This is a genomic window from Streptomyces sp. NPDC002463, assembly GCF_042889835.1.
In the GTDB taxonomy this organism is placed as follows: Bacteria; Actinomycetota; Actinomycetes; order Streptomycetales; family Streptomycetaceae; genus Streptomyces; species Streptomyces nymphaeiformis.
Genome location: NZ_JBIARL010000006.1, coordinates 1 through 57014, shown reverse-complemented (window position 1 = coordinate 57014; position 57014 = coordinate 1). Strand labels below are relative to the sequence as shown.

Annotated in this window: 50 protein-coding genes (1 of these 50 running past the window's edge); 22 read left to right on the top strand and 28 right to left on the bottom strand. The window is 73.8% G+C overall.

The genetic code is table 11. The annotated features are described in order from the left end of the window. A protein-coding gene (locus ACFYX3_RS14260; RefSeq protein ID WP_389012524.1) for a class I SAM-dependent methyltransferase crosses the window boundary here: on the bottom strand, positions 1–73 show its beginning. It extends 698 nt beyond the left edge of the window; the window shows 73 of its 771 coding nt (coding positions 1–73); it begins with the start codon at positions 71–73; its stop codon lies beyond the left edge, outside the window. A 194-nt stretch (positions 74–267) separates the two neighbouring features. On the opposite strand from ACFYX3_RS14260, the gene ACFYX3_RS14255 reads away from it, so the two are divergent. Further along, on the top strand, positions 268–1467 hold the full coding sequence (locus tag ACFYX3_RS14255; RefSeq protein WP_389012521.1) for an alpha-hydroxy-acid oxidizing protein: 1200 nt from the start codon (positions 268–270) through the stop codon (positions 1465–1467). Here the strand turns inward: ACFYX3_RS14255 and ACFYX3_RS14250 are convergent. Then, a complete protein-coding gene (locus ACFYX3_RS14250) occupies positions 1430–2683 on the bottom strand; it encodes an aromatic acid exporter family protein (protein WP_389012518.1) in 1254 nt (417 codons plus the stop codon). The genes ACFYX3_RS14255 and ACFYX3_RS14250 overlap by 38 nt on opposite strands. 220 nt (positions 2684–2903) lie before the next feature. Between ACFYX3_RS14250 and ACFYX3_RS14245 the strand changes: the two genes are divergently transcribed. The 6 genes from ACFYX3_RS14245 to ACFYX3_RS14220 all read left to right on the top strand — a co-directional run bounded on the left by ACFYX3_RS14245 (position 2904) and on the right by ACFYX3_RS14220 (position 11544). Next, on the top strand, positions 2904–4037 hold the full coding sequence (locus ACFYX3_RS14245) for an FAD-dependent monooxygenase (protein ID WP_389012515.1): 1134 nt from the start codon (positions 2904–2906) through the stop codon (positions 4035–4037). Positions 4038–4236: 199 nt separating this feature from the next. After that, entirely contained in the window at positions 4237–4740 is a 504-nt protein-coding gene (locus ACFYX3_RS14240) for a hypothetical protein (RefSeq protein WP_382657072.1), read from the top strand. Further along, complete coding sequence (locus ACFYX3_RS14235; RefSeq protein WP_389012512.1) at positions 4740–6134, top strand: hypothetical protein; 1395 nt, start codon at positions 4740–4742, stop codon at positions 6132–6134. Before ACFYX3_RS14240 ends, ACFYX3_RS14235 begins: the two co-directional genes overlap by 1 nt. After that, complete coding sequence (locus tag ACFYX3_RS14230; RefSeq protein WP_389012509.1) at positions 6131–7621, top strand: VWA domain-containing protein; 1491 nt, start codon at positions 6131–6133, stop codon at positions 7619–7621. Before ACFYX3_RS14235 ends, ACFYX3_RS14230 begins: the two co-directional genes overlap by 4 nt. Before the next feature lie 18 nt (positions 7622–7639). Beyond that, positions 7640–8761: an AAA family ATPase gene (locus ACFYX3_RS14225; protein WP_389012506.1), complete on the top strand. Its 1122-nt coding sequence runs from the start codon at positions 7640–7642 to the stop codon at positions 8759–8761. Then, complete coding sequence (locus ACFYX3_RS14220; RefSeq protein ID WP_389012503.1) at positions 8758–11544, top strand: hypothetical protein; 2787 nt, start codon at positions 8758–8760, stop codon at positions 11542–11544. Before ACFYX3_RS14225 ends, ACFYX3_RS14220 begins: the two co-directional genes overlap by 4 nt. A 38-nt stretch (positions 11545–11582) precedes the next feature. Here the strand turns inward: ACFYX3_RS14220 and ACFYX3_RS14215 are convergent, their stop codons facing one another. After that, positions 11583–11804: a hypothetical protein gene (locus tag ACFYX3_RS14215; RefSeq protein WP_389012500.1), complete on the bottom strand. Its 222-nt coding sequence runs from the start codon at positions 11802–11804 to the stop codon at positions 11583–11585. Positions 11805–12464: 660 nt separating this feature from the next. On the opposite strand from ACFYX3_RS14215, the gene ACFYX3_RS14210 reads away from it, so the two are divergent. Then, the gene (locus ACFYX3_RS14210; protein WP_389012497.1) at positions 12465–13388 is read left to right on the top strand and encodes a GNAT family N-acetyltransferase; all 924 of its coding nucleotides are present in this window, start codon (positions 12465–12467) and stop codon (positions 13386–13388) included. Here ACFYX3_RS14210 and thpR read toward each other — a convergent pair. Next, a complete protein-coding gene (gene thpR, locus ACFYX3_RS14205) occupies positions 13349–13987 on the bottom strand; it encodes an RNA 2',3'-cyclic phosphodiesterase (protein ID WP_389012494.1) in 639 nt (212 codons plus the stop codon). The two genes, ACFYX3_RS14210 and thpR, sit on opposite strands and share 40 nt — an antisense overlap. A gap of 272 nt (positions 13988–14259) precedes the next feature. On the opposite strand from thpR, the gene ACFYX3_RS14200 reads away from it, so the two are divergent. Further along, positions 14260–16293, top strand: coding sequence for a calcium-binding protein (locus ACFYX3_RS14200; protein WP_389012491.1), 2034 nt, complete (start codon positions 14260–14262; stop codon positions 16291–16293). Between the two features lie 73 nt (positions 16294–16366). Here the strand turns inward: ACFYX3_RS14200 and ACFYX3_RS14195 are convergent, their stop codons facing one another. Then, positions 16367–17248: an NADase-type glycan-binding domain-containing protein gene (locus tag ACFYX3_RS14195; protein ID WP_389012488.1), complete on the bottom strand. Its 882-nt coding sequence runs from the start codon at positions 17246–17248 to the stop codon at positions 16367–16369. 52 nt (positions 17249–17300) lie between these two features. On the opposite strand from ACFYX3_RS14195, the gene ACFYX3_RS14190 reads away from it, so the two are divergent. Next, positions 17301–17771 carry a hypothetical protein gene (locus tag ACFYX3_RS14190; RefSeq protein WP_389012485.1) on the top strand — a complete coding sequence of 157 codons (471 nt, stop codon included), beginning with the start codon at positions 17301–17303 and terminating at the stop codon, positions 17769–17771. Here ACFYX3_RS14190 and ACFYX3_RS14185 read toward each other — a convergent pair. From ACFYX3_RS14185 to ACFYX3_RS14155, 7 genes are read right to left on the bottom strand one after another with little or no spacing between them, the layout of a single operon-like run. Further along, on the bottom strand, positions 17728–18297 hold the full coding sequence (locus tag ACFYX3_RS14185) for a phage tail protein (RefSeq protein ID WP_116163152.1): 570 nt from the start codon (positions 18295–18297) through the stop codon (positions 17728–17730). The two genes, ACFYX3_RS14190 and ACFYX3_RS14185, sit on opposite strands and share 44 nt — an antisense overlap. Further along, the gene (locus ACFYX3_RS14180) at positions 18294–20282 is read right to left on the bottom strand and encodes a putative baseplate assembly protein (RefSeq protein WP_376588125.1); all 1989 of its coding nucleotides are present in this window, start codon (positions 20280–20282) and stop codon (positions 18294–18296) included. Before ACFYX3_RS14180 ends, ACFYX3_RS14185 begins: the two co-directional genes overlap by 4 nt. Before the next feature lie 10 nt (positions 20283–20292). Continuing rightward, complete coding sequence (locus tag ACFYX3_RS14175) at positions 20293–20691, bottom strand: GPW/gp25 family protein (RefSeq protein WP_376588127.1); 399 nt, start codon at positions 20689–20691, stop codon at positions 20293–20295. Between the two features lie 16 nt (positions 20692–20707). Next, entirely contained in the window at positions 20708–22522 is a 1815-nt protein-coding gene (locus ACFYX3_RS14170; RefSeq protein WP_389012481.1) for a VgrG-related protein, read from the bottom strand. Then, positions 22519–23259 (bottom strand): LysM peptidoglycan-binding domain-containing protein, encoded by a 741-nt coding sequence (locus tag ACFYX3_RS14165; RefSeq protein ID WP_376588131.1) that lies wholly within the window; start codon positions 23257–23259, stop codon positions 22519–22521. The genes ACFYX3_RS14170 and ACFYX3_RS14165 overlap by 4 nt, the downstream gene beginning before the upstream one ends. A 1-nt stretch (position 23260) precedes the next feature. Next, complete coding sequence (locus tag ACFYX3_RS14160) at positions 23261–23698, bottom strand: phage tail protein (RefSeq protein ID WP_189801457.1); 438 nt, start codon at positions 23696–23698, stop codon at positions 23261–23263. A 36-nt stretch (positions 23699–23734) separates the two neighbouring features. Beyond that, positions 23735–24367 carry a hypothetical protein gene (locus ACFYX3_RS14155; protein ID WP_389012477.1) on the bottom strand — a complete coding sequence of 211 codons (633 nt, stop codon included), beginning with the start codon at positions 24365–24367 and terminating at the stop codon, positions 23735–23737. 553 nt (positions 24368–24920) lie between these two features. Between ACFYX3_RS14155 and ACFYX3_RS14150 the strand changes: the two genes are divergently transcribed. Further along, the gene (locus tag ACFYX3_RS14150; RefSeq protein ID WP_389012474.1) at positions 24921–25433 is read left to right on the top strand and encodes a hypothetical protein; all 513 of its coding nucleotides are present in this window, start codon (positions 24921–24923) and stop codon (positions 25431–25433) included. A 1136-nt stretch (positions 25434–26569) separates the two neighbouring features. On the opposite strand, the gene ACFYX3_RS14145 is transcribed toward ACFYX3_RS14150, so the two are convergent. From ACFYX3_RS14145 to ACFYX3_RS14125, 5 genes are all read right to left on the bottom strand, one after another. Beyond that, positions 26570–26722: a DUF6760 family protein gene (locus tag ACFYX3_RS14145; protein WP_167346856.1), complete on the bottom strand. Its 153-nt coding sequence runs from the start codon at positions 26720–26722 to the stop codon at positions 26570–26572. Next, positions 26719–27141 (bottom strand): hypothetical protein, encoded by a 423-nt coding sequence (locus tag ACFYX3_RS14140; protein WP_116163167.1) that lies wholly within the window; start codon positions 27139–27141, stop codon positions 26719–26721. Before ACFYX3_RS14140 ends, ACFYX3_RS14145 begins: the two co-directional genes overlap by 4 nt. Further along, complete coding sequence (locus ACFYX3_RS14135; RefSeq protein WP_030693830.1) at positions 27141–27584, bottom strand: phage tail protein; 444 nt, start codon at positions 27582–27584, stop codon at positions 27141–27143. Before ACFYX3_RS14135 ends, ACFYX3_RS14140 begins: the two co-directional genes overlap by 1 nt. Before the next feature lie 62 nt (positions 27585–27646). Then, the gene (locus ACFYX3_RS14130) at positions 27647–29227 is read right to left on the bottom strand and encodes a phage tail sheath family protein (protein WP_389012469.1); all 1581 of its coding nucleotides are present in this window, start codon (positions 29225–29227) and stop codon (positions 27647–27649) included. 43 nt (positions 29228–29270) lie between these two features. Next, positions 29271–29540 (bottom strand): hypothetical protein, encoded by a 270-nt coding sequence (locus ACFYX3_RS14125; protein ID WP_389012466.1) that lies wholly within the window; start codon positions 29538–29540, stop codon positions 29271–29273. Between the two features lie 370 nt (positions 29541–29910). Here ACFYX3_RS14125 and ACFYX3_RS14120 point away from each other — a divergent pair, with 370 nt between their 5' ends. After that, positions 29911–31536: a hydrolase gene (locus ACFYX3_RS14120; RefSeq protein WP_389012463.1), complete on the top strand. Its 1626-nt coding sequence runs from the start codon at positions 29911–29913 to the stop codon at positions 31534–31536. A 60-nt stretch (positions 31537–31596) separates the two neighbouring features. Here the strand turns inward: ACFYX3_RS14120 and ACFYX3_RS14115 are convergent, their stop codons facing one another. From ACFYX3_RS14115 to ACFYX3_RS14095, 5 genes are all read right to left on the bottom strand, one after another. Then, positions 31597–33693: an ATP-binding protein gene (locus tag ACFYX3_RS14115; RefSeq protein WP_389013186.1), complete on the bottom strand. Its 2097-nt coding sequence runs from the start codon at positions 33691–33693 to the stop codon at positions 31597–31599. Positions 33694–33722: 29 nt separating this feature from the next. Beyond that, a complete protein-coding gene (locus ACFYX3_RS14110) occupies positions 33723–34340 on the bottom strand; it encodes a DUF4255 domain-containing protein (RefSeq protein WP_389012460.1) in 618 nt (205 codons plus the stop codon). Then, a complete protein-coding gene (locus ACFYX3_RS14105) occupies positions 34340–34990 on the bottom strand; it encodes a LuxR C-terminal-related transcriptional regulator (RefSeq protein WP_389012456.1) in 651 nt (216 codons plus the stop codon). The genes ACFYX3_RS14110 and ACFYX3_RS14105 overlap by 1 nt, the downstream gene beginning before the upstream one ends. Positions 34991–35290: 300 nt before the next feature. Further along, positions 35291–35884: a DUF4328 domain-containing protein gene (locus ACFYX3_RS14100; RefSeq protein ID WP_389012453.1), complete on the bottom strand. Its 594-nt coding sequence runs from the start codon at positions 35882–35884 to the stop codon at positions 35291–35293. A gap of 125 nt (positions 35885–36009) precedes the next feature. Further along, complete coding sequence (locus ACFYX3_RS14095) at positions 36010–36969, bottom strand: helix-turn-helix domain-containing protein (protein ID WP_389012450.1); 960 nt, start codon at positions 36967–36969, stop codon at positions 36010–36012. 217 nt (positions 36970–37186) lie between these two features. Here ACFYX3_RS14095 and ACFYX3_RS14090 point away from each other — a divergent pair, with 217 nt between their 5' ends. The 6 genes from ACFYX3_RS14090 (at position 37187) to ACFYX3_RS14065 (ending at position 44836) form a co-directional block, all read left to right on the top strand. Next, a complete protein-coding gene (locus tag ACFYX3_RS14090; RefSeq protein ID WP_382657014.1) occupies positions 37187–38062 on the top strand; it encodes a branched-chain amino acid ABC transporter permease in 876 nt (291 codons plus the stop codon). After that, positions 38023–39261 carry an ABC transporter substrate-binding protein gene (locus ACFYX3_RS14085; RefSeq protein ID WP_382657012.1) on the top strand — a complete coding sequence of 413 codons (1239 nt, stop codon included), beginning with the start codon at positions 38023–38025 and terminating at the stop codon, positions 39259–39261. Before ACFYX3_RS14090 ends, ACFYX3_RS14085 begins: the two co-directional genes overlap by 40 nt. After that, positions 39258–41006, top strand: coding sequence for an ATP-binding cassette domain-containing protein (locus ACFYX3_RS14080; RefSeq protein WP_389012445.1), 1749 nt, complete (start codon positions 39258–39260; stop codon positions 41004–41006). Before ACFYX3_RS14085 ends, ACFYX3_RS14080 begins: the two co-directional genes overlap by 4 nt. Next, complete coding sequence (locus tag ACFYX3_RS14075; protein WP_389012442.1) at positions 41006–41689, top strand: ABC transporter ATP-binding protein; 684 nt, start codon at positions 41006–41008, stop codon at positions 41687–41689. Before ACFYX3_RS14080 ends, ACFYX3_RS14075 begins: the two co-directional genes overlap by 1 nt. A gap of 31 nt (positions 41690–41720) precedes the next feature. After that, positions 41721–43133 (top strand): amidase, encoded by a 1413-nt coding sequence (locus ACFYX3_RS14070; protein ID WP_389012439.1) that lies wholly within the window; start codon positions 41721–41723, stop codon positions 43131–43133. An 86-nt stretch (positions 43134–43219) separates the two neighbouring features. Next, a complete protein-coding gene (locus tag ACFYX3_RS14065) occupies positions 43220–44836 on the top strand; it encodes a flavin monoamine oxidase family protein (RefSeq protein ID WP_389012436.1) in 1617 nt (538 codons plus the stop codon). A gap of 41 nt (positions 44837–44877) precedes the next feature. Here the strand turns inward: ACFYX3_RS14065 and ACFYX3_RS14060 are convergent, their stop codons facing one another. The 4 genes from ACFYX3_RS14060 to ACFYX3_RS14045 form a co-directional block, all read right to left on the bottom strand. Next, positions 44878–45525, bottom strand: a complete 648-nt coding sequence (locus ACFYX3_RS14060; RefSeq protein ID WP_389012433.1) for a response regulator — start codon at positions 45523–45525, stop codon at positions 44878–44880. A gap of 1 nt (position 45526) precedes the next feature. Continuing rightward, positions 45527–46699 (bottom strand): sensor histidine kinase, encoded by a 1173-nt coding sequence (locus ACFYX3_RS14055; protein ID WP_389012430.1) that lies wholly within the window; start codon positions 46697–46699, stop codon positions 45527–45529. A gap of 4 nt (positions 46700–46703) precedes the next feature. Beyond that, on the bottom strand, positions 46704–48890 hold the full coding sequence (locus ACFYX3_RS14050) for an MMPL family transporter (RefSeq protein WP_389012426.1): 2187 nt from the start codon (positions 48888–48890) through the stop codon (positions 46704–46706). Between the two features lie 96 nt (positions 48891–48986). After that, positions 48987–49667, bottom strand: coding sequence for a TetR/AcrR family transcriptional regulator (locus tag ACFYX3_RS14045; protein WP_389012423.1), 681 nt, complete (start codon positions 49665–49667; stop codon positions 48987–48989). 166 nt (positions 49668–49833) lie between these two features. On the opposite strand from ACFYX3_RS14045, the gene ACFYX3_RS14040 reads away from it, so the two are divergent. The 3 genes from ACFYX3_RS14040 (at position 49834) to ACFYX3_RS14030 (ending at position 53932) form a co-directional block, all read left to right on the top strand. After that, positions 49834–51318 (top strand): flavin-containing monooxygenase, encoded by a 1485-nt coding sequence (locus ACFYX3_RS14040; RefSeq protein ID WP_389012420.1) that lies wholly within the window; start codon positions 49834–49836, stop codon positions 51316–51318. Next, positions 51315–52274, top strand: a complete 960-nt coding sequence (locus tag ACFYX3_RS14035; RefSeq protein WP_389012417.1) for a diiron oxygenase — start codon at positions 51315–51317, stop codon at positions 52272–52274. The genes ACFYX3_RS14040 and ACFYX3_RS14035 overlap by 4 nt, the downstream gene beginning before the upstream one ends. Positions 52275–52336: 62 nt before the next feature. After that, the gene (locus ACFYX3_RS14030) at positions 52337–53932 is read left to right on the top strand and encodes an FAD-dependent oxidoreductase (protein WP_389012414.1); all 1596 of its coding nucleotides are present in this window, start codon (positions 52337–52339) and stop codon (positions 53930–53932) included. A 15-nt stretch (positions 53933–53947) separates the two neighbouring features. Here the strand turns inward: ACFYX3_RS14030 and ACFYX3_RS14025 are convergent, their stop codons facing one another. Next, positions 53948–54961 carry a LacI family DNA-binding transcriptional regulator gene (locus ACFYX3_RS14025; RefSeq protein ID WP_389012411.1) on the bottom strand — a complete coding sequence of 338 codons (1014 nt, stop codon included), beginning with the start codon at positions 54959–54961 and terminating at the stop codon, positions 53948–53950. 131 nt (positions 54962–55092) lie between these two features. Next, positions 55093–56010, bottom strand: a complete 918-nt coding sequence (locus ACFYX3_RS14020; RefSeq protein WP_389012408.1) for a recombinase family protein — start codon at positions 56008–56010, stop codon at positions 55093–55095. A gap of 175 nt (positions 56011–56185) precedes the next feature. Between ACFYX3_RS14020 and ACFYX3_RS14015 the strand changes: the two genes are divergently transcribed. Then, positions 56186–56854 (top strand): tyrosine-protein phosphatase, encoded by a 669-nt coding sequence (locus ACFYX3_RS14015; protein WP_389012405.1) that lies wholly within the window; start codon positions 56186–56188, stop codon positions 56852–56854. The last annotated feature ends 160 nt before the right edge of the window (positions 56855–57014 follow it).

The window sequence follows — 57014 nt, the reverse complement described above, 5'->3', positions numbered from 1 at the left end:
GCCAGGAGAAGTCCCAGCCGTCGACCGAGGCCGCGGAGGCTTCCGCGACGAGCTCTTCGAAGGTGCGCGTCATCCCCCGATGATCGCGGAAGCAGACCGGGTACCGCACCCGCATTCCTCGCCGCCCTCCCCGGCCGGCGACACATCCCGGTGCCGCATTCCCGGCGACCGCTCCATGGTCACGCGCGCGCGTGACGGGCAGGGTGGTGGGGACCACCGCGGGCGCGCCGTGCGCCCCGACGAACGACCGGAAGGGACGACGCCCCCATGCCCCAGCAGTACGGCGACTACCAGAACGAGATCTACCTCGACGGGCTGTTCGGCGTCACACCCACGCTGCCCATGACCTTCGCCGAACTGGAGACGAAGGCGCGCGCCGCCCTGCCGCCCTCGGTCTGGTCGTACGTGGCCGGCGGCGCGGGCGACGAGCACACCCAGGAGGCCAACGTCACGGCCTTCCGGCAGTGGGGGCTCGTCCCGCGGATGATGGTCGGCGCCTCCGCCCGCGACCTGTCCGTCGACCTCTTCGGCCTGAAGCTGCCGTCCCCGCTGTTCATGGCGCCCGTCGGAGTGATCGGGCTCTGCGCCCAGGACGGGCACGGCGACCTCGCGACGGCCCGCGCCGCCGCCCGTACCGGCGTACCCATGATCGCCTCCACGCTCACCGTCGACCCGATGGAGGAGGTCGCCGCCGCGTACGGAGACACCCCCGGCTTCTTCCAGCTCTACACGCCCACCGACCGCGCCCTCGCGGAGAGCCTGGTGCACCGGGCCGAGGCGGCCGGCTTCCGGGGCATCGTGGTCACCCTCGACACCTGGATCACCGGCTGGCGCCCCCGTGACCTCGCCACCGGCAACTTCCCGCAGCTGCGCGGACACTGCCTGGCCAACTACACCTCCGACCCCGTCTTCCGGGCGCGCCTCGCCAAGGCCCCCGAGGAGGACCCGCGCGCCGCCGTCGCGGAATGGGCGGGGATCTTCGGCAGGCCGCTCGTCTGGGACGACCTCGCCTGGCTGCGCTCGCTGACCGACCTGCCGATCCTCCTCAAGGGCATCTGCCACCCGGAGGACGTCCGCCGCGCCAGGGACGGCGGCGTCGACGGCGTCTACTGCTCCAACCACGGCGGACGCCAGGCCAACGGCGGCCTGCCAGCCCTGGACGCCCTGCCCGGCGTGGTCGCCGCCGCCGAAGGCCTGCCCGTGCTCTTCGACTCCGGCGTCCGCACCGGCGCCGACGTCGTGAAGGCCCTCGCCCTCGGCGCCACGGCCGTCGGCATCGGCCGCCCGTACGCGTACGGCCTCGCCCTCGGAGGCGAGGACGGCATCGTCCACGTCCTGCGCTCCCTCCTCGCCGAGACCGACCTGATCCTGGCCGTCGACGGCTACCCGACCCTGGACGCCCTCCGGGAGGAGGGCGCCCTGCGGCCCGTCACGGAGTACGGCGCGCCCGGCCCGCGAGGGAGGTGACGCGCCGCCGCCGCTCCTCACGCGCGCGCGTGTGCCGGTCCAGCTCCTCCATCAGCCGGCGGCCGCGGTGGTCCGGATCGAGTTCGTCGAGCACCCGGTCGATCTCGGCGAGCAGCGCACCGTACAGCTGCCAGCGCTCCGGATCGTGCGCCGCCTCCGCCCTGAGGAGCCCGGCGGCGCCGTCCCGGGCGGCGCGGGCCGCTCCGAGCTGCTCGCCCAGGCGGTCCTCCGCCGTCTCCGCACCGTCGCTCGAATGCGAGGTGACGAGATCGGCGAAGCTCACGAGGGTCTCTCCGAGGTGCCGCAGCGTCTCCCGGAGGGCGAGACCCGCCTCCCGGCGCACCAGACGCGCCCCCTGCCGCTCCTTCGCGAGGTCCGTCAGGGAACGCGCGAGGACGCGCAGCACGACCGCGCTGATCTCCAGGGTGTCGAGGCCCGTACGCAGCACGATGCGGTGGAGCAGGCCCTCCTTCACGCGCGGGTTCAGCCGGAGGCTGTCCTCCGCCTGACGCAGCGCCGCGTCGACGTCCGCCACGTCGTTGTCGAGGCGGCGCGCCTCGTACAGCCGTGCCTCGGCCCGCTCCACGGGAGCGGGCGCGGCCGCCTCCGGAACCGGCGCGGGCTCGGGCCGCGCGGCCGGGTCCGGGTCCGCCAGCTCCTCGCCGATGTCCAGGAGCAGCCGGCGCATCCGCCGCGCCAGGTCCACGATCGAGTCCCCGGCGGTGTCCACCCAGACCGGCGGGACGAGCACGACGTTGAAGAGCAGGCCCACGACCGCGCCGATCAGGGTCTCGAGGACGCGGTCCCACGCCGTGTCCGCGACCTGCGTCACGCCGAGGACGAGCATCGCGCTGATGGCCACCTCGGGAACGAACTCCCCCACCCGGACGAACCGGCCCACGACCAGCGACGCCAGGATGACCAGGGCGAGACTCCACCAGGTGAGCCCGACGAGCGCGCTGAAAGCGATGGCGATGAGGACGCCGACGACGACGGAGTTCACCCGCCGAAGGCTCGTCGTGAGCGTCGAATACAGGGTCACCTGGACGACGAGCAGCGCGGTGAGCGGGGCGGTCAGCGGAGCCGGCTCCGAACTCAGCCGGAGCGCGACGACGTACGAGATCGTCGCGGCGGCCGTGGAGCGCAGCGTCTGCACCACCACCGGGTCCCGCCCCCACCGCTGCCACCACTTCCATCGGCGCCACGGGTGCGGCATGGCGTACTCCTCCTCGCGGGTCGGCGACCTGCTGGACGCCTGCCCGCCCGAGGCCCTCGCATGGCGATGCTCCGTGCCCGCGCCCCGACAGCGCGCGTCGGCGCGCCGCAGGACCCGGGTGAATCCCGGGTCGTTCCCCGGACAACCCCAGGTTCGCACCCCGGGGTTACACTCCTGCGCCCACGTTCGATCTTGTACTGGAGACCGGGAGCTTTCCGAGATGGCATCGACCCTGCGCGTCCTGATCCACGGCGGAGGCATCGGCGGCCTCACGCTCGCCACCGCCCTGGCCCGGCGCGGCCACACCGTGGAGGTGGCCGAGATCCGCGAGGAGCTCGACGCCCTCGGCGTGGGCATCATCCAGCCGTCCAACGCCCTGCACGTCATGCGCGAGCTCGGCGTGCTCGACGACTGCCTCGCGGCGGGCTTCGAATGGGAGGTCCTGACGATCGCCGACCCCGCGGGGAACACGCTGGCGCGGATACCCCAGCCCCGCATGGACGACCTGCCGGCCGCCAACGGCATCCCGCGGCCCGCCCTCGCCCGGGTCCTCGGCGACGCCGCCCTCGCCGCGGGCGCGAAGATCCGCTTCGGCGTCACCGTCACCGAACTCGACGACGACGGCACGGGAGTCACCGTCGCCCTCTCCGACGGATCCACCGGCCGCTGGGACCTGGTCGTCGGCTTCGACGGCATCGGCTCCCCGCTGCGGACCCGCCTCTACGGCGACCGGTACGCGCCCGCGTACACCGGATTCGCCAACTGGCGCGTCACCGTGCCCCGCCACCCCGACGTGCGGGGCGTCCTCATGGCCACGGCGGGCAAGGAGGCGAAGGCCCTGCTCACCCCGATCACCGACGAACTGATGTATCTCGGCGCCGTGTTCGCCGAGGCCGAGGACCACCGGCCGGACCCGGCACGCGCGCACGAACAGCTCGCCGAGCGGCTCGCCGTGTTCTCCGGGCCCGTCGCCGAGGCGCTCCGCGCGGTCACCGACCCGGCGGCCGTCGTGTACTCCCGCATCTCCCAGGTGACGGTCGGGGAACCGTGGCACGTGGGCCGCGTGGTGCTCGCCGGCGACGCCGCGCACGCCTCCACCCCGCACCTCGCGCAGGGAGCCGCGATGGCCGTCGAGGACGCCCTCGTCCTCGCCGAGTCCCTGGACGCCGCCGGCTCGGTCCCCGAGGCCCTGGAGGCCTGGGAGGCGCGCCGCCGGCCCCGCGCCCTCTGGGTGCAGGCCCTGTCCGGGGCGGTCCTCAAGCAGGAGATGGGCGCGCCGACGACGCCCGAGGAGGACGCGCTGCTCGAGGTCGGCGTCCCGGGCGCCGCCCACGTCCTGGTGAAGCCCTACTAGGACACCGGGGGCCGGGCTTCTCCCAGGGCCCGGCCCCGCGCGCCACCGCTCCCGTCCCCGCCGCGCCACCCCTCCCGTCCCTGCCGCCGACCGCGTCCCGAGGCGCCGTCCTGAGGCGTTGTCAGTGGGCGGGGATACGTTGTCGATGTTCCGCCGCTCCGGCGTGAACATCCCCTTTGACGTGCATGGGAGAAGTGCGTTGTCGGTCTGGGAGAGGTCGAGCGCGGCGCGGGTGGTACCGCCCGCGCGACCGCGGAAACTCGCCAAGGTGCCGTTCGTCGAGCTGGCCGACGGACGCTTGCAGGGCGTCGTGTCCAGCGGGTCCGACATAGGGCGCGTGTACGTGTCCTCGATCGCCGCCGGGACGTACGCGTTCGCGTGCAGCACCAACAACAACCGCCCCTGCGGCGGCGCGCGCGGCTCGTTCTGCAACCACCTCCGCGCCCTCGTCACCGAGGCCGTCCTGCAGTACGGCGCGCGGCGCGTCGCCCGCTATCTGAAGGCCGAGACGGCCGACGGCGAACCCGACGCGCAGACGCTCCTCTCGGCGATGACCGCCACGCGGCCCGCGCAGGGAGACACCTCGGCCGCCGCCCCCGTGTTCAGCCGGTTCCTGAGGCACCTCGCCTACCTCGAACTGGAGTCCGCCACCGCACCGCTGCCCGAGATGCAGTGGTTCCCGCCGACGAGGGCAGTCGCCTGATGCGTACGGACCTGCTCGCCGACCCCGTCGACGGACTCGACGAGGCTCTGGCCGCCGTGGACGCCTTCGACGACGCGCTCGTCGCCGGCCTGCTCCGTCCGCAGCCCGCGCAGACCGACGGCCTCGCCGCACTCGCGGACGCCCTCGGCGGCACACCGCTCGCCTCCCTCGTCGCCGAGGCCGCAGAGAAGACCGCGGCCGGCGCCGCCGGCGAGGACCACTTCGTCGCGCTCGCCGCCGCCCGCACCGCGCTCATGGGCTCCGTCCACGACGCCCTGACGGCCCGCGTCGCAGACGTCACCGGCCGTCCGGCCGCAGAGGCGTCCGAGCGGCCCGCCGACGGGGACGAGCCCGCCGCGAACGTGCTCGCCGCCGCCCGCGCCTGGCTGTGCGACCTCGCCCGCGCGGGCTGGCAGGGCATCGACCACGAACTCGTCGGCGGAGCCGCGCCCGTGGTGTCCGCGATGCTGCCGGACCCCGCGCTCCGCCGGCAGGCGACCCTGCTCGACGGCTTCGCGGCCGAACTCGCCGCCTCCTGCCCCGGGGCCACCCTGGACAGGATCCCGGTGCGCCGCTGGGCCGACCTCTGGTCGCGCGCCCTCCTGCTGACCCTCCCGGGAGCCGCCCGCACCCCCGCCCTTTCCACCGCGACCGGACGCCTGCTGCCGCTCGGCGTCGACGTGCAGGAGCACGCCACCGCCGTACAGGCCCAGGTCCACGCCGTGTTCGAACCGGCCGACGGCACGGCGCCCCGTCTCGTCCGGGCGGCGGCCTCCGCGCCCAAGCCGGACACCGTCGTCGGTGCCGGGCTCTGGCAGCTGCTCCGGTCGCGCATGTCGCTCCTCACCGCCGTGAGCGAGGGCCGCGCGACGGACCTCGACGGCATGCCCGTCACCGCCGAGGGCGACCTCGTCTGGGACGACGAACGCGCCCGCGTGGGGGAGCCCGCCGACCCCTTCGCCACGGCCCGGGTCGTCCTCGCCACCGCGACCGACCCGGTCACCGCCCCGCTCGACCGCCACCCGGTCCGCATCGCCGTCCCCGTCCTCCTGGAGGGGTACGCGGCGGAGCGCGCGGACGACGGGACGGTGACGTTCACGGTCGCGGGCCACCGGCTTGCCGTCGACACCGACCGCGTACCGGACGCCGGTCCGCTCACCCCGGAGGCGATCGCCGCGTCCGGCGCGTGCCTCGGACTCCTCCGCTGGGACGCCGGAGCCTTCCTCCTCCAGCCGCTCGCCGTCGAGACCACCGTCCGGAAGAAGACCGTCGCCGTCCACGCGGGCGCATGGGCCGGCGGCACCACCGACAAGGCCGGAGTCCGCGCGGAGAAGGCGGCCACGGACGCGGTCGCCGTCCTGCGCGAGCGAGCGGGAAGGCTGTTGCGCTCATGACCGAAGCGACCCCGCCCGACGGCACCCCGGCGACCGGCCCCGAGCTGACGGCGTCCGTCCTCCCCGACCCGACCCCCGCGACGGGTCCCGAGCCGTCGGCGCCCGCCGTGCCCGACCTCACCCCCGCGACCGGCCCCGAGCCGCCTGCGCCCGCCGGACCCGACCCCCACGACAACCGGCGCCAGGTCCTCTACTGGCGGCTGCTCGCGCGGCTCTTCGATCCCGAGGAGCAGGCCGCCCTGGAGGCTGCGAGTCTCGCCGTCGTCGAGGACATCGGTCTGCCGTCCGCGCTGCTCGATCCCGGCGCGTCCGTGGACTCCGTCGTCCAGCGCCACCCGGAGCTCGGCGACGAGCTCGACGGCCTGATGACCCCGGAGCCCGAGCCGGACGGGGCCCGCGACCGGGCCGCCGAGGTGCGGCGCGCCGCGCTCGCGTCCAAGCTGCTGCTCAACGTCTTCGCCACCGGCTCCGGCACCGTCTCCGCCGGGCAGCTGGCCCGCTGGCAGTCGGACGCCGGCCGGCTGGAGCGAGCGCTCGGCTGTCCGCCCGGTGGGCTGCGCGGCGGGAAGGCGGCCGGAGCCGCCCTCACCGGCGGCGGCCTCGGACCCGAACTCGGCGCCATCGAGGCCGACCTCGTCCAGCGCATGCACCTGCGCGAAGTCCTGGCCGACCCCGCGCTGGCCGCCCGGCTGACCCCCAGCATGTCCCTGATCGAGCAGCTGCTCCGCGACAAGGGCAACCTCTCCGGAGTGGCGCTCGTCAACGCCAAGGCGCTGATCAGGCGGTACGTCGACGAGGTCGCCGAGGTGCTCCGTACCCAGGTCGAGAAGGCCACCGCCGGCGAGCTCGACCGCTCGGTCCCGCCCAAGCGGGTCTTCCGGAACCTGGACCTCGACCGCACGATCTGGAAGAACCTCACCAACTGGAGCCCAGAGGAGGAGCGGCTCTACGTCGACCGCCTCTACTACCGGCACACCGTCCGCCGGACCACACCCCAGCGGCTCGTCGTCGTCGTCGACCAGTCCGGCTCCATGGTCGACTCGATGGTCAACTGCACCATCCTCGCCTCGATCTTCGCAGGGCTGCCCAAGGTGGACGTCCACCTCATCGCGTACGACACCCGCGCGATCGACCTCACGCCCTGGGTGCGCGACCCGTTCGACGTGCTCCTGCGCACCAACCTCGGCGGCGGCAACGACGGCCCGGTGGCGATGGCCATGGCCCGGCCGAAGATCGCCGAGCCGAAGAACACCGTCATGGTGTGGATCTCCGACTTCTACGAGTTCGACCGCTCGCAGCCGCTGTTCGAGGGCATCGAGGAGGTCCACCGCTCGGGGGTCCGCTTCATCCCCGTGGGCTCGGTGACCAGCTCGGGACGGCAGGAGGTCAACCCCTGGTTCCGGGAGCGGTTCAAGGCGCTCGGCACCCCGGTGATCTCCGGCCACATCGACAAGCTCGTGCACGAACTCAAGACCTTCCTGACCTGAGACCGAAAGGCTTCGCACATGTCCGACCTGCTCCGCGCCCCCGCCGAGATCAAGTACGCCGAGGAACTCGACTGGCTGGAATCGATCGACGACAACCCCAAGCCGTTCTCCTGGCGCCTGTCCCCGAAGATGGTCCGCCTGTTCATCCTCGGCTCCGAGCGCGCCGACGGCCTGGACCGGGAGGTGCCGCAGAAGTGGTTCGGCGACCGCAGCTTCGTCGAGCGTTCCATCGTCACCCTCGCCTCCGACCGGGGCCTGCTCCTCATCGGCGACCCCGGCACCGGAAAGAGCTGGCTCGCCGAACTCCTCTCGGCCGCGATCAGCCGCAACTCCACCCAGGTGGTCCAGGGCACCGCCGGCACGACCGAGGACCACATCAAGTACTCCTGGAACGTGTCGATGGTCATCGCCAAGGGCCAGTCCCGCGAGTCGATGATCCCCTCGCCGATCATGACCGCGATGGAGACCGGAACCATCGGCCGCTTCGAGGAGCTGACCCGCTCCACCAGCGACGTCCAGGACGCGCTGATCTCGATCCTCTCCGAGAAGTACATCTCCGTCCCCGAACTCGACGGCGCCGACGGCGAGAACATCGTCTTCGCCAAGCCCGGCTTCTCGATCATCGCCACCGCCAACAGCCGCGACCGCGGCGTCAACGACCTCTCCTCCGCGCTCAAGCGCCGCTTCAACTTCGTCCGCATCCCCGTCGTGACGAACAAGAAGAGCGAGGCCGAGATCGTCCGCTTCCGCACCGAGGAGCTCCTGCGCCGCCACGCCATCGAACTGGACGTGCCGCCCACCCTCCTCGACGTCCTCCTCCAGAGCTTCGCCGACCTGCGGGCCTCCGCCGCCGCGGCCGGCAGCGACGACGAGAAGCTGGAGTCCGCCCTCTCGACCGCCGAGCAGATCGGCGTCCTCGAGGACTCGATCCTGCACAGCAACTTCTTCGGAGAGCGCACCCTGACCGCCCGCACGCTCGCCGCCTCCCTGGTCGGCACGCTCGCCCGGCGCGAGCCGGAGGACCTGGCCATCCTCAACAAGTACCTGCACGGCGTCGTCGAGCCGCGCGGCAAGGAGGAGGGCGGCTCCTGGCCCGAGTTCCTCGAGGGCGGCCGCGAAGCGATCGCGAAGCTGTCGTGACCGGGACCCCGTTCACCGCACTGCGCGGGCAACTGCACGAGGCGGCAGCCGAGTTCGCCGGAGGAGCCGACGCCCTGGAGGGCATCCTGCTCGGTCTGGTCGACGACGTCGACCGAGCCGTGGCGGAACCGCTGGAGATCTTCCCCGTCTGCCACCACTCGCCCGCCTCCGCCCTCGCCATGGCCCGCCGACTGCGCGAGAAGCAGCCCAAGGTCGTGTATCTGGAGCTGTGCGAGGACATGACGCCGCTCCTGACCGAGCTGCGCAACTGCCGGCTGCCCGTGGCGGTGCAGGCGTTCGCGAGCGACATCGACGGCTTCCCGGAGGACTGGGCACCCCTGTCGGTCGTCGCCCCGATCACGGAGGCCTCCGCCGAGTACCAGGCCATCGCGTACGCCCTCGACACCCCCGGCGTGGAACTGGTCCTCGTCGACCGCTCCTCCGACCACGTCTTCCAGTGGGACCGGCGGCACGACCGCGCCGACGACCCGGCCGCCCGCGAGGAGGACGGCACCGGGGCCGCGCTCCACGGCGAGGCCGTCGGCGTCGAGATCGGCGACCTGCGGCCGCGCTTCGCGGAACTGGAGGAGCACCTGCTGCACCACGGCAAGGTGCGGCACTGGTCGGAGTGGTGGCACCAGTACGTCGAGGTGCCGCTCGGCGACAGCGACCACGACACCTACCGTCAGGTCATGTTCCTCATCGGGAGCCTGTTCCGGCGGCTCGCGCCGGGGGACGGCGGCCGCGTCCGCGTCGACGAGGACCGCGAGCGGTACATGTGGACCAGGATGCGCGAGCACCTGGCCGCTACCGGCACCGACCCGGCGGACTGCCTGTACGTGTGCGGAGCCTTCCACGCGGCCAGCCGCGTCGACGAGTTCGGCATCGGCGGCAGCGACACCTTCGCGATCTCGCCGCGTACGGCCACGACCTGGCAGTACGGGCTGATCCCCTCCAGCAACGCGGCCATCGAGGCCCAGTTCGGCCTCGCCTCCGGCTCCGTGTCGATCGCCGCGACGCAGTGGACGAAGAACCTCAAGCGGACCCGGGTGAAGCCGTACCGCCTGGAGGGGCAGGCCGGCACGAAGAAGACGGCGGCGAGGGCCACTTCGCCCGCCGCGCTCCCCGCGGCGGCACCGGCAGAGGACCGTCTCTCCGGCTTCCTCCGGCGGCCGCCCGTCCTCGACACCCTGGACGAGAGCGAACTGCTCGGCTGGTCCGTGGACATCGTCCGCGCCGCCCGCCGCAACGGCTACCTGGCCTCCACCGCCGACGCGATCGCCGTCTTCGAGACGTCGATCCTGCTCGCCGGGATGCGCGACCGGGCCAAGCCCACGCCGTACGACTTCCAGGACGCCGCGGTCACCTGCATCGAGAAGGACAGCGTGCCCGGGCGCCGGGACGTGCGCCGCCTCGTCGAGATCATGATGGGCGGCGACCGGATCGGCCAGGTCGGCTACGAAGCCCTGCCGCCGCTCGCCAGGGACGTCCACGACCGTCTGGCACCCCTGGAGCTGAACCTCCAGCAGCGCGGGGTGCGCCGCGCCCTGCTCGACATGACGTCCCGGCCGGAGCTGCGGGCCTGCTCGGACGTCCTGTGGATGCTGCGCCGCCTGTTGCCGCACGGCGCGGCACGGCCCGTCATGGGGGAGCGGCGGCTCGGCGAGCGGTCGATCCAGGAGTCCTGGGACCTCGCCCTCGGCACCCACCAACGGGCCCTCATCGAGCTCGGCTACGAGGGCGTGAGCCTCGAACAGGTCCTGGAACAGCGCCTGCGCCGTACCGCCTACGGACCACGGGCCACGACCGCCGAGGTCCTCGCGGCCGTCGAGGACGCCACGCTGTACCTGGGCGGCCGGCGGCTCGCCGACGAGCTCGGCAACCGCGCCCTCGACGTCCTGGCGGGCGAGCGCACGGTCGACGGGGCGCCGGAGGTACTGCGCCGGGTGCGCGGCCTCCTCGCGTACTACCGGACCAGCGAGCCGGTGCTGCCGCCGTGGATCGAGTCCTTCGTCCGCACCGGGTACGCCCACTACTGCACGCTGCTGCCGACGGCCTTCCGCGACGAGGACGCGACGGTGGGGCAGGTGGCGGCGATGCTGGGCTTCCTGTTCAGCATGGAGAGCCTGGCGCTCTCCCTCGGCTGCGACAGGACACAGCTGGAACTCGCGGTCGCCCAGGCGCACCCGCGGGACCCGGCGAAGACCGCCCTGCTGTGGGCGGCCCAGGTGCAGCTGGGCACGCTCTCGCGGGGCGAGCTGCGGGCCCGCTGCGACGAGCTCCTCGCCAACCCCCTGGTCGTGCCGACCTATCCGCGCTACCTGAGCGGTTTCGTGCACGCCCTGGAGCCGGTGCCGGGCCTCGCGGACGTCGTGGTGGAGGCCGTGTCGAACGCCTTCGGACGCCTGCCGGACGCCGTCCTGCTGCCGTGGCTCCCGGTCCTCATCACGACCCTCCGCTCGAACGCCTCGGAGCTGGCCCCGCTGCTCATCCGCGAGGCGGGACGGATCTTCCCGGCCCGGCTCGCGGCCCTGGACACCTGGGTCCCGCCCTGGCACCGTCGACCGGCCGCCCCACGCGCCCTCCCGGCGGCCACCGGCCCCCGGGGCGCGGCACTCCTCCCCGCCCACCCGGCGACCTGCGACGCCCTCGCGGAACTCCTGGGCTGCACGGAGGGCTGGACGACGACGGACGCATCGGCCCGGGGCGGGCGCGGCGTGGCACTCCTCACCACCCACCCGGGCACCGTCGACGCACTGGCGCGCATCCTGACGGACCGATGACCGCGCCGGTCCGGCGGCGGAGCAGGGAAGGTCACGGCTCACCCACCTGCGTGAGCCGTGACCCGTCCCGGTCGGCTCGTCGCGCAGAACGGCATGGTCCGCACGTACCCGCCGAGGCTCTCGTCATCGGTGCCGAGGAGGGCGTCGGCGGAGCCGGGCAGGCACTCCACGGCCTCGACCTCGTACCCGGGGAAGGTGCCGGGCACCGTCGGCGAGGCCGCCAGGGTGATCCGTACCCGGCCCGCCGCCGACAGGGTCACCCGGCCCCGCGTCGCTCACCGCGGAGTCGAACGGCCCGTCGTCACCCGTGTCCCCCGCCGAACCGACCAGGATCCGGCCGGAGGCGGTCACCGCGATGTCGGAGACGTGCCGCGTGCCGTCGCCCGTCGGGTACGCGGACCGGTGGCTCCGCCGCGAGACGGCGCCGAACAGGGGCCGACCCCACGGCGCGAACGTCAGCGATGCGGCGTACGGGGTGGCGGGCCGTCCCGCGCCGGCACCCCGGTCCGCCCGGAGCGCGGCGAGCTTGCCTTCTCTGAGACGAGCGCGACGCCCTCGAAGTCGTCGCCCTCGCCGATCGACGGGCTCCGCGCCCTCCCACGTGAGCGGGGTGACCACGGCGGAGGCGATCCGGGAGATCCGTGGCTGCCCGGACCTCTTGTCGTCGTGCACGATCAGGGCGTTCACCCCGTCCCCGCCCTCGGTGCCTCCCTCGTACGCGAGGCCGCTCAGACGCGAGGTCACGCGCCGGGCGTCACGTTATCGATCATGGTGATCACGGCCCGGCGACGCTTGCGCCGTCCGCCGGAGCGTGAAGTCGTACGGAGGGCGCGCGACCCGGTCGCACGCGGGTGACCGACGCACCCCACCCGGCGGAAACCTGCTTGTACCGGCCCGATCGGCCCCGATATAAGACGATCATGTTCTCGCCTCGGCCGTTCCTCGATTCCGACATGCCCCGCCTCCAGGAGACCGTGGCGGAGTGGATCGCCACCGCCGGCCGTGACGCCTACGACCACGTGGGCGAGCTGCCGCACCGCGTGTACGACAACCTGCGCGGCCGCCCGTCCGTCGGCGACCTCGTGCACGTCTGGGAGCACGAGGACGACGGCCGGCTCGGAGGCGTCACCATCTGCCTGCGGTTCGGCGCGGCCTTCGACGTCTTCTGCGCGCCGGAACTGCGTGGCACCGACACCGAGCGCGCGATGCTGACCTTCGCCGCCGGCACCACCACCCGGCACATGGCGGAGGACGAGGCGCACGTCCTCACCGACCTCTTCGAGACCGACACGACCCGCGCGCGGCTGCTGAACGAACTGGGCTTCACCCGCTTCCGGGTCTGGGACGACGTGAACACCCGCGACCTGACCGATCTGCCCCCCGTCGTGCTGCCCGACGGATTCACCGTCCGCCCGGCCACCCTCGACGACGCCGAGGCCCTGGCCGAGGCGCGCAACGCCTCCTTCGGCTCCGACTGGACGGGCACGGCCTACCGGGACGGCATGATGACCAGGCCCGGGTACGACCCGGCGCGCGAGATCGTGGCCCAGGCCCCGGACGGACGCATCGGCGCCTACACCGTCTTCTGGGCCGACCGGCTCAACGGTCTGGGGCACTTCGAGCCCGTCGGCACCCATGAGGCCTTCCGCCGCCTGGGCCTGGCCGGGGCGGTCATGACCGAGTCCATGCGGCGCATGGCCGAGCTCGGTCTCCGGCGCGTGACGGTCAACCACGACGCCGAGAACCTCCCGGCCGCGAAGCTGTACGGCTCCCTCGGCTTCACCGTCGAGTGCCGCACTCTCGGCTACCGCCGGGCGAAGGACCAGGACTCGATGTCGCGATAGCGGATCGGACCGGGACCGCGGCCGTAGTTGCTGCCGACGAGATGGAGACGCTCGGTGGCCCACCGGCGGCCGGTGAAGCCGGCCAGCCCGCCGGCCACCTCCAGGACGGAGGCCTGATCGTCGCGGCGGGCCCGGGCGAGCGTCAGATGGGGACGCAGCGGCCGGTCCTCGAAGGGGATCCCGCACTCCTTCACGACGGTCCGCACCTCCGTGGCGAGCCGGTGCAGACCGTCGAGGTCGCCGTCGATGCCGCTCCACAGCACCCGGTCGTCGAAGTGCCCGCCACCGCGCAGCGCCAGCTCCAGCGGGCGCCGCGCCGCCGCGATCTCCGCCAGCGGAGGCCGCAGGAGGGGAACGGTCTCCACCGGGAGCTCCCCGAGGAACGCCAGGGTGATGTGCCAGTCCTCGATCCGGTTCCACCGCAGACGGGGGTACGCCTCGTACGCGGGTCCCAGCTCGCGCGCCAGCTCGTCCTTCGCGTCGTCGGGCGGCGCCAGTGCGACGAACACCCGCACCGTCGCGGCCCGCGCCCTGTCCAGGTCACCGGACTCCGCGGGGGCCGTCGTCGGCTCCGTACCCTGCCCGGCCGCCTCAGCCATCGTCCGTTCCCTGCCCACCGTCTGTCCGCCACCACCGTCGCTGGCGAGGGTACGCGGTGGGCCTTCCTCGACGGCCGCCGGGGACCACCCCGGCGACACCGCATCAGAGGCGCCCCCGGCCGGTGAACCACCCCCGCGCGCTCCCCCGCGGGGGTGGTTCACCGGGGGCCAGTGGGGCGCAGTGCGGCACGGTCGGCGCGGACGCGCGGGGCCACGGCCCGAAGCTGGCGGCCGTTCCCTGTTCACCTGCGAAGACGGAGGTTCGTCCACCCATGACCCACACACTTCTCAGACCCGCGGTACGGCGCCGCAGACCGGGCGGGAGGGCCGCGGCACCGGTCGCGCTCGGGCTCGCGCTCGTCCTCGCCCTGCCCGGCACGGCCTTCGCGGCCCCCGGCGACCTCGATCCGGCCTTCGGGGACGGAGGCCGGGTGACGACCCCCATCACCGACTCCGCGGAGGGCCACGACGTCGCACGGCAGGCCGACGGCAAGCTGGTCGTGGTGGGCGCGAGCCAGGGCGGCTTCGCGCTCGCCCGCTACAACACCGACGGCAGCCTCGACACCACCTTCAGTGGCGGCACGGTGACCAGCGACTTCGGCGGCGGCTCCCACTCGGCCAACGCCGTGGCGATCCAGCCCTCCGACGGCAAGATCGTCGTGGCGGGCACCACCGAGGTGGTCGCGGAGGAGGGCGGAGGCTGCTGCTTCTTCTCCCTGGCCCGCTACAACACCGACGGCAGCCTGGACACGGGCTTCGGCACCGGTGGCCTGGTGCGCGTCGACGAGTTCGGCGGCTCGGCGGACGGCTCCGACGTCGCCGTACAGCCCGACGGCAAGATCATCGCCGCGGGCAAGGGCGCCGGCGGCGGTTTCGCCCTCGTCCGCGTCGACACCAACGGGCACCTCGACCCCGGCCTCGGCGGCGACGGGGCCGTGGTCGCGGGCTTCACGCCCACCTCCCCGCAGGATGCCGGCGGCATCGCCCGGAGCCTGGCCCTCTACCCCGGCGGCAAGATCGTCTCCGTCGGCTACGTGGGCAACACCGCCTTCGACATCGGTGTGGCCCGCTACAACAGCAACGGCACCCTCGACACCACCTTCAGCGGCGACGGCATGGCCACCGCCGACTTCGGAGGCACCGAGTTCGGCAACGCCGCCGCGGTGCAGCCCGACGGCAAGATCCTCGCCGCGGGCTCCGGCGGCTCCGGCTACGCCCTGCTCCGCTACAACGCCGACGGCACCCCCGACGCCGGATTCGGCACGGGCGGGCGCACCTCGGTCGCCTTCCCGGGCGACGGCGGCCTCGCGTACGCGATGGCGCTCCAGCAGGACGGCAGGATCGTGCTCGCCGGCCGGGCCGACGACCCCAGCAGCTCCGAGGCCAACGACTTCGGCCTGGTCCGCTTCCAGACGAACGGCACCGTCGACACGGGCTTCGGCCACAACGGCTTCGTGGTCACCGGCTTCAACGACTTCGACGAGGCCCGCGGGGTACTCGTCCAGCCGGACGGCAAGATCGTCGCGGCCGGCTACGGAGCGGGCTTCCAGTTCGCCCTCGCCCGCTACGAGGGAGGCGGCACGCCCCCGCCCCCGCCGTACGCCGACCTGTCGGTGACCAAGTCCGGTACGACCACCGTGAGCATCGGCGACCGTGCCACGTACACGGTGACCGTCACCAACGCCGCGTCCTCCACCGCCACCGCGACCGGCGTCACGCTGACCGACACGCTCTCCGGCGCCGGCGGGACACTCATCTCGGCGGTCCCCTCGCAGGGCACCTGCACCACCACCGCCACGACCGCCAACTGCGCCCTCGGCTCCCTCGCCCCCGGCGCGAGCGCGACGGTCACGGTGACGGCCGAACCCCGCGCCACCGGCACCCTCACGGACACGGCCGGCGTCAGCGCCACCCAGCCGGACCCGGTGACCACCGGCAACACGGCCACCGCCACCACCACGGTCAACAACGCCCGCGGCTGCACCGTCATCGGCACCAGCGGCGCCGACACCCTGAACGGCGGCTACGCCAACGACGTCATCTGCGGCCTCGGCGGCAACGACACCATCCGTGCCGGTTACGGCAACGACACCGTCTACGGCAACTTCGGCAACGACAACCTCGACGGCGGCTTCGGCGACGACACCATGAACGGCGGCCCGGGCAACGACACCCTGACCGGCTACTACGGCAACGACCGCCTCACCACCACCGACGGGACCTCCGGCAACGACACCGCCAACGGCGGTCCCGGCACCGACACCTGCACCACCGACCCGGGCGACACCCGCATCAGCTGCCCCTGACCCCTTCCTCCTCCCGACGAGTGCCGTCGGCGCCGTGCGCGCCGACGGCACTCCCGCGTCCGTACGGCTGTGCTCAGGAGACGGACCTGCCGAAGAACTCCAGCTCGGCGATGGCCACCTGCTTGCGCGGGTCGGCGCGCCAGGCCGTGCGGAGGACCAGCTGGACCGACAGGGCGTCCCGGACGCGCACGTCGACGCGCTGGGTCCCGCCGTCGTCGATGCGGTGGTGCGAGACGTGGAGTTCGCCCGCGGCGTCCTTCACCACGAGGTCGAAGGTCTGCGGGGTGGCCTGCCCGTCCGCCTGGGTCGTGTTCTTCGAACTGCCGGGGGTGATGAGCACGCTGAGCAGATCGGTCGGCTCGGCGAAACGCGCCTCCAGGTACTGGCCCGCCGAGTCGCCCGCGTACCCCGTGCCCCACCAGGTGTTCGAGTAGCCGTCGCCCGCCAGCTTCGGGTCCTGCTTCGGCGCGGAATGCGAGGCCAGCCAGGCGACCGGGTGCACCGGGACGCGCGTGGCGAAGTGGTCCTGCACCGCGCGGGCGGCCGGCGGGCCGCCGAAGACGCCGCCGACCACCACGGCCACGACCGCCGCGGCGACCAGCGCCCGGACGAGCACGCGGCTCCGGTCGCGGGCGAGACCGGGCCGTCGGCCGGCGTACGGGCCCTCGGCCGTGGAGAGTTGCTCCGGGACCATGGGGGTCGCGCAGAAACGGCAGAAGTGACGGCCCGGCGTATTGGCCAGCGAGCAGGCCGGGCACGGGGTGCCGCCCTCGACGGGGGCGGGCGCCGCGGCGGCCCGCACCGCCGGACGCGCCGCCTCCGGACGCGCGGGGAGCACGGGAGCGGCGACGGCCGGCTCCACGGGCCGGGATTCGGGGACCGGAACGAGGAGGGAGCGCGCGACGGTGTCCGAGGGCCGGCCGGTGGCCGGGGCGGCCGGGGCGGGCGGGGTCATCTGCGCATCCGGAGCCGTCGCGGCCGCCGGTGCGGTCGGTTCGCCCGGTGCGGTGGGTGTCGTCGATGCCGTCGGGCGTCCGGGCGCCGGCTCTTCGGGCGCCGGCCTCACGGAGCCGGGTTCCTCGGGCTCCGGCTCCCCGGACCCCGTCCTCGCCTCCGGTACGGGCACGGGCGCCTCGGCGGACGCAGGTACGGCGGGCAGCGGGGCGGTCACCTCCTCCGACCCGGCAGGGGAACCGGCCTCCGGCGCGGACCCGGCAGGCGCGGCGGAGGTCTCCGGCGCCTCGCCGGACGCCCCGGCCGGTTCCGGCGCACGGCCCGGTCCAGGGGCGGACCGCTCCGCGGGCCGCGCCGCTCCGGCCGGGGTGTCCCAGCGCAGGAACGCTCCGCAACTGTCGCAGAACGACTGGTCCGCCGTCCGCACCGGGCTCGCGCAGTCCGGGCAGGGACGGGACTGGGGCGCGTCACTCATGGGGGTCATGCTCCTTCTGCTGTACGGGAAGTGGTCACCGCGACGGTGAACGGCAGGTGCGCCGGGCGGGCCGCGGCCACGACCGCCCGCAGCCGGTGCGGATCGACCGAGGCGGGATCGGCGACCCGCAGGACGACGTGCAGACCGGCCACGGGCGCCCCGGGGAACGGGCCGAGCGGGCGGGCGGACCAGCTCGCGCCGCCGCTCTCGGTGATCTCCGGGGCGACCCCGAAGGCGAGCCGCACCGCCGCAGCGAGCCCCTGCCGGGTGCCCCGGACCCGGTGCAGCGCCACGGCCGAGGCGACCGCGTGGCGGCGCAGCGGCAGCGGCTCGCTGCCGTCCAGCTCCGCGCCCACCCAGGTCGCCAGGTAGTCCACGAAGTCGGCGGGGGCCAGAGAAGGCGTGAAGTACGCCTCCAGCGAGTCGAGGACGTTGAACAGGGGAGCGAGGACGACGTCCAGGCCGGAGACGAACCGCTGCCCGAAGTCGTCCTCCGCGTAGACGGCGGGCAGCGCCGCCCCCAGCGGGTACGGGGTCGCGAGGCCCGGGACCGTACCCCGTGAGGAGCCGGTCACCGCGCCTCGATCACACGGACGCGGTGGTCGAACGGGAACAGCAGCGCGGACGGCGCCAGTTCGATCCGGTCCGTCGCCTCACCCCGCCGGCCGGTCAGCGGATCCGCCGGGTGCAGCAGCACCTCGTCCACCAGCTCCACGCCCGGCACCCGCTGGAGCGCCGCGAAGACCTCCCCGGCGCGCAGCGGGCGCCCGAACGGCCAGCCCTCGCCGTGCGCGCCGCCGGTCAGCGGGTCCAGGTACGCGTACAGCGTGTCGAGCGCCTCGGCGCGCACCCGTTCCGCCTCGGCCGCCCGGAACGAGTGCAGCGTCGCGACCACCGTCACGCCCTGGTAGAACGGCGGGCCGACGGCGAGCCGTGTGCCCAGGGGCCGCCGCTCGTCGAGGAAACCCGTGACCCGGGAGAGGAGTTCGTCGCCGGGGACGAGCTGCTCGAAGCGCAGCCGCCCGCCCCGGTCCGGCACCGCCTGCGGCACCACCAGGACGCGGACCGCGTTGTCGCCCGCCTCGGCCGCGTCCGCCGCCAGGCAGGAGATCCGCGCGGCCTCGGGTGCGGCCCGCCGGGCCAGCTCCTCGTAGTCGCGGGCGGTGACGGCCCGTTCCTGCGCGCGCAGGGTCACGGGCGCGCGGGACTTGGCCTCCTCGACGGTCTCCCCGTCCACCCCGCCCCGCGCCGCCTCGCGGTTCTCGACGCGCGCGATGTACGGGATGGAGCTGCGAAGCACGGTGATCGTGGAGCGGGCCACGTTCCCCGCCCGGCCGCCGCCGGTGCCGTACCGGACCGCGCGGATCGCCGCGCCCTTCGGCGGTACGGCACCGAACTGCCGCAGCGTGCCGTCCGGTTGGCGTACGGACGGGCCGAAGGCGATCTCGCCGGTCGTCGCGTCCAGGGTGTAGTGCCGGTCGCCGGGGCGCGAGGAGGCGAAGTCGCGGACGGGGGTCCACTCCTGCCAGCCCGCCTCCGGGTCCTCCTCGTCCCCGCCGGCGTCCGCCCGCTCGGCGACCTGGAGGAGCAGCGGCGGCCGGTCCACGACCGGGGCGTGCGCGAGCCGGACCCGCTGGCCCGGGACGCCCTCGGACTCGCCCAGACGCTCGTCCCGCACGGCCTCGGCGTGCGCCGCCCGCACCGTACCGCCGATGGTGAACGCCGCCGCCGCCCGTACGGTCGGCGACTCGCTGTACGACGGCAGACCCTCGACCGGCTCCACGACCCGGCAGCGCACCCAGCCCGCCTCGTGCCCGCCGAGCCGCGAGACCGCGTGCCCGGACGGCATGTGCAGCACCACCTCGCCCGGCCGGTTGAGCCCGCCCGTGGAGTCCTCGTCGACCTCGCACGCGACCCAGCCCTCCGCCGCCGACCAGGCCTCCCACAGCAGCGGAGGGCGGCGCGGGTCCACGCCGACGCCGTCCACCCGGCTGTCCAGGTCGAGGACGAGCACACAGTCCGGCACGGCCGCCGAGAGCCCGAGCAGCAGCGCGTCGCCGACGCGCGGCAGCGGGGAGAAGGCCGGGACGTCCTCCCCGCCCACGATGTCCTGCGACCGGTCCTCGGGCGTTCCCCCGGCCTCCTGCCGCAGCAGCCGGGTCAACTCGCAGGGCACGACGGTCAGATCGGCCGTCGTCGCGAAGACGACCGCCTCCTCCGTCTCCGTACGCCCCGTGGACACCTCCGTACCGGTGGGCAGCAGCACCGGCTCGGGCTGCGGCGCGGAGAGCCGGAAGGTGATGTCGGCGTGGGCGGCGGCGGGCGGGAAGAGCGTCACGCCGAGCAGGTCGAGGAAGGCCAGGTGGTTCTTCTCCGGGACCCGGTTGAGCCGGTAGACGAGCTGGTCCGCCATGTGCGCGACGGCCTCGACCAGGGTGACGCCCGGATCGGACACGTTGTGGTCGGTCCACTCGGGGCACGCCTGCTGGATGTAGCGCTTGGCGTCGTCGACGAACTGCTGAAAGCGGCGGTCGTCGAGATGGGGTGCGGGCAGGGCCATGGCGGCTCTTTCAGTCCTCGGAGGGGATGACGTAGAAGGGGAAGACGAGGTTGCGCGGGTTGTTCGCGCCGCGCACCCGGTAGCGGATGTCGATGTACAGGGTGGTCGGCTCCCCGGGCGCGGGGGCGACCGTGACGTCCTCCACCTCGATCCGCGGCTCCCAGCGGTCGAGCGAGGACATCACCTCGTACCGGACCCGGCCCATCGTCGCGTCGTTGACCGGGGCGAACACCAGCTCGTGGACGGCACAGCCGAATTCGGGCCGCATCGGCCGCTCGCCCGGCGCCGTCGCAAGCACCAGGCGCATCGACTCCTCGATCTCGCGGTCGCGCCGGACCAGGGCGATGGAGCCGCTCGGCCCGGTGCGCAGGGGAAAGCCCCAGCCCGCACCGACGAAGTGCTCACTCATGGCCTCCTCCTTCTGCTCAGAACGGCAGGTTCGCCGCGACGGGGTTGGGCATCGGGACGGTCGACGTCACGAACGCCGGCGCGTTGACGACGGCCTGGGTCAGCGCGGAGACCTTGAACTTCGCCCCGGCCTTGATGTCCACGCCGAGCCCCGCGTTCAGCCGGATCCGACCCGTCGCCGAGAGCGTCAGATCGGTCCCCGACTCCACCGTGACCCCCCGGGCCCCGCTGATCGTGACCGTGCCGTCGCTGTCGATGGTCAGCGTCGTGCGGGCCTCGTTCAGCTCGACGCTCAGCCCGCCCTTCGACGTCCGCAGCCGGATGCCGTGCGAGGCGCGCGTCCGGCCGCCCTCCTCGCGCAGCTCCACGGTGTGCCCGGTGCGCGAGGTCAGCGCACGCCACTGCACCCGGCCGCTCGTCGGATCGACGGGCGCGACCCGGTCCGTGGCCGGGGTGTGCCGGTCGACGCCGTTGTACAACCCCGCCAGAACGTACGGATGTTCTAGAGAGCCCCGGTCGAAGGCGCACAGCACCTCGTCGTCCACCTCGGGCAGCACGAGACCCCCGCCGCCGCGCCCACCGAGCTGGGCGACCCGGCACCAGCCGCTCTCGTACGTCGCCGACAGCCACGGGAAGCGCAGCCTGACCCGGCCGAGCGACAGCGGATCCTTGGTGTTGGTGACCAGCGCGACCGCGACGCCCGGCATGGGCGGCGCCGGCTCCCCGCCGCCCGAGGCCGTCCCGTACAGCGACCGGAACTGCCGCCCCGAAACGGTCAGCCACGTGGTGAACTGCCGCCCCGACGCGAAGACATGACGCACCCCGGTCGCGGTGTAACGCCCCTCGAACGGGAACCCCGCGCCCTTCACGGCCACCGGTTGCCCCGGCTTCAGCGACGGATTGCCGGTGACGGCGACCTCCACCTCCGCGAACGAACCGGTGACGTCGTCGGCGAGCGCGGCCGCCGCCTGCGTCACCTCCGCCTGCGTCGTGAACGGCGTCCCGGTGGCGGTGAGTTCGGCCGCGCCGAACGGCGCCGACAGCTGCGCCGGAGTGATGTCCGAGACGATGTCCCGACTTGCCACGGCGGGCGTCGGCGAGGACAGCGCCTGCTTCGTACGGGGATCCCAGCCCCGCACGTCCACCCTCCCCACCTGCCCGGCGGCCGTCACCGACACCCGGCTGTGCAGCGTGTTCGCGCCGAAGTCCAGGACGTACGGGCTGGCCGCGGCCGGCGTGGTGTCGGCGGGCGCAGAGGAGGCCGGCGGCAGCGCTGCGAAGCCGAGCCGGCCCGCCGCGTCGACCGAGAGCCGGACGTCGTTCTCCCGGGCCAGCCGGGACAGGAAGTCCCAGTCCGTGATGTTGGGCTGGGTGGCCAACTCGTAGACCGTGGGCGTCGCCTCGACCTTCCCGAGCGGGATGCGGTTGAGCGCGGCGAGCTTCCGGACGATGTCGGACGCCGTCATGTTCGGGTAGCCCTCGACCCGACGGTTGCGCAGCAGCCGGTGCCCCGGGTCGTAGCCCCGCAGGATCAGATAGCGCCCGTGCCCCGGCGCCGCGTCCACCTCCACGGCGGTCACCTCACCGGTCAGCATGGGCTCGCCGAGACGCCCGTCGGTGAACGGGGACAGCACCGCCATCGCCCCCACCTTCAGATAGGGGAACTTCTCGGTGAGCGTCCCGTCCTTGTCGCTGAAGGTCAGCTGGAACGCGGACGGGACGTTGACACTGGCGTCCACCCAGCCCTCCGTCAGCCGGACCGCCAGCGGGTCCGGGAGCGGCGTGCCGTCGAGCTGCACGTGGAGGACGGTGGTGAAGGTCTTCTCGCTCATGAGGCGCCCTCGGTCTCCGGCATGTCGGTGGTGGACGGGAGCAGCAGTTCCGTGCCCGGGCGCAACCGCATCGGATCGTCGATGCCGTTCGCCTCCGCGATGACCCGCCAGCGCGTCGCGTCGCCGTACTCCCGCCAGGCCAGCGAGGCGAGCGAGTCCCCGGCGACCGTGCGGTGCGCCTTGCGGGCCGACAGCGCGCCGGACGTCGGGTTCTGCTTCTTGGTCGCGGTGGCGACCTCGGTGAGCGAGAGGGAACAGGTGGCGCGGATCGGGATGCCACTCGGACTGAAGAGGGTGTACGTCGCGGCTACAGAAGTCACGTACGCGACGAACCGCACCGTCGAGAACGACCCCCACGAGAACTCCACCCACGGCGGCGACGGCGCCTTCGCGCCGATGCTCTGCTGGGTCACCTCGCAGCAGGACAGCAGGAGCTCCACCTGCTGCAGCACGTCGTTCGACGACGGATCGTCCGACCGGTCCAGGAACACCTCCAGCTGGAGCCGGGCGGGCTCGCTGCCGGTGAACTTCGGCGGCGCGCCACGGGTGTACGCGACGGCCGGCTCGGTGTGCCAGTTCGCCGACCGGCTCAGCTCCAACTGGTCCGGGTTGAACTGGAACTTCACCTCGCCGATCCGCCCGCCCATCGAGCCGCCGAGGTCCGTCGGCGGCTGATGGACGGCGAGCGAGGCACGCGACAGTCCCCGGGCCGCCAGAGCGCCCATGATCCCGGCCATCTCAGGCGCCCCCCGCGTCGGTGAAACCGTGGTGCGCGATCTCAAGGGTCTCGGTGGCGACGGCCGGACTGGCCGGGTCCAGCGTCGGCCCCGTCCACCGCACCGGCAGCACCTCGACGAGCCCCCACTGCGCGACCGTCGAGCCGTCCGCGCGCAGCGCCGCGATCTGCGCCGTCGGGCGCGTGATGCCCGTCGCGAGCGACGAGATCCAGGCGGCGACCTTCGCCGTGTCCGGGGTGAGGGGACGGGTGAGGCGGATGGTGGAGAAGGTCACCCGGGTGGGGAGCTGCCACACGAAGCCGTTGTTTCCGCCCTCCCGGCGCTGCTCCACCTCCACCTCGGAGGACAGGCCGTCGCAGCCGTTGAACAGGCCGAGGTCCTGGCCGTCGATCGTGAGCTTGAAGAAGACGGTGGATGCGGGGTCCAGCTGCGTGGGCATGGGCGGGTCTCTCGGTAGACGGATCGGGGGTGCTTGCTAGTGGCCGTGGTCGCGGAGCCGGCCCACCCGCTCGCGGTCGGCACGGAGCTCGGCGCGCAGCAGACGCGAGAGGGGCGTGACGAGACGCCGGGCCAACTCGTCCAGATGCGTGGGCGATTCGGGTGCGGGAGCCGTCTCGGTGGTGGGCTGCCGCGCGGGCGGTGAGACGGTCGCGGTACGGGCGACCGTGGCGGTGCGGGGGTCGGGTCGGGGTGGGGCAGCGGCGGCGGTCGGCTGGATCGGGACGGGAGGTGCCGGCGCGGGAGCGGGCGGCGCGGGAGCGGGGCTGCTCTGGCGCTGCACGACCACCGGCCGGGCGGTCGGCCGCGCCACGGCCGGCGAGGCGAGGGGCACGACGGAACGCTGGACGGCGGTGCCGGCGGGCGGTGGGGCCGGGCGGGAGAGGGGGGCGGTCGCCGGGGGAGGGGCCGGGCGTGAGAGCGGGACGGTTGCCGGGGGAGGCGTGCCGGCGGGCGCGCTCGCAGTCCCCGGGACGCTCGGAGCGAGCGGCCGGGTGGTGGCGAGCGGGCGGGCGGAACGCCGCTGGACGGCGGGTGCGGTGGCGCGGGGGAGGTCGGTGACGGTGACGACCGGGAGAGGGGCGGCCCGTACCGGAGCGGCCGGGGCCACGGGCGGTTCGACCGGGTGGGGCGTTGCGGTGGTGGCTGGGGGCTGGGAGGGCGCTGGGGTGGGGCGAACGGGTGTCGGTGCCGGTGCCGGTGCCGGTGCCGGTGCCGGGGCCGGGGTGGCGGGGGGCGGAGTGACCGGCGCCCCGATCGGGGACCTGCGTGGTGCGGGTTTGGTCCGAGGCGTGGGCGAGTCGGTGAGGGAGCGCTGGACGGGCGCGCCGAGGCCCGGCCGGACCGGAGGTGTTGCGGGGGCGCGGTGCGGCTCGGACGCCCGGGGGGTCGGAGCGACCGGGTTCCCGGGGTGTGCCGGGGGGAGGGACGCGGTGGTGGGTGCGGGGTTCGTTCGGGGTGAGGGGGTGGCAGGAGTGCCCGGGGTGGCCGGGGCGGCGGGACCGTTTGGGGCGACCTTGGCGGGCGGGGCTGCGGGAGCACCCGGGTGCGAGGGAGCGGCCTGGACGGCCGGAGCGGCTGGAATCGCTGGAGTCGCCGGGGATGCCGGAGCGATTGGGGTTGCAGGTGCCGCCGGGGATGCCGAAGGGGCTGGGGTCACCGCCTTGGCCGGGGGTGCCGGAGCGGCCGGGGCTGCCGAGGTCGCCGGCGCGGCCGGGGTCGACTGGGCCGGCGACGGTGTGGTCGTCGCCGTGCTCCAGTCGGCCCCCGGCGCGCGACGCGAACGCCGTACGGGAGGACGGCGCTGCACCGGAGTGTCGGGCGTGCCGACGGGAGTCCCGGGCCCGGTGGGGGAACCAGGGCCCGGGACGTTCTGGGGCCGCCCGGGGCGCGAGGCCTCCGGCGCGGCGTTGTCGGGTGCGACGACCATGGGTGTCGCACCGGCAGGGGTGGTGGGAGCGGGTGCCGCGGACGGCTTCGCGGCACCGGCCGGAGCCAGGCGGCGCGGAGGCTGTACGGGCCGGGCGGAGACCAGCGGCGAGCGTCGCGCGGGTGCGGGCCGGACGGGCCCGGAGGGCGTGGCACCCGCAGCAGGCGTCGCCGCGCGCGGGGTGTCGACGGCCTCGCGCCGGGAAGGCGCGGCAGACCGGACCGGGGCGGTCGCGGCGGCACGCTGAACCGCCTGGGGACGGGACACGGGCGGGGTGCTGCCGCTCTGCTGCGGGGCGGCCGAGTGGCCGCGAACCGGGGCGGTCGCTTCACCCCGCACCGAAGAAGCAGCCGCGTCGCTCCGTACGGGGGCGGATGCGTCAGCCCGTGCCGGTGAAGCCGCGTTGCCCCGTGCCGGGGCGGACGCCGCGCGCTGTACCGGGGCCGCTTTCTGATGCGGTGCGGGAGCCGTGCCGCCCTCGGCCGGGCCGGCGGCCCTTCTGTGTGCCGGGGTGGACGCGGGACCCTTTACCGGGGCCGCAGCCGCACCCGGTGCGGGAGCCGTGCCGCCCTCGGTCGGGCCGGCGGCCCCACCCCGTGCCCGGACGGACGCCTGGTCCCGTACCGGAGTCGTGCGGCCCTCGGTCTGGCCGGCCGCCCTACTCCGGGCCGGAGCCGACGAGTTGCCTCGCCCTGGCGTGGAGGCCTCCCGCTGAGCGGGCGCGGTCGCCTGACCCCGTACGGGAATCGCCGTTTCGCCCCGAGCCGGAGAAGTGGAGCCACCGGTCGCGGCGCCCCGTTCCGGAGCCGCCGCCCGACCCCGTACGGGAGCCGTCCCCTCACCCCGTACCCGCGCGGGCCCAGTGGCGGCCGAGACCCCGGCGACTCCATCAGTCCGAACCCCGGCCGCAGCCGTCTCGTTCCGGCCCCGTCGGGACGTCTGCCCGCTCCGTCCGGCACGGGCCTCGGGTGCGCGCTGGATCGGCGACGAGGCGGCACCGGCCGCAGGCTGTCCCGCCACCGGCAGTCGCAGGCCCGGGAGTTCCGGGGCCGGGGTGCCGGACGGCGGGCGGACGGGGCGTACCGCGTCGAGGAGTACGCCTCCGGGCGCGTCCGGGACCGCGCCGTGGCCGAGGTCGGTCTGGAAGGAGGGGTTCCATTGGGTGGCGAGCGACGCGGCGAAGCCGTGCGACGCGATGGTGCGGGGAGTCCCGTCGAGGACGCGCTGCACGGGCGGCAGCCCGAGCCACGCGTCCCCCGGCGCCGTCGCGGGCGCTGCGGACTCCGTGACCGGCTCCGTCACGGACTGTGCCCCGGACGACCTCCGCGCCCGCCACTTCTCGAACATGCCCATCCTCTCCAACCTCCTTTCCCCGTACCGCTCTTACGCCTGCGACCGCTCCACCAGCGAGGCCACCTGTGCCACGTACCTGCGCCGGTCCGCGTGTTCCAGGTCGAGGATGTCGTCCATGCCCCAGTGGAAGTGGAAGGCGAGGTACGCGGTCTCCTCCTCGATCCGGTCGGCCGCGTACGTCACGATTCCCCCAGGCGGCTCCCGGCCAGCTCGACCTCGAAGGACTCCTCGCAGTGCGGGCAGGCGACGGCGGCCCTGGTGTGGCCCTCCGCGTTGATCTGCCGGTAGAAGTCCTGGAGGAACGCCAGGTCGGAGGCGAACATGTTCTCCACCGTCCCGTCGTGGACCGACGGGAGCGTGCCGAGCCGGGTGATGACCCGGCCGAGCAGCACCACGGACAGGTAGGCCGGGTTCTCGCGGACCCGGATGTCCCGCAGCGGCAGCAGCTCGTCCCGGGCCGTGGCCAGCCGCATCGCCCCGTGCCGGTGCACGGTGCCCGCCTCGTCGACGAATCCGCGCGGCAGCTCGAACTCGAACTCGGTGCGCAGCGGCTCCTGTTGGCGGTCCGACTGCGCCGCCCCCGCCGATCCTTCGCGTCGCATCAGCCGAGCGTCAGCTCTTCGAAGGTGATGGTGACCTGCTCGGTCAGGGCGGCCGCGTCACCGGCCTTGGTGGAGCTCAGCTCGACCTTGGTGCACCAGGCGTTGCGGAGGTTGTACCGCTTCACCTCGGTCAGCTGGTAGTCGAGGAAGATGATGGACGCGTCCTTGCGGGCCGAGCCCATGTCGCCGGCGATGGAGGCGGAGATCCACTCGGTGAAGGCGGCGGACTGCGTGGCGCCGCGGGTCACCGTGCACTCGCCGGCCTTCTTCACGCCGGGAAGCTTCTTGATGATGGGCTTGCCGTCCGCCGAGACCTGCTGGAACTCGATGACGTCCTGCTCCATCGTGAGGCCGCTGATCTCCTGCAGGGTCTCGACCATGACGCCGTCGATCTGCAGGCCGAAATTGTGGGTGGTGAGGGCGTCACCGGTGTCGAGGGACATGCGGGTCACTCCTGTTCATGAGGGGTGGGAAGGGGTACGGGCGGGGCTGGGCAGGGCGGGGACTACTCCTCCAGCTCGCCGCCGCCGCCCTGGAACTGCGAGAGCCGGAAGACCACGAACTCCGCCGGCTTCACGGGCGCGATGCCGATCTCGCAGACCACCCGGCCGAGGTCCACCGACTCCGGCGGGTTGGTCTCCGCGTCGCACTTCACGTAGAAGGCGTCCTCGGCGCGCTGGCCGAACAGGGCGCCCTGGCGCCACTCGTTGACCAGGAACGCGGAGATGTTGCGGCGGATACGGGCCCACAGCGACTGGTCGTTGGGCTCGAAGACCACCCACTGCGTCCCGACGAGGATCGACTCCTCGAGGTAGTTGAAGTAGCGGCGGACGTTCAGGTACCGCCAGGCCGGGTCGGAGGCCAGCGTCCGCGCGCCCCACACCCGGATGCCACGGCCCGGGAAGGCGCGGATGCAGTTGACGCCGATCGGATTGAGCAGGTCCTGCTCGCCGCGCGTGATCTGGAGCTCCAGGTCGACCGCGCCGCGCACGATCTCGTTGGCGGGCGCCTTGTGGACACCGCGCTCGGCGTCGTTGCGGGCCCAGACGCCGGCCATGTGACCCGACGGCGGCACCGTACGGGTCTGGCCGCCGGCCGGGTCGAACGACTTGATCCACGGGTAGTAGAGCGCCGCGTACCGGGAGTCGTAACCGGCGGTCTCCTGACGCCACTTGCGGATGTCCCGGGCGTTCATCCCCGGCGGCGGGTCCAGGATCGCCATCCGGTCGCCCATCAGCTCGCAGTGCGCGATCAGGCCGAGCTGGACGGCCTTGACCTGCTCCAGGTCGATGAGCCCCTGCTGGTAGGCGGCCATCAGGTCCGGCACGGCGACCATGTTGATCTCGTCGAAGGCCTCGAGACCGCCGAAGCCGGTGCGGTCGGCGGAGTCGCCGATGAACTGCCCGGACTCCATGGCGGCGGGAGCATCGGCGCGTACCGCGACCGGGGCGGGGGCCTGCGCGGGCGGAGCGAGGGTGATGGTCTGCGCGTCGGGCCTGGCGAGCTGCCCGCCGGCCACGGCCTCCTCCAGGACGATGGTCTTGGAGCGCTGCTTGACCTGCGCGACGACGTAGTTGCGAGCGCTCTTCTTCGCGGAGGCGTCGAAGCTCTCGACGACCTTCTCGCCGTCCTTGACGACCAGCTTGAACCGCTCGGCCTCGCCCTCGACGTCCTGCACCTCGACGGTGAGAGCCCCGCCCGCCTCGGACCCGGCGGCGATGGCCGCGACCCGGAAGGTGCCGAGTGCGACGGCCTCACCGGCGACGAGCTCGCGCGGCGCGGCGGCGGCCGCCCCGACGGGCTCCGTGGCGCCCTGGGAGTCCCCGCCGCCCACGCGCACCACGTACGCGGCGGTGCCGCCGTTGTTGAAGAAGCCGTACACGGAGTGGGCGAGGTAGTACCCGTCCGTGAAGTCACCGAACGACGCGACGTACTGCGACCAGTTGGTGACGAGCACCGGCTCGTTCAGCGGTCCGGCCGGCGACAGTCCGACGAAGGCGGCGACGGAGGTCCCGACGCCCTCGATGGGCCGGGAGCCACTGGCGACTTCCTCGACGTAGACGCCGGGGGACAGGTAGGTGGGCATGCGGAGACTGCTCCTTCGGAGAGGGTGGGGCGTGCGGGGGCGGTCAGGGGTTCCTGAGCGGGTGGACGGCGTCGCCGGACTTGTGCAGCGTGATCCCGAGGCCCCGCTGGATGTGCGTCTCGATGTCGGTGGCCGCGAGGGGGCCGGTCTTTCCGTCCTGCACGTTCTGGCTCTGGTTCACGGCCAGGTGTGCCGTCCCGCCGGTCGCGGCGAGCCGCGGCAGGTCCGCCGGCAGGGACTCCCGGGCAGGACGCGTGACCGGGCGGTCGCTCCGGTCCGCTCCCGGCTTGTCGCGGGGCGTCGACTCCATCATGCTCGCCCTCCCCTTCCCTCGTGGACCTCGGCCGAACGATGACGACTCTCGCCGAACCCCGGCCGGTCCGACCAGGGAAGAAGGGGCGCTCACGAGGGCAGCGGGGGATGCCCCAACGGTCACGATCTCCGGGCCGGACCTTCCCTCGCCGGTGCGGTCGCGGCTCTCGGAGCCGTACCGGCGGCCGGGTGCACCCAGGCCCCTTGACACCGGGCCCCGGCGTGCGAGGGTAGGGCCGGAGGCGCACCCCGCCCGTGTACCCGTCCCCCGTGCCGCACCGCCCCCCAAGGGCGTCGGGGCAGCTCGCGTTGCCCTCGCACCGGGACTTTCGGGCAGCCGTAGCCCACCCCCACCGCCCTACCCTGCGTCCATGACCATCTGGACCTCTCTGGACCCGGCCGATGTGACCATCGAGCCGGGGGCCCGGACCTCCGCCCGGCTACGGGTGCGCAACACCGGGGACACCGTCGAGGAGTACCGGCTCTCCCTCGTCGGCAAACCCTCGGGCTGGTCCCGGGTGGAGCCGGACGTCCTCCGCCTGTACCCGGGCAGCGAGGGGACCGCCGAGATCACCTTCGCCCCGCCCCGCTCCTCGGACGTGGAGGCCGGGCCCCTCGCGTACGGCGTCCGCGTCGACCCGAGGGAGAACGCCGGCGCCCGTGACGTGGTGGAGGGCCGGCTGACCGTCACGCCCTTCACCGAGACCCGGGCCGAGCTGCTGCCGCCCGCGCTCATCGGCCGTTTCCGCGGCCGGGCCCGGATCGCCGTCGACAACCTCGGCAACACCCCGCTGACCGCGTCCCTGATCGCCCGCGACGAGGCCAACCGGCTCACCTTCGACCTGCGGCCGAACGCCGTGCAGATCGCCCCCGGCCGCGCCGCCTTCGGGGAACTCACCGTGCGGCCGCAGGCCGTGCGCTGGACCGGCTCCGAGGAGTCGCACCGCTTCACCGTGGCCGTCCGCCGGGCGGGCGACGACACCGCGCTCGACCTGGAGGCCACCTACGACCAGCGGCCCGTCTTCGGGAACTGGCTCGTCGTGGCCGGCGGACTCCTCGTGACCGCCGCCATCGCCTTCGCCGTGCTCTGGTTCGGCTTCTCCCCGAAGATCGTCAGCGCCGCCAAGGAGATCCAGGCGACCGGCGCGCCCCGGCCCGCGCAGCAGGGCGGCGGGAGCGAGCTGCCCGCGGCGCCCCCGCCCGGCGCGAACGGCGGCCCCACGCCCGGCGGGAAGCCGCCCGGCGACCAGCCCCCGCCGCTCGACGGGACCCGCCCGCCGGCCGGCGGAGACGGCGGTACGGACGACGGCGCCGGCGGCGGCCCGGGCGGCGGGACGACCGGCGGCGGATCCGGCGGAGGCGCGCCCACCGACCCGGGACCGGGCTCCGGCGACGGCGGGAACCAGCAGCCCCCGCCCCCGCCCGCCCAGACGAAGACCCTTCCCCCCTGGGTCCAGGGCGACCCGAAGGACCTCGTCGTCGAGTACGCGCAGGAGCGCCTGGCCGCCATGGGCAACGCCTGCAAGCTCTCCGGAAGTTGGTCGCGAGGTGTGATCGACGGTGCGACCCGCGACTCGATCGCCTGCTACCAGCGCGCCGTCAGGAAGGACGCCGTCGAGAACGGCAAGAACTCCGGCGAGATCCTGAACAACGACGCGGAAGGCACGCTCGGCCGCGCCACCCTCACCTCCCTCTGGGTCCAGGGCATCACGCCCGACGAGGTGAAGCCGGGGAGCACCAGCATGGAGAACACCCAGCTGACGGCCGCCTTCTGGAACGCGTACAACCGGGAGTTCAGCGACCACGACCTCGACGTGGCGCGCACCAACGCCCAGTACGGCATCGACAACCTCCGCACGGGCAAGGTGACGGCCACCCGGAACGGCAGCAGCGTCCAGGACCACATCCGCCAGTACCAGGCGGCCGTCGGGCTCGAAGCCACCGGCACCGTCGACTGGCCGACCCTCCGCAAGATGCTCGGCGGCAGCGTGATGTGAGCCGGTGACGTGAACCGGCCGAGGGGGCCACCCGCACGGGTGGCCCCCTCGTTCACGTGGTCACGGCGCCCAGGGCGCTCCCGCGTCCGGGACCAGCCGCCCCGCCTTCCGGTACTCGCGCCGCGCCCCGGCCCGTACGTCCTCGCTGGTCACAGCCGTCCCGCGGGCCGCCGCCAGATAGCCGGCCGTCACCGCGGCCGAGCGGATCGCACCGCCCGCCAGCTCGAACTCCGCTGCACACCGCGCGAGTTCCTCGTCCAGACCCTCCGCCTTCGGCGTGCCCGCCAGGCAGGAACGCCACAGCGACAGGCGCTGCCCGGGGTCCGGGAACGGGAAGTCCACGACCAGGTCGAGACGGCGGGTGAACGCCTCGTCGATGTTGGCCCTGAGGTTCGTCGTGAGCACGGCGATCCCGTCGAACGCCTCCAGACGCTGGAGCAGATAGGCGCTCTCCAGGTTCGCGTACCGGTCGTGCGAGCTCTTCACCTCCGACCGCTTGCCGAAGACCGCGTCGGCCTCGTCGAAGAGGAGCACACAGTCCGTGCGGTCCACCTCGGCGAAGATCCGCTCCAGGTTCTTCTCCGTCTCGCCGACGTACTTGTCGACCACCGACGAGAGGTCCACCACGTAGAGATCCAGGCCCAGTTCGCCCGCGACGACCTCCGCGCCCAGCGTCTTGCCGGTGCCCGACTCCCCGGCGAACAGCGCGACGACACCGCGTCCGCGCCCGCCTCCCGTCCGCAGCCCCCACTCGCCGAGCACCCTGTCCCGGTCGCGGGCCCGGCCCGTCAGCTCGCGCAGCATTCCCAGCGGCTCCTCGGGGAGCACCAGATCGGCGAACCCCACGGCCGGCCGGATCCGCCGCGCATGGCTGTCGAGCAGCGGCGCCGAGACCAGCCGGGCGCCGCGCTGCAGCTGCGCCAGGGTCAGTGCCGTGCCCTCGAACGCGGCGAGCGCCCGCGCGGAACGCGCCGCCCGGCGCACCTGGTCTCCGCTGAGACGGTACGGGGCGGTCGCCGCGTCCAGGTCGAAGTCGACCTCCAGCGGGCCGAGTTCACGGTGCCAGAGGTCGCCCGGTCCCTCCGTTCCGCCCGGTGCGTCGAGCGCGATCAGCTCCGCGTGCGGTGCCCACCGGGGATCGGGTGCCTCGGTGCCGGCGAGGACGACCGTCGTCCCGGACGAGGCCAGCGCGCGCACGAGAGGCCCGGGCCGCTCAGGCAGCGGCTCGACGACCACGGCGGCGCCACGCAGCCGGGCCTCACGCAGCAGCGCCCGTGCCACCGCCTCGTCCACGCTCTCCGGCCGGTAGCGCAGCACGGGCCGCCCGGCGGCGCGCAGCGCGGCCACCACCCCGTCGGTCGCGCCCCCGGGGACACGCTCCCGCAGATGGACGGTGACGGGACCGGCGGCGACGACCCGCGCGCCGAGCGGGGAGGGGACTGTGATTCCGTCGTCGGAGGGACCCAGCAGCTCGACCTCGGCGGAGGACAGTTGCGCGTCGAGTCGCCCGTCGTCACCCAGGAGGTGCGCCACCACCCGCTCCGGCACGCGCAGCGCCCGGCCGGGCAGCGGGCGGTCCTCGTCCTCGACCTCCAGGAGGCCACCGGACCGCAGCGGCGCGGCCGGATGGAAGCGGTCGCGGGCGGCCGCGTCGAAGGGACCGGTGCCCACGAGGTCCAGAGCCAGCGCCACGGAGGCGCGGCGCCGGCCCACGTCGTCGTTGAGGTACCCGTACAACGCCTCGAAACCCCGGTCCACATCGGGCGCGAGCGCCGCGACGAGGATGCGCGCGTCGAGCGCGGTGAGCCCGAAGACCAGGGAGAGGGCGGTGAGGCGGCCGGTGTCGTCCGTGCGGGGAAGCGAGCTCCCGTCGTCCCCCGCCGGAGCGCCCACGCCCGGCAGCGGCACGCGGCCGTCCCCTGCCGGGACGCCCAGGTCCGGAACCGGGACGTCGTCCCCCTTCCGGGCGCCTGCGTCCGGAAACGGCACCCCGCCGTCCCGAGACGCCTCCGGCCCCGGCGCCGCCGCGATGCGGCGGGCCGTGTCCTCCGTGACGTACAGGCCGCGCAGCGGATCGCCCGCCGTGGGGTCCCCGGCGCTGCGGGCGTCCACCAGGGCGGCGACCCGGCCGCGCAGGGCGGCGAGCAGGCCGAGCATGCCGGCCGGGCCCGTGAGGTCGTTCCCGGTCACGCGCCACCTCCGACACGTCGCCGCATCCGGGGCCTGGAGTCCGCCGGTACGCCGTCGATGCCGCGCACCACGACCTCCGCGCCCTCGGTGACCGGTGGAGCCGCCTCGTACACCGGGGTGACCGGGAACGGAGTGGTGACCACGACGTCCAGCGAGGGCTTGAGCTCGCCGCCGAGCGCGGACCAGATGTCCGCGAGCGAGCGCGACTCCGCGGGCGGCACCGCGACGGAGAGCGGCAGGGACCTGGCGATCGGCCGTACGGACTCCGGCACCGCGTCTCCGTCCAGCACCTCGTGCGGCAGGAGCAGCGCCAGGGCGCCCGACAGGAGACGGTGCTCGTCCTCGGGCCGGGAGGTCCAGGCGGTCACCAGGTACGAGAGCCGGAACCAGCGCGGCGGCTGGCGCCTGCGCGTCACGATCCCGTCGGCGTCCCGCTCGGCCACCGCACCGCGCTCGCGCCGGGCCACGTCCTCGCGGATGTCGTACAGGTAGGCGTTGAGCGTGGGGGTGTTGCGGCGGGCCGCCCAGTCGCGGGTCGGGGCGTCGAAGGCGATCTCGCCCGTGACGGCGGGGGCGAGCAGCCGGCGCAGTGCCTCGTCTATCTCGTGGATCATCAGATGTAGCCTTCGCGGAGCGCGTACGCGACGGCATGCGCCCGGTTGGTGAGCTGGAGACGGGTCATGAGCGAGTGCAGGATGTTCTTGACGGTGCGCTCGGAATAGGCGAGCTTCTCGCTGATCTGCCGGGTGTCGAGCCCCTCGGCGAGCAGCCGCAGCACGTCCACCTCGCGCGGCGCCATCCCGAACAGCGGCACCGCCCCGCCGGTGCCCGTGCCCGCGGCCGTCGCCCGCTGGAGCCGCCCCACCTGGTTGAGCAGGCGGCTGACCAGGTCGGGCGGCAGTTCGCCCTCGCCGCGGGCCGCGCTGTGCACGGCGCTCAACAGCCTCTGCTCGGTGGCCTGGTGGCGCCAGATGATCGCCCGTACGCCGTACTCGACGACCGACAGGAGGTCGGGTTCGCGCAGCTCGCGGGCGACGAGGACGACACGCTGGTCGCGGCCGCGAAGGAGGCGCCGGAGCTCCGCGGTGGTGGGTTCGTCGATCCGGTCGGCGAGCATCACGGCGACCGCGGGGTCGCCCCGGATCCCGTCGTCGTGCTCGGGCACGAAGTCGATCGTCGGCTGGTGCCGTAGATGGCTGATGAGTCCGGCCCGGCTCAGCGGATCGGACGCGTGGACGGTCACCGTCACCCGTGTGGTGAGCACTCCCGCTACCTGCTCCTTCTCACGCGCCTCTCCCGTCCGGGCGTGGTCGGGCGCCCGGAGGCGACCGGCGCGGCGGCAGCGGCCTCCCGGCCGGTCACCGCCACGCACGGTGAGGCTCCCCGTGGTCTGCTGGTCCGTGACCGGTGCACCGGCCACGATGGTCTCGACCAGCTTCCCGCGCGGTGCTCACGTCTCGCTAACGCTCCGCTGCCGCGTTCACGAACCGCACGCCGGGGCCGTCCACAACGCTCTTCCCGTGTGGCGCCCGCCACTTGGGAGTCCCGCAGGGCGCCGACGGGCTCAGGTCGTGTTGAAGTACGGGAGGGGGCCGGCCGGCTGGCCGGCGGTGATGCGGCGGATCACCGCGATCGCCAGGATCGAGTCCAGGATGCCGATGCCGTGGTCGATCGGGTTGTGGTACTCGGTCTGGTGGAGCACCAGGAGGTGGACGGCGACCGAGAGCGGGCCGTCGCAGAGCCAGACGAACCACCAGGCGTTGATCAGCCAGGTGTCGCGGGGCCGGCCGCCGGCGCGCCGGATGTCCAGGGCGATGCGCCGGGGCAGCCACCACATGGCGAGCGGGATGATCCAGGCGCCGAGCGCGAAGCCCGGGGCGTACTTGTGGCTGCCGGGCGCGAGCACCTCGGCGTTGCAGCGGGCGCGGTGGAACCAGACCAGGAACGAGGCCCAGCAGGCGAGCTGGAGCACGCCGAGAAGGACGCTCCCGTCCTTCAGCCAGGGGGCGTCGGGGCCGGTCGCGATGACGTACGCCTCGGCGAGCGCCGAGGTCGCTATCAGGCACTGGACGACGAGGGCCGGTCCGGCGGGGTCGCGGAAGCGGTAGCGGGGCCCGTTCACGGCCGCCGGCCCCACGGGCACGTTGTACTGGTCCACTGGTTCGCCCCCGGAGTGCCTCCGCGCCGTGGGTGGCGGCGGTGATCACCGGCATCGTAGGTGCGCACCCTCGGGGTGTCCACAGGGTTGCGGCCGCGGGAGGAGAAGCCCTCCCCGCGGTGCCGTCACGGCTCGGTACGGACGCGCGCCTGCTCCCGTACCGCACGCGGCGACAGGCCGAACTCCGCCCGGAACACCCGGCTGAAGTGACTCGCCTCGCCGAGGCCGCGGCGCGCCGCGAGGACGTACGCGGGCAGATGCGCCAGACCGGGATCGACGAGGTCCGTGCGGATCCGCTCCAGACGGCGGCGCCGCACGTGATCGCTCACCGTCGCGCCCGACTCCCGGAAGAGCGCGTGCAGATGGCGTACGGAGATGTGGTGCGCCGCCGCGATCGTCCCCGGTGACAGGTCCTCCGCCAGGTGCTCGTCGACGTACGCGAGGATCCGGTCCATGACGCCCGCCGAACCCGACCCGGGCGCCGGCCCGGCGCCGCCCGTCTCGCGCAGCAGGGTGCGCAGGATGGCCGACACGTGCTCGCCCATGTCCCGGCGGGCCAGCGGGCCGAACCCGTGTGCCCGCTCGGCCAGCTCGCCGAGGACCGCCGAGAGAACCCGGCCGCTCGGCGAGCGCGGCAGCTCCGCGTTCGCGGTCACCGCACCCTCCGCCCTCGCCAGCTGCCCGGCCGTACCGGCGTCCAGGGCCAGGACGAAGTACCGGTGGGAGCCGACGAGTTCGAGCCGGAACGGCCGCGCGCCCGTGTAGAGCACGAAGTCGCCCGGCGCCAGCGCCGCCCGCCGCCCGTCCTGCTCCAGCTCGCCGCGCCCCGACACGAGGAGGCCGAGGAGATGGCCCGGCCGCGGCGCCGCGGGGGAGGGCCGGGGCATCACCCGTATCTCCTGGTCCCCGCTGATGTCGCAGCCGCTGAGCGCGCCGAACCGACTCGGCCGCATGTCGGCGGCGTACCCCTCGTCGCCCGCCCGGGCCCGGACCAGCACCGTGTCGGAGGCACCCGACGGGTCCGCCGACGCCGTGTCGAGATAGCCGAAGACCAGATTGCCGTCGTCCCGGCGCTCCACCGGCATGTCGTTCCCCCTCACGCACCCGCCCGCACCGGGGACACCCGGCCCGGCCCCCGCACCGGACGCACCCGGTGCAGCCCCGCACCGCACGCCCCGGTCGCGCCGTCCGGGCCGCGCACTGCCGGCACAGAACTCTGCGCTGACGGACCAGTGCCCGGCGCGGGATTGCCAGATGCTCGCAGAGTCCCCGCTGCACCCGGAAGCACAGAGGCGGTAACAGATGGATGTACTTCTGGCCATCCTTGGCCAGTTCGGCCTCTACGGCCTGCTCACGGTCGGCATCGCGGTGATCTTCGCCGCGACCCGGGTGGTCAACCTCGCCCAGGGCGACCTCGCCATGACCGGCGCCTACGTCGCCGCCACCGCGACCGCCGCCCCCTTCGGGCTCCGCACCCTGCTCGCCCTCGCCGCCGGCGCGCCCCTGCTCCTGGTCGTCGAGCGGCTGCTGCTTCGCCGCCCCGGCTCCGACGGCCTCGCCGCCATGCTGGTCACCTGGGGTCTCGGCATGGCGCTGCGGCAGGGCGCCGAGCTCCTCTTCACCGGGACCTCGCGGACCGTCGCCGTCCCCGTGGAGGGCACGCTCGACGTCCTCGGCACCCCCTACCCCACGTACCGGCTGGTCTGCGCGCTGACCGCGACCGCCGTCATCGCCCTGGTCCTGCTCGCGGCCCACCGCACCGACTGGGGCCTGAGGCTGCGGGCCGTCGCCGACAACCCGGCCATGGCGGCACTGCTCGGCACCGACCCGCGCCGCATGCGCGCCACGGCCTTCACCGTCGGCGGCCTGCTCGCGGTGCTCGCCGGAGCCCTCTACAGCCCGGTCCTCGCCGTCAACCCCAGCATGGGGTTCGGCCTGCTCGTCCCCGTCTTCTTCGGGCTGCTCCTCAGCCGTCCAGGAGCCCTGGCCACCGCCGCGGGCGCCGCCCTGCTGATCTCCACCCTGTCGGTACTGCTCCGCACCTGGCTCTCCGACACCCTCGCCGAAGCCCTCTTCTACGCCGCCGTCGTCGCGATCGCCGCACTGCGCTCACGCCCCTGGATCGGAAGGTTCTCCGCATGGTTCCGTCGTACCCCCGCGCCCGCGAGCGCCGCATGACGCCCGCACTCCGCACCACCGCGCCGGCTCTGGCGGCCGCCCTCGCCCTCGTACTCACCGGCTGCCAGGGCGCGGCACTCTCCGACGACGACGCCCCCGCCACCGGCGGACCGGTGAAGATCGGCGTGATCGTCCCGCTCACCGGCCCGGTCTCCCAGGTCGGAACGGCCCTGCGCAACGGCCTCGAACTGGCCGTCAAGAAGGTGAACGCCGACGGAGGCGTGCACGGCCGCCCCGTGGAGTACGTCGTGGTGGACGACGCCGGAGACCCCGCCAACTCCACCCAGCTCGCCCGCCGGCTCGTCCGCCAGGACAAGGTGACGATGCTCTTCGGCACCATCACCGGCGACACCGCCGAGGCGGTCGGCAGGGTCGCCGACGAGGCGCACGTGCCGTTCGGCACCGCCATCCTCGGCGACACCGAACACTGCTTCGCCTACCAGTGGGGCTTCGGCGAGTCCACCCGGCAGATGCTGACCCCGACCGTGCCCGGCCTGGTCCGGAAGCACGGCACCAAGGTCGCGCTCGTCGGCTCCGACTACAACTACCCCCACTTCTACGCCGGTGTCGCCGAGGAACTCGTGAAGAAGGCGGGCGGCACCGTCGTCGCCGAGGAGTACAGCCCCCTCGGCCAGACCGACTGGCAGCCGGTCATCGGCCGCCTGAAGTCGGCCGCCCCCGACACCGTGCTCTCCATGGTCGTCGGCGCGGACGCGGTGACCTTCGCCAAGCAGGCGCAGCAGTTCGGCCTCCTCACCCCGAAGCTCGGCTTCGAGGGCGCGTCCCTCGACGCGGACTTCCAGCCCGCGCTCGGACCCCTCGTCACCGGCCGCACGCACACGGTGCGCTGGAGCGACCGCCTCGACGACGCCGAGAGCCTCGCCCTCGTGAAGGACTACCGGGCCGCCCACCAGTGGAAGGCCCCCGTCCCCGAGGTCGCCGGCAACGCCTACTTCGGCGTCAAGTTCCTGCTCGCAGCCGCCGAGAAGGCCGGCTCGAACGACCCCGAGGCCGTGAACAAGGCGATCGGCGGACTGTCCTACGACAGCCCGCTGGGCAAGGGCACGCGCTTCGACACAGGCAACCACGTGCTCCAGGCCGACATGAGGGAGGTCACCATCGGCGGCGACGGCGCATACACCGTCACCCGGACCCACCCGATGGTCACCGACACGACCCCGAAGAAGGGCTGCTCGTGACCGTCCCCGCAGCATCGAACGCCCCCGTCGCTCCCGCCGTGTCCACCCGCGGCGTCCGGCGCACGCTGCGGCTCGTGCTCCCCGGCCTCGCCGGGGCGGCCCTCCTCGCCGCCCCCTTCGGCCTTGACGCCTTCGCCGTCGCCACCCTCACCCTCGGCCTGTGCCACGGCCTGTTCGCCTACGGCCTCGACCTGAGCTGGGGCCGGGCGGGACTCCTGAGCGTCGGGCACGCCGCGTTCTTCGGGCTCGGCGCGTACGCCGTCGCCCTCGCCCAGGAGCACCACCTCCCGTGGACGGCGACGGTCGCCGCGGCCGTCGCCGCCGCCGTGCTGATCGCCGTGCCCGTCGTCCGCATCGGCCTGGCCGCCCCGGTCCCCGACGCGCCGCTGATCCTCCTGACCATCGGCGTCGGCCTCCTGCTCCAGCGCGCCGCCACCACCCTCGCCCCGGTCACCGGCGGGACCAACGGACTCTCCGTCTCCGGTCCGGACGTCGTGACCTCCTATTACGTCACGCTCGGCGCCGTCGCGGCCGTCGTCGGTGCCTGCGGGGTTCTTCTTGTGCGCGGACGGTTCGGCGCCCGCCTCGTCGCGGCCTCCCGGAACCCCGAGCGGGCCGCCCAGAGCGGCATCGACACCACCAGGGTGCGCACCACCGCCTTCGCCGTGAGCGCGGCCGTCGCCGCCCTCGCCGGAGCGCTGTACGCACCCGTCGCCGGGCTCGTCTCGCCGCAGGTGTTCGGTCTCGGCCTGTCGACGTCCGTCCTCATCTGGCTGGCGCTCGGCGGACGCGAGTCCACGGTGGGGCCGTTCGCCGGAGCCGTCGCCGTCACCGTCGGCCAGCAGTACCTCGGCTCCACCTGGCAGGGCTGGTACCTCCTCGCCCTCGCCGCCCTGTTCCTGCTTGTCGTCCAGGTCGCACCCGCCGGTCTCACCGCCGCCCCGCGCCGTCGGCTGGCAGGCCCCGGACCCGACGTCCGGCTTCCGTCGGCGGCCCGCCGAACCCCGCGCCGAGCCCCCGACCGTACGGCTTCGGAGAGTGCGAGCGACGGTCTCCCCCTCGCCGTCACCGGCATCCGGAAGTCCTTCGGCCCCGTCGAGGTGCTCGCCGGGGTCGACCTGACCGTCGAGGCCGGCCGGTGCGTCTGCCTCATCGGACCCAACGGGGCCGGCAAGAGCACCTTCCTCAACGTCGTCGCCGGACAGCTCGTCCCCGCCGCGGGCACCCTGCGCCTCTTCGGCACCGACGCGGCCGGACTGCCCGTCCACCGCCGGGTGGGGCTCGGCGTCGGCCGGATGTTCCAGATCCCCAGCGTGGTCGCCGAACTCTCCCCGGCCGACAACCTCCGCCTCGCCCGCATCGAGGCACCCGAACCCGCCGAACCGCCCGCCGAGTTCCGCGACCTCGCCGAGGACGAGCTCCGGCCCGCCGGCGCCCTCCCGCTCGCCGACCGCCGCCGCCTCGAACTCGCCATGGTCCTCGCCGCCGGACCCCGACTGCTGCTCCTCGACGAACCCGCGGCCGGCCTCGGACCCGACGACGCACGCCGCCTCACCCGCGAACTCCGCGCGGTCAACCGGCGCACCGGCTGCGCCCTGCTCGTGGTCGAGCACGACATGGACATCGTGCGGGAACTGGCCGACGAGGTCGTCGTCCTCGCCGAGGGACAGGTCCTCGCCCGCGGCCCGCTCGACACCGTCGCCGCCGACCCCGCCGTCCGCACCGCCTACCTGGGAGCGCGCTGATGCTCGAACTGACGGGCCTCGCCGGCGGATACGGACAGGCCGCCGTCGTACGGCCGACCGACCTGACCGTGCGCGGCGGCGAGATCACCGCCCTGATCGGCCGCAACGGCGCCGGGAAGACGACCCTGCTGCGGACCGTCTTCGGGCTCGCCGACCGGCACGGCGGGACCGTGACCCTCGACGGACGCGCCCTGCCCCCGGGCCGCCCCGAACTCTTCGCCCGGGCCGGCGCCACGCTCATGCCCGAGGACCGGGGCGTGTTCCCCGCGCTCACCGTCGCCGAGAACCTCCGCCTCGCCCGCCGCCGCGACACCGTCCCCGCCGTCGACCCCTGCACCGTCTTCCCGCTGCTCACCGACCGCGCAGGCCAGCAGGCCGGCACGCTCTCCGGCGGGCAGAAACAGCAGCTGGGCATCGCCCGGGCGATGCTCGCCGGCCGGACCCTGATCGCGGTCGACGAACTCACCCAGGGCCTCCAGCCCTCCGTGGTCGCCGACGTCCTGGAGGCGCTCGGCACGATCGCCGCCACCGGGACGGCCGTCCTCCTCGTCGACCAGCACGCCGGAGCGCTCCTCGACCACAGCCGCCACGTCGTGGCGATGGAGGCCGGCCGGGTCGCCCTCGACGCACCGAACGGCCCCGGCCTGCGCGACCGCCTCGACGACCTCCTCGCGGTCCGCTGACCGCGCCCACCTCACCTGGAGCAGCCCCCCGATGGACCCCTTCGCCTCCGCCACCGACCTCGCCTCGGCCGTCCGCCGTCGTGACCTCAGCCCCGTCGAGATCGCCGAGACCTACCTCCGCAGGATCGCCGAGCACGACCCGGAACTCGCCGCGTTCACCTGGCTCGACGAGGACGCCGTCCTCGCCGCCGCGCGCCGCGCCGAGCAGGCCGTCACCGACGGCGGCCCCCTCCCGCCGTTCCACGGCGTGCCCGTCCCCGTCAAGGAGCTGACCCAGGTCGAGGGGCAGCCCGCCACGTACGGCTCGTACGGTGTCGACGACCGGCCCCGCACCCTCACCGAACCCGTCGTCCGGCGCCTCCTCGACGCCGGGTTCCTCCTCATGGGCCGTACCAACTCGCCCGAGATGGGCCTCCTCTCGACCACCGACAACAGCCGCTTCGGCAGCACCCGCAACCCCTGGAGCCCCGAGCACTCTGCGGGCGGCTCCAGCGGCGGCGCCGCCGCGGCCGTCGCCGCCGGGCTCGCGCCCGTCGCCCACGCCAACGACGGAGGCGGCTCGATCCGCATGCCGTCCTCCTCCTGCGGACTGCTCGGTCTCAAGCCCAGCCGGGGCCGCGTCCCGCAGCAGGTACCCGGCTGGGAGCACGCCACCGTCGAGGGCGCCATCACCCGCACCACCCGCGACGCCGCCGCGCTGCTCGACGCGATGTCCGTCCCCGACCGGCTGGCCATGTACCAGGCCCCCGCACCCGTCCGGCCGTACCTCGACGAGGTCGGCCTCGACGGCGGGCGCCTGCGCATCGGGCTGCTCACCACGGCACCCACCGGCCTCCCCGTGGACCCGCAGTGCGTCGAGGCCGCCGAGCACACCGCCCGGCTGCTCGAATGCCTCGGCCACCGTGTCGCCCCCGCCTCCCCCCGCTTCTTCAGCGAGGAGGCGATCACCGGGTACGCGCAGACCGTCCTCGACGCGGCGCTCTGGGCCGCCCCGTACCAGCAGCCGGAACTCGCCGAGCCGCACCTCCGGTTCCGGATGGAGCGGGCCACCGGGAAGCACTCGGGCGAGTACACCCGGGCCGCGGCCCTGCTCGCGGAGGAGGCCCGCGCGGTCCGCGCGCAGTGGGGCGAGGAGTTCGACCTGCTCCTCACCCCCACCATGGCCTGCCTGCCGCCGCCGGTCGACGCGCTGCTCAAGGAGGCCAACGCGGACCCCGGTGGCCCGCGCACCACGGAGAACCGGATGATCTCCTTCACCTCGATCTGCAACATCACGGGCCAGCCCGCCGTCAGCCTGCCCACCTTCACCTCGGCCGAGGGCCTCCCCGTCGGCAGCCAGCTCATCGCCGGCCCCTGGGACGAGGCCGCCCTGATCCGGGTCGCCGCCGAACTGGAGGCCCTGGACGGCTGGCCGCAGCGCCGCCCCGCGCGCTGCTCCGGCTGAGCCCCGGACCGCGCACGCGAGAGCGCCACCCCGCCGCCTCCGGTTCCCCCACCCAGGGAACCGGCCCCCCATCGAAGGAGCCGTACATGGCACGCACCGCCCCGGCCCGCATGCTGCGCCGGATCGTCGCCGAACACTCCACCGGGACCGCCGGCGCGACGGCCGGAGGACTCTCCCGCCGTACCGTCCTCGGCGGCATCGCGGCCGGCGTGGGCCTGGCCGCCGCCACCTCCGCCGGCGCGGCCCGGCCCGCCCGCGCCGACACCGCCCCGCAGCCCGTCATCGCGATCGTCGGCGCCGGCATCGCCGGACTCAACGCGGCCCTGCGCCTCGCCGACCACGGCATCGCCTCCGCCGTCTACGAGGCCGACACCCGGGTCGGCGGCCGCATGTACTCCAACCCGGCCGGCGCCTACTGGGCCGACGGCCAGGTCACCGAGTGGGGCGGCGAGCTGATCGACACCGGCCACACCCTCATGCAGAACCTCGCCGCCCGCTTCGGTCTGCCCCTCGACGACCTGCGCGCCGCCGAGCCCGCCGGTTCCACCGAGGTCTACCGCTTCGACGGCGCCTACTACAGCTACGCCGACGCGAGCGCCGACTTCAAGAAGCTGAAGCCGGTCCTCAACCAGGACCTCGCCACCTTCGACTGGCCCGTCGCCTGGGACGCCGCCAACAGCCCCGGCGCGATCGCCCTGTCGAACACGTCCATCCACGACTGGATCGCCACCCGCGTCCCGGGCGGGCACGCCTCGCCGTTCGGGCAGCTCCTCGACGTCGCGTACACCACCGAGTTCGGCATGGACACCCGTACCTCCTCGGCGCTCGGCATCATCGGCATGCTGGCCTACCAGGCGACCCCCAACAGCTTCGCGCTGTACGGGGAGAGTGACACCCGCTACCACATCCGCGGCGGCAACCAGCGCCTCCCGCAGGCCATCGCCGCGGCCCTGCCCCCGGGGACGGTACGCCACGGCTGGCGCCTCCAGTCCGTGGCGGCCGCCGCCGGAGGCCGCCAGCTGCTCACCTTCACCGCCTCCGGCTGTACGCGCACGGTGCTCGCCGACCACACGATCCTGGCCCTGCCCGCCGGTGTGCTCCAGCGGCTCGACCTGTCCGCCTCCGACTTCGACAGTCGCAAGCGCGCCGGCATCGCCGCGATGACGATGGGTCAGAACTGCAAGCTCTCGCTGCAGTTCGACAACCGCCACTGGAACTCCTCAGGGCCCTGGGGGATCGCCGGCGGCAGCACGATGAGCGACACCGGCTACCAGACCTCCTGGGACTCCAGCAGAGCCCAGCCCGGCGGCAAGGGCATCCTCACCGTGTACGCGGGCGGCGGCCACGCCGCGGACTTCACCCCGTCCACGCCGTTCCGCACGGCGGCCGACCCGCAGATCGCCCGGTACGCGCAGACCGCGCTCGCCCAGCTCGAACCGGTCTTCCCGGGCATCACCGCCCACTGGACCGGCAAGGCCACGCTCGCCGCATGGCCGCTCAACCCGAACGCGTACGGCTCGTACGCCGGCATGCCCACCGGTTACGCCCACCAGTACGGCGGCTACGAGGGCGTCCGCCAGGGCAACACCCACTTCGCGGGCGAGCACACCTCCTCGATGGCCCAGGGCTACATGGAGGGCGGCGCCGAATCGGGGCAGCGGGCCGCCGGCGAGGTCCTCACCGACCTCGGCATCGCGCTGTAGTCCGCGGCGGGCCCGCCGGAGGAGATCCGGCGGGCCCTTCCTCAGCCCCGGCCGGGGAGCAGGCCCCGCTCCAGGGCCACGACCACCGCGCGGGTGCGGTCGCTGACGTCCAGCTTCGCGAAGACCCGCAGGAGATGGGTCTTCACCGTCGCCTCCGCGATGACGAGACGCCGGCCGATCTCGGCGTTGGAGAGGCCGTCGGCGACCGCGCCCAGCACGTCCTGCTCCCGCGCGGTCAGCACGACGGGGGCGGGGCGGCGCATGAGCGCGACCAGGCGTTGGGCGACGCGGGGAGCGAGGACGGTCTCGCCGCGGGCGGCGGAGCGGACGGCCTCCGCGAGCTGCTCGGCGGTCGTGTCCTTCAGCAGATAGCCGATCGCTCCCGCCTCGACCGCCCGCTCGATCTCCACGTCGGTGTCGTACGTGGTGAGGATGAGCACCCGCGTCGGCGCGGGCCCCGCGGTGATTGCGGCGGTGGCCTCGACCCCGTCCATGACCGGCATGCGCAGGTCGACGAGCGCGACGTCGGGCGCGAGCCGCTCGACGACCCCGACGGCGGCCCGTCCGTCGGCCGCCTCCCCGACGACGGCGATGTCCGGGACCGGCGCCAGGAGGGCCACCACTCCGGCGCGCATCACGGTGTGGTCGTCGACGACCACGACCCGGATGGGCTCGTGCGCTGCGGGCATGTCAGGGCCGTCCGTTCGTGTGGAAGGTCGCGAGGACGCGGGTGCCGTCCCCGACCGAGCTGGTCACCGTGAGTTTCCCGTCGAGTTCGGCGAGCCGCTTGCGCATGCCGTCCAGACCGAAGCCCCGGGACTCCTCGACGACGAAGCCGCGTCCGTCGTCGGTGATCTCCAGCTCGATGGCGTACGGCCCCTGGGTGAGGACCACGCCGACGGTGCTCGCGTCGGCGTGCTTGCGCACGTTGGCCAGCGACTCCTGGGTGCAGCGAAGGAGCGCGATCCGGGTCTGCTGGTCGCAGTCGACGTCCTCGGCGAGCTCCGCGTCGACCGTGATCCCGGTGTCCTGGGCGAACCGCTCCAGGGTGCGGCGCAGGGTCGGCACCACCGAGCCGGGGTCGAGCCCGCTGTGCGGGGCCGAGCCCACCAGGACCCGGGCCTCGGTGAAGTTCTCGCGGGCGGTCCGCTCGATGGAGCGCAGCTGCCGTGCCGTGTGTTCGGCGCCCGGGTCGAGGCCGGCCCGGGCGGCCTCGGCGAGGACGATGATGGAGGCGAAGCCCTGGGCGAGGGTGTCGTGGATCTCGCGGGCCATCCGCTCCCGCTCGTCGGCCGCGCCCTGGGCGCGATGGGCCTCAGCCAACTGGTCCTGGGTGAGGGAGAGTTCGGTGGCGAGCGCGGTGGCGCGGGCCTCGCCGTCCGCGACGAGCCGGTGGAGAAGCAGCCCGGCCGGTACGGACACGGCGTAACCGGTCAGGGCGGCGGCTGCGTTCCCCGGCGAATCGCTCCAGAGGCTCCCCGCCGCCGTCGCCGCCGTGGCGCAGCCACTGAGCAGGACGGCGGCACGGGGACCCCGGGTCTGGAACCAGAACTGGGGGAGCGCGGCGATCAGCAGGGCCGCGCCGCCGCCGGGGAGGGCCGCCATCACGCCGAGCCCGGCGGCCAGGGCACCCAGGTAGACCGTCGAGTGGTGGCGGCCGCGGTGGACGGCCGTGTACGCGAGGGCCGCCGCGACCAGGGCCAGGGAGGCCCACTTCACGGGCCCCGAGTCGTTGCCGGCGCCGATGACCGAGGGGACGAGGCCGAGGAGCAGCCAGGCGGCCGTGTACCAGCGGCGCAGCGCGGTGAGCGCCGGCCGTTCCGTCGCCGGGTCTGCCGCCCCGTCAGGCGTTCCGTCGGTCATGGGATCAGCCTACGGACACCGTTCGGGTCCCGGCCCGTTCGGGCTCGCGGGATGCGGGTGCGGGTCGTGCCGGCCACCAGTTCGCCTCGCCGAGCAGCAGCATCAGGGAGGGCAGGACCAGGACGCGGATCACGAAGGCGTCGAGGAGGACCGCGACCGCCAGGCTGAAGCCGATCTGCTTCATCTCGATGAGGTGCAGGGCGGCGAAGCCGGCGAAGACCGTCACCATCACCACGGCCGCGCTGGTGACGACCCCGGCGGACGAGGACAGGCCCTGGAGGACCGCCTGCCGGGTGGGGACGCCGTCGAGGCGGGCCTCGCGGATCCGGCTGATCACGAACACCTGGTAGTCCATGGAGAGCCCGAAGAGGATCACGAACAGGAACAGGGGGACGCGGGATCCGATCGAGCCGGTGGAGGTGAAGCCGAGGATCCCCTCGGCCCATTGATGCTGGAAGACCACGACGAGGAGGCCGAGCGAGGCGAACGCGGAGAGGAGGTTGAGGAGGATGCCGACGAGACCGAGGACCACCGACCGGAACGCCCAGACCGTCATCACGAAGGTGACGAGGAGCAGCGCCCCGATGATCAGCGGCAGCTTCCGCTTCTGGTGGGCGGGATAGTCGGCGTAGCGGGCGACCTCGCCGGTGACGGCGACCTCGGTGCCGGTGAGCGCGCCGACGGTTCCGGGCACGAGGTCGGTGCGGAGCCGGTCGAGGGAGACCCGGGCCTCTCGGCTGTTCACGGAGTGGGGGACGGCCAGCTCCAGGAGGGTGGTGCGCCGGTCGGCCGAGGTCCGAAGGACGGGGGTGCCGCCGATGGCGGGGTCCTCGGCGTTCGCGCGGTCCGCGAGGGTCCGCAGGGCGCCGGCGACCTCCTCGGCCCGCTCCGCTTCCGCTCGTACGACCACCTGGTGCATGGCCTTCAGCTCGGGATAGGCGGCCATGAGCCGGTCGTAGGTCCGCATGGCGGGGATGGCGCGGGAGTGCGTCTCGCGGCTCATCTCGGTGATGTTGACGTCCAGGACCGGCAGGGCGAGCGCGACGAGCGCGAGGGTGGAGGCGGCGAGCGTCGCCGCGGGGCGCTGGGCGACGGGACGGAGGACCGCGGCGGTGATCCGTCCGCCGGTACGGGAAGTACCCTTCCGCACCGGCTTCTTGCGGGTCCTGCGGCGTTCGGAGCGGGCGCCGAGGAGGGCGAGGAGCGCGGGCAGCACGGTCAGCGAGCTCAGGACGGCGACCAGGGTGACGACGACCGCTCCGGTGGCGATGGAGGAGAAGATGACGTCGTCCGCGAGGTAGAGGGTGGCGCTGGACACGGCCACGGCGAGCCCGGAGACCACCACGGCCCTGCCCGAGGTCGCGGCGGCGAGCTCCACGACGGCCTGCGGGGTGAGGCGACCGGCGGCCCGGGCCCGTTCCTCGCGCTCCCGCTTCAGGTGGAAGAGGGTGTAGTCGACGCCGACGGCGAGCCCGATGAGCAGGATGACGTTGGTGCCGACACCGGCGTCGGGGAAGACGTGCGAGGCGATCGTCGACAGGCCGACGGCGGCCACGATCGAGGAGAGTGCGAGCAGCAGCGGTACGACCGCCATCACCACGGATCCGAAGACGATCAGCAGCGTGATCAGGGTGACGGGCAGGGCGATGACCTCCGTACGGGAGAGGTCGTCGCCGCGGAGCTTGTCGACGCCCTTGCCGATGGAGGGGCCTCCGACCTCCTCGACGAGCAGCCGCGGGTGCGCGGCCCGGACCTCGGCGGTCTGCGCGAGCAGTGCGTCGACGTGCTTCTTCCCGTCGAACTCGGCGTCCTTCATGGTGACGTCGACGCGCAGGGCGGTGTGCCGGGCGTCGGCGACGGGGCCGGTCACGGACAGCACTTCGGGCAGTTGCCGCATCCGGGCGGCGATCTCGCCTGCGGCGGTCTCGGCCTCGGCCCGGTCGAGGACGCCCGTGCCGGGCGCGGCCTGGACGAGGACGCGTTCCAGGGGCTTCTGCTGCAGACCGCCCTCGGCGGCGAGCGCCTCGGCCCGGCCGGCCTCGCCGATGCGGAAGTCCTCCGTCGTCGCGGGGTGGACGCCGAGGGCGATGCCCGCGCCCAGGGAGAGCGCCACGAAGAGGAGCCAGCCGATCAGCGCGCGCCAGGGATGCAGGGCGCTGTGACGGGCCATGCGTACGGTCGGGTTCGTCATGCGTCCCAGGCTCGTCGGCGGAGCCGTCCCGCCGACAGGATCGGCCGGTTGAACCTGGTGTCCACCGGTCGGTGGACACGGGGCCGAAGACGCGGGTCAGTTCAGGTCGCTCGGCTGGTCGGGGTCGAGTTTGAGGCCGAGGCGCAGGGTGGCACTCGCGAGGACGCCCCAGAGGGCGTCGCTGAGGAAGTGCGTCAGGTCGTCGAGAGAGCTCCTCGACTCGGGGTGGGCGGCCCACTGGTTCACCACGCCGTCCACCAGGCCGACCATGCCGAAGGCCAGGTTGAGGTTGAAGCCGGTGGGCGCCGGCCCGCCGTCGAGGAACCGCTCGGCGTAGGCGTCCAGGAGCCGTGCGAGGTGGAGGGCGACGGCGGTGCGGGTTCCCGTGACGGCGGGTGAGCCGCTGCCGAGGAACCGGTGGAGCTCGGGGTGCAGCGCCACCCAGCCCACATAGGTGCCGGCGGCGTGCTCGATCGCCTCCCGGATCGTGCCCCGGGGAGCGAGCGCGGGGGAGAGCGCGGCCATCAGGTCGTCGGTGATGCGTGCGCGGATCTGTTCGTCGAGGTCCTCGCGGCTGCGGAAGATCCGGTAGACGACGGAGCGGGGCATCCCGGCCTCGGCGCCGATCGCGGCCACGCTGACCGCCGTTCCCTCGCGCCCGATGACGGTGAGGGCCGCGGTGAGGACCTGGTCGCGACGCTCGGCGCGGTGGCCGGTCCAACGGGTGTCGCGGCCGTCGGGGCGCCCGCCGCTGCGTGTCTCTCTGTCCTCGGCCACAGCGTGGATCGTACCCGGCGATCAAGAAAGGACGGCGTGCCCGGGGTGGCGCAGGTCACGTTACCGCCAGTATCCTGGACGCGGTGACACAGGTAAATTCCGGTGCCCGGGGGAGAAGAGTCCGGGGGAGAATGCACCGGCACCACCGGTCGCGGAGGGGATGGACATGGAGAACCAGCACGTCGACGTGCTGATCATCGGCGCGGGGCTGTCCGGCATCAGTGCCGCCTGCCACCTGCTCGCCGGGAACCCCGGAACCACGTACGCGATCATCGAGCGGCGCACCGCGATCGGCGGCACCTGGGACCTGTTCCGCTACCCCGGCATCCGCTCGGACTCCGACATGTACACCTTCGGCTACGGCTTCCGCGCCTGGCACGGCACCAAGGTCCTCGCCGGCGGCACGGACATCCGCCGCTACATCCGGGCCACCGCCGAGGAGCACGGCGTCGCCGACCACATCCGCTTCGGCCGCAGGGCCGTCCGCGCCGACTGGTCGAGCACCGACGGCCGCTGGACCGTCGAGACCCTCGACGAGGCCACCGGCGAGACCCGCCTCCTCACCGCCCGCTTCCTCGTCGGCGCCACCGGCTACTACGACTACGACGCGGGCCACCGCCCGGAGTTCCCCGGCGAGGAGCGCTTCCGCGGCACCCTCGTCCACCCGCAGCACTGGCCCGAGGGCCTCGACCACACCGGCAAGCGCGTCGTCGTCATCGGCAGCGGCGCCACCGCCATCACCCTCGTCCCCGCCATGGCCCCCGCGGCCGCCCACGTCACCATGGTCCAGCGCTCGCCCACGTACATCCTGGCGCTCCCCGCGGACGACCCCCTCTCCGTCCTGCTGCGCAGACTGCGCGTCCCGGCCGGGCTCGTCCACCGCGTCGGGCGCACCCGGAACATCGCGATGCAGCGCGCCCTGTACGCCCTGTGCCGCAAGGCCCCCCGCCTCATGCGCAAGGTGCTCCTCGGCGCCGTACGGGCCCGGCTCGGCAAGGGCGTCGACATGCGCCACTTCACCCCCGCGTACAAGCCCTGGGACCAGCGGCTGTGCGTCGTGCCCGGCGGCGACCTCTTCACCACACTCAGGAGCGGTCGGGCGTCCGTGGTCACCGACCACATCGAGACCTTCACCGAGACCGGCGTCAAGGTCAGGTCCGGCGAGGAGATCCCCGCCGACATCGTCGTCACCGCCACCGGCCTGCGCATGCAGCTCGCCGGCGGCATGGAACTCGCGGTCGACGGGAAGCCCGTCGTCACCCGCGACCACCTCCTCTACAAGGGCGTGATGCTGGACGGCGTCCCCAACCTGGCGATGATCATCGGCTACACCAACGCCTCCTGGACGCTCAAGGCCGACCTCGCCGCCGCCTACGTCAGCCGGCTCCTCGCCCACATGGACCGGCACGGCCTCACCGCCGTCACCCCCGTCGCCACCCGGGCCGACCGCTCCCCCGTCTCCGTCATGGGCGAGTCGCTGACCTCCGGCTACATCGCACGCGGCGACGCGATCATGCCCCGCCAGGGCACCCGCGACCCGTGGCGGATCTGGAACGACTACTACCGCGACCGCCGCGCACTGCGGCGCTCCCCGATCGAGGACCCCGCACTCCGCTTCGACCGCGTGCCCACCGAAGGAGGACGAAGATGACCAGCGTGCAGAGCTACCACGAGAGGCTCCGGACCCTGTCCGAGGCCTCGGTGCACATCCGCTTCGACGCGTTCACCGACATCGACTGGGACCACCCCGACTTCGCCATCGACCCCGCCGACCCCCGCTGGGTGCTCCCCGCGGCCGACCCCCTGGGCGGCCATCCCTGGTACCAGGCACAGCCGTTGGAGGTCCGGACGCGCATCGGGCTCTGGCGGTACGCCAACATCGTCAAGGTGGGCATGCAGTTCGAGAACGTCCTCATCCGCGGGGTGATGGACTACCTCTTCGCCCTCCGCAACCAGAACCCGGAGTTCCGCTACCTCACCCACGAGGTCACGGAGGAGTGCCACCACACCCAGATGTTCCAGGAGTTCGTGAACCGGGCGGGCGCCGACGTGCCCGGCGGACGACGCTCCTTCCGGGTGCTCAGCCGCTTCCTGCCACTGGCCGGCTCGCTCATCCCCGAGTCCTTCTTCACCGGCGTCCTCGCCGGCGAGGAGCCCATCGACCACCTCCAGAAGGCGATCCTGCGCGCCGGCGACGACATCCACCCGCTGATGCGCCGGCTCATGCAGATCCACGTCGCCGAGGAGGCCCGGCACATCTCCTTCGCCCACGAGTTCCTGCGCGTCAAGGTCCCCGGCTACGGCAAGGCGCGCAGGGGCGCGCTCTCGGTGGCCTTCCCCGTGATCATGCGGGTGCTCGGCGACGTCATCATGGTCCCCGACAAGAAGACCGCCGAGACGATCGGCGTGCCCCACCGGGTCATCAAGGACATCTTCTGGAAGTCGCCCGACGGCGAGAAGATGCTCCGCGACCTCTTCTCCGACGTACGGATGCTCGCCGAGGACATCGGCCTGATGAACCGGACCTCACGGCGCGTGTGGAAGGCGCTCCGCATCGACGGCCGGCCGTCCCGCCACCGCGGCGAACCCGCCCCGCACGCCGCCTGACGAAGCCGACCGGAACCGGAGCCGGGCGTCCCGGCGGTCCCCTGAACGGAGAACCCCTCCCCATGCCGTACGTCGTCACCCGGTCGTGCTGCGCCGACGCCTCCTGCGTGCTCGCCTGCCCGGTCAACTGCATCCACCCCGCCCCCGGCGAACCGGGCTTCGGACAGACCGAGATGCTGTACGTCGACCCCCGCACCTGCGTGGACTGCGGCGCCTGCACGACGGCCTGCCCCGTGGACGCGCTCAAGCCGCACACCAAGCTCACCGGGGCGGAGCTGCCGTTCCTCGAACTCAACCGCGCCTACTACGACGCCCATCCGCACGATGACCGGGCGCCGATGGCGATCGTGCCCCCGCAACGACGCACCTCCGCAAGCGAGTTGCGGGTCGCCGTCGTCGGTGCCGGTCCCGCCGGTCTCTTCGCCGCCGACGAGCTGCTGCGGTACCCCGGCGTGACCGTCACCGTCCACGACCGCCTGCCCACCCCGTACGGGCTCGCCCGCGCGGGAGTCGCGCCCGACCACCAGGACACCAAGCAGGTCGCCCGGCTGTTCCGCGCCGTCGAGAGCCAGCCCGGCTTCTCGTACCGGCTCAACACGGAGATCGGCCGCGACCTGCACCACGAGGACCTGCTCCGCGACCACCACGCCGTGATCTACGCCGTGGGTGCGGCCGGCGACCGGCGGCTCGGCATCGGGGGAGAGGACCTGCCCGGCAGCGCCTCCGCCACCGACTTCGTCGCCTGGTACAACGGCCACCCCGACCACAGCGCCACGCCCTACGCCCTCGACGGCGAACGGGCCGTCGTCATCGGCAACGGCAACGTGGCCCTGGACGTGGCCCGCATCCTGACCACCGACCCCGACACCCTCTCCCGTACCGACATCTCCGACCGGGCACTCGCCGCGCTGCGCACCAGCCGCGTCCGCGAGGTCGTCGTGCTAGGGCGCCGCGGACCGGCCGAGGCGGCCTTCACCCTGCCCGAACTGATCGCCCTCGCCGCCCTCGACGGCGTCGACATCCTCGTCGAGGGATGGCCGGCCGGCGTACCCGCCGACGCCACGCCCAAGACCCGGGTCCTCGCCGAGCTGGCCGCCCGGACCCCCGTACCGGGGCGCCGCCGCATCGTCCTGCGCTTCCGGACCCGCCCGGTGCGGATCCTCGGCGAGGACCGGGTGACCGGCCTGACCGTCGAGAGCACAGACGAGGTCGAGAGCATCGAGACCATCGAGGCGTCGCTCGTCCTGCGCGCGATCGGCTACCGCGCCCGGCCCGTCCCCGGCCTCCCGTTCGACGAGGCCACCGGAACCGTGCCGCACGAGAGGGGCAGGGTCCGGCCCGGCGCGTACGTCGCCGGCTGGATCAAGCGCGGACCCGGCGGCTTCATCGGCACCAACAAGTCCTGTGCCCAGGAGACCGTTTCCGCGCTCCTCGACGACCTCGAAGCCGGGCTGCTCGCCGCCCCCGCCTCCGGTGGTCCGGTGTCCGGGCACCCGGAGGCCGTCGGCCTCGACGGCTGGCGGGCGATCGACGACGCCGAACGCGCGGCGGGGCAGGGCCGGGGACGTCCCCGCGTGAAGATCGTCGACAGGGAGGAGCTGCTCGCGGCCGCGGCGAGGCGTCGGCCTCGGAGCGTCGGCCGGCGCTCGTCGTCCTGACTCCTGACTCCCGTCCTACCGTCGGGTCGACGCCCTCGGGCGGAAGCGGGCCCGCGTGAGGCGGGGGGCGTCGGCGGGGTGGCCGGCGATGAGGGACCGGAGGACGTCGAGGAGGGCCGCCGAGCTGTCGACCGGGTTCAGTTCGAGCGCGGAGATGGCGGGACGGCTGTTGCGGGCGTGCTCGGAGTCGGAGCCGGTGACCACCATGGTCTCTTCGGGCACGCGCACGCCGCGCGCCAGGAGACCCCGCTGCACCCCCGCCGCGTGCCGCCCGGTGAGGCAGAACACGGCGTCCGGCAGCCCGTCCTCGACGAGCCGGCCGGCGAGGGCCGCACCGCCCTCGACGCCCGCGCGCTCGGGGAGCTCGTACAGCCGTGGCGTACGGCCGCGCTCCGCGCACCAGCCGAGGTACGTCTCCTGGTGTTCGAGGTTCCAGGAGTTCGGGTCGGTGCCCCGCACCAGGGCGACCGAACGGGCTCCCGCGCCCTCCAGGTGGCTCAGGACCAGGCGGGCGGAGGCCCGGTCGTCCTCCGAGGCCCAGTGCGTGAAGTCCGGGCGTCCGGGCGGGCGGCCGTAGGTCACGTACGGGATGCCGCGCTCCTCCAGTCGCGCGACGACGGGGTCGTCCACGTGCGGGTTGGTGACGATGTAGCCGTCCAGGGAGAAGGCGAGCGGCGGGACCGGCGTCCGCGTCAGGTCCGGCACCAGCATCAGGCTGAGGCCACGGGCCAGGGCCTGCGAGGCGCACGCGCCCACGAACCGCTCGAAGACGTCCACGCCCGCCGGCGCGTAGTCGCCGAGGGCGTCGAGCGAGCGCAGGACCAGACCGACCGCCCCCATCGTGGAGCGGCGAAGGCCGCGCGCCAGGGCGTCGGCCTCGTACCCCATCTCGTCGGCGACGGCACGGATGCGCGCGCGGGTGGCCGCGCTGAGGGTGCCCTTGTCGTTGAGGGCGTGCGAGACGGCGGTGATGGAGACCCCCGCCCTGCGCGCCACGTCCTTGATCGTGACGCCCCGCGTCCGTGCCATCGCGCCGCCCGTCCTGGAAGAAGTGACTGGAAGGAATGCTGCGGCCATGTTGGTAAGGACGGCTGTTGGTTAGGGGTGAATACGGCCTCGGGGAACATCGGCACAGCGGTTATCGGTGAGAACGATCATGGTCAGGGCGTGAGGGCGCTGACCCGGTTCTCGTACTCGCGGCGGGCCTTGCGCTGGGCCGGGACTGCAGGGAGGCCCTGGCCTCCGTCGAGCGGCTGGCAGCGGGCGAGGAGCTGGCGGTGCACGGCGAGGACGGCGCTGACGCGCAGGGTGTAGCCCTGGCCGCGCCGTACGGTCGTCCCCTGGTCGAGCGCGGCGCGCTCGGCGGGCTCCAGCTCGGTGGTGCGGAGGTAGTCGGCGACCTTGCCGGGCATGTCGAGGGTGACCGGCAGCTCCGGGGCGGGCGCGGCCTCCTCGCTGGCGGTATGGTCGGGCAGGAGGTCGGCGACGGCGGTACGGATGGCGCCGCGGCTGACGCCGTGGTCGCGGGCGAGGGCGGCGATGGAGCGGCCTTCCAGGTACGCGGTGCGCACGTCGGCAGTCTTCGTGGCCTCCACGGCGGGGCGGCGCCCGCCCTTCGCTCCCTTGGCCTCGGCGGCGCGCAGTCCGTCGTAGGTCAGCTCGCGCTGGAGGTCGCGTTGGAGTTCGCCGGCGGCGGCGAGGGTCTGCACCATGAACTTCACGGTGGACAGCAGCTCGCCGGTGCGGGAGTGGCGGGCGGTGAGGTCCATCGCGGAGAACGCGCCGTCGTGGATGCGCAGCGCGAGACGGTCACGGTGCAGGACGTCGAGCACGTCGAGGATGTGCTGGTTGCCGCGCACGAGGCGGAACATCTCGGAGATGTGCACGGTGTCGCCCGGCCGCGCGTACGTCAGCAGCTCGCCGAACTTCGGCCGCTGAAGCGGGTGAAGGCGGCTGGAGGTACCCGGCTCCTCCTCGAAGACGACCGGGTCCTCGATCCCGGCCTCCTCCAGGACGAGGTCCTGCCGGGCGGTCGACTGCTGGTCGGTCGAGACCCGCTTGTAGACCAGGTTCGCCACAGTGGGGCCCCTTCCGTACGGAGGATCGGACCCTATCTGTCGTCAAACCCTGTCAGCAATCGCCATCGGATCTGATTGGATTCGCGCCGCTGCGAACCCTGTGATTGCACGGGTTCATTGGATGCGTCGGTCGCCTGTCGTCAAATGATCGTTTGACGACACGTACAGTGAGCCGATGACGGTCAATGGGGTGGGAACGGCGGCGCCGGTCGATATCGACGGGGTGCGGAACTTTCGGGACGCCGGCGGAGTCGGGGCGCTACCGCGCGGTGTGCTGTACCGGTCCGGCGCGTTGCACGCGATGCCGGCGGAAGGAGCACGAAAGCTGGAAGGGCTGGGGGTGCGTGCAGTCGTGGATCTACGCAGCCGGCCCGAGGTCACCGACCGGCCGGACGTCATGCACGGTGCGGGGATCAGGTACCTGCACGTTCCAGTGTTCGCCGAGCAGCGCTGGCCGCAGGAGCAGATGGAGCTGTACCCGTCGATGGCCGAGCACGCGGGCCGCGCTGTGTTGACGGTGCTGCGGCGCCTGGCAGCCAAGGACCAGGGGCCGGTGCTGGTCCACTGCGCCTCGGGCAAGGACCGGACCGGTGTCGTGATCGCCCTCGTGCAGACCCTGTTCGGGGCGTCCGAGGCGGAGGTAGTGGCAGACTTCGTGCGTTCCAACACCGAGCTGGGCCTGCCCGCCGCTGAGCCCTCGCTGTCACGGGGACACAACACCCTGCCGGTCGCGGCCGGACACCTCCACCGCGCGCTTCTGTGGGTCCGCAGTCACCACGGTTCCGTGCCCGCCTACCTCCGGGCGCAGGGCGCTACGGAGCAAGACCTTTCCACAACGGGCTGACGGGCAACGCCACGTCCTGGCTTGTCACCCTCCACGACCTCCGCACCCCGTGAAAGAGGCACGCCCTAGTACTGCAGCCGCAGTTGCCGTGGTCCGCGACTACCCGGCCAATCGGGCTAGCCTGTTAACCCGCTGGATCAGGTTGTTGCTGCACACGCTC

Excerpts from the sequence above, each read along its gene's own strand:
- ACFYX3_RS14245 (WP_389012515.1), top strand. The coding sequence starts at position 2,904 with ATGGCATCGACCCTGCGCGTCCTGATCCACGGCGGAGGCATCGGCGGC.
- ACFYX3_RS14090 (WP_382657014.1), top strand. The coding sequence starts at position 37,187 with ATGGATGTACTTCTGGCCATCCTTGGCCAGTTCGGCCTCTACGGCCTG.
- ACFYX3_RS14195 (WP_389012488.1), bottom strand. The coding sequence starts at position 17,248 with ATGACCCCGCCCGCCCCGGCCGCCCCGGCCACCGGCCGGCCCTCGGAC.
- thpR (WP_389012494.1), bottom strand. The coding sequence starts at position 13,987 with ATGGCTGAGGCGGCCGGGCAGGGTACGGAGCCGACGACGGCCCCCGCG.
- ACFYX3_RS14120 (WP_389012463.1), top strand. The coding sequence starts at position 29,911 with ATGACCATCTGGACCTCTCTGGACCCGGCCGATGTGACCATCGAGCCG.
- ACFYX3_RS14200 (WP_389012491.1), top strand. The coding sequence starts at position 14,260 with ATGACCCACACACTTCTCAGACCCGCGGTACGGCGCCGCAGACCGGGC.
- ACFYX3_RS14015 (WP_389012405.1), top strand. The coding sequence starts at position 56,186 with ATGACGGTCAATGGGGTGGGAACGGCGGCGCCGGTCGATATCGACGGG.
- ACFYX3_RS14085 (WP_382657012.1), top strand. The coding sequence starts at position 38,023 with ATGGTTCCGTCGTACCCCCGCGCCCGCGAGCGCCGCATGACGCCCGCA.
- ACFYX3_RS14170 (WP_389012481.1), bottom strand. The coding sequence starts at position 22,522 with ATGAGCGAGAAGACCTTCACCACCGTCCTCCACGTGCAGCTCGACGGC.
- ACFYX3_RS14025 (WP_389012411.1), bottom strand. The coding sequence starts at position 54,961 with ATGGCACGGACGCGGGGCGTCACGATCAAGGACGTGGCGCGCAGGGCG.
- ACFYX3_RS14070 (WP_389012439.1), top strand. The coding sequence starts at position 41,721 with ATGGACCCCTTCGCCTCCGCCACCGACCTCGCCTCGGCCGTCCGCCGT.
- ACFYX3_RS14135 (WP_030693830.1), bottom strand. The coding sequence starts at position 27,584 with ATGTCCCTCGACACCGGTGACGCCCTCACCACCCACAATTTCGGCCTG.
- ACFYX3_RS14140 (WP_116163167.1), bottom strand. The coding sequence starts at position 27,141 with ATGCGACGCGAAGGATCGGCGGGGGCGGCGCAGTCGGACCGCCAACAG.
- ACFYX3_RS14210 (WP_389012497.1), top strand. The coding sequence starts at position 12,465 with ATGTTCTCGCCTCGGCCGTTCCTCGATTCCGACATGCCCCGCCTCCAG.
- ACFYX3_RS14040 (WP_389012420.1), top strand. The coding sequence starts at position 49,834 with ATGGAGAACCAGCACGTCGACGTGCTGATCATCGGCGCGGGGCTGTCC.
- ACFYX3_RS14110 (WP_389012460.1), bottom strand. The coding sequence starts at position 34,340 with ATGATCCACGAGATAGACGAGGCACTGCGCCGGCTGCTCGCCCCCGCC.
- ACFYX3_RS14250 (WP_389012518.1), bottom strand. The coding sequence starts at position 2,683 with ATGCCGCACCCGTGGCGCCGATGGAAGTGGTGGCAGCGGTGGGGGCGG.
- ACFYX3_RS14055 (WP_389012430.1), bottom strand. The coding sequence starts at position 46,699 with ATGACCGACGGAACGCCTGACGGGGCGGCAGACCCGGCGACGGAACGG.
- ACFYX3_RS14095 (WP_389012450.1), bottom strand. The coding sequence starts at position 36,969 with ATGCCGGTGGAGCGCCGGGACGACGGCAATCTGGTCTTCGGCTATCTC.
- ACFYX3_RS14175 (WP_376588127.1), bottom strand. The coding sequence starts at position 20,691 with ATGAGTGAGCACTTCGTCGGTGCGGGCTGGGGCTTTCCCCTGCGCACC.
- ACFYX3_RS14125 (WP_389012466.1), bottom strand. The coding sequence starts at position 29,540 with ATGATGGAGTCGACGCCCCGCGACAAGCCGGGAGCGGACCGGAGCGAC.
- ACFYX3_RS14035 (WP_389012417.1), top strand. The coding sequence starts at position 51,315 with ATGACCAGCGTGCAGAGCTACCACGAGAGGCTCCGGACCCTGTCCGAG.
- ACFYX3_RS14160 (WP_189801457.1), bottom strand. The coding sequence starts at position 23,698 with ATGCCCACGCAGCTGGACCCCGCATCCACCGTCTTCTTCAAGCTCACG.
- ACFYX3_RS14050 (WP_389012426.1), bottom strand. The coding sequence starts at position 48,890 with ATGACGAACCCGACCGTACGCATGGCCCGTCACAGCGCCCTGCATCCC.
- ACFYX3_RS14230 (WP_389012509.1), top strand. The coding sequence starts at position 6,131 with ATGACCGAAGCGACCCCGCCCGACGGCACCCCGGCGACCGGCCCCGAG.
- ACFYX3_RS14235 (WP_389012512.1), top strand. The coding sequence starts at position 4,740 with ATGCGTACGGACCTGCTCGCCGACCCCGTCGACGGACTCGACGAGGCT.
- ACFYX3_RS14180 (WP_376588125.1), bottom strand. The coding sequence starts at position 20,282 with ATGGCCCTGCCCGCACCCCATCTCGACGACCGCCGCTTTCAGCAGTTC.
- ACFYX3_RS14060 (WP_389012433.1), bottom strand. The coding sequence starts at position 45,525 with ATGCCCGCAGCGCACGAGCCCATCCGGGTCGTGGTCGTCGACGACCAC.
- ACFYX3_RS14030 (WP_389012414.1), top strand. The coding sequence starts at position 52,337 with ATGCCGTACGTCGTCACCCGGTCGTGCTGCGCCGACGCCTCCTGCGTG.
- ACFYX3_RS14225 (WP_389012506.1), top strand. The coding sequence starts at position 7,640 with ATGTCCGACCTGCTCCGCGCCCCCGCCGAGATCAAGTACGCCGAGGAA.
- ACFYX3_RS14130 (WP_389012469.1), bottom strand. The coding sequence starts at position 29,227 with ATGCCCACCTACCTGTCCCCCGGCGTCTACGTCGAGGAAGTCGCCAGT.
- ACFYX3_RS14075 (WP_389012442.1), top strand. The coding sequence starts at position 41,006 with ATGCTCGAACTGACGGGCCTCGCCGGCGGATACGGACAGGCCGCCGTC.
- ACFYX3_RS14255 (WP_389012521.1), top strand. The coding sequence starts at position 268 with ATGCCCCAGCAGTACGGCGACTACCAGAACGAGATCTACCTCGACGGG.
- ACFYX3_RS14165 (WP_376588131.1), bottom strand. The coding sequence starts at position 23,259 with ATGGCCGGGATCATGGGCGCTCTGGCGGCCCGGGGACTGTCGCGTGCC.
- ACFYX3_RS14065 (WP_389012436.1), top strand. The coding sequence starts at position 43,220 with ATGGCACGCACCGCCCCGGCCCGCATGCTGCGCCGGATCGTCGCCGAA.
- ACFYX3_RS14115 (WP_389013186.1), bottom strand. The coding sequence starts at position 33,693 with ATGCTCGGCCTGCTCGCCGCCCTGCGCGGCCGGGTCGCCGCCCTGGTG.